The sequence below is a fragment of the Pseudoalteromonas sp. S1650 genome, from assembly GCF_005887195.1.
Taxonomy (GTDB): Bacteria; Pseudomonadota; Gammaproteobacteria; order Enterobacterales; family Alteromonadaceae; genus Pseudoalteromonas; species Pseudoalteromonas simplex.
Map to the genome: position 1 here is coordinate 115,343 of NZ_PNDF01000016.1, position 57,671 is coordinate 173,013.

At 40.6% G+C, this 57,671-nt stretch carries 43 protein-coding genes (2 of these 43 running past the window's edge); 32 read left to right on the top strand and 11 right to left on the bottom strand.

Annotation, left to right across the window (positions count from 1 at the left end; genetic code table 11):
* Positions 1 to 687, bottom strand: partial view of a leucyl/phenylalanyl-tRNA--protein transferase gene (aat, locus tag CWB80_RS04700; protein WP_138600535.1) — the 5' portion only. It extends 30 nt beyond the left edge of the window; only the first 687 of its 717 coding nucleotides appear in the window; the start codon lies at positions 685 to 687; its stop codon lies beyond the left edge, outside the window.
* A gap of 105 nt (positions 688 to 792) precedes the next feature.
* The gene (gene trxB / locus CWB80_RS04705; RefSeq protein WP_054551466.1) at positions 793 to 1,743 is read right to left on the bottom strand and encodes a thioredoxin-disulfide reductase; all 951 of its coding nucleotides are present in this window, start codon (positions 1,741 to 1,743) and stop codon (positions 793 to 795) included.
* Positions 1,744 to 2,031: 288 nt separating this feature from the next.
* On the opposite strand from trxB, the gene pssA reads away from it, so the two are divergent.
* Positions 2,032 to 3,357, top strand: a complete 1,326-nt coding sequence (gene pssA / locus CWB80_RS04710; RefSeq protein WP_138600537.1) for a CDP-diacylglycerol--serine O-phosphatidyltransferase — start codon at positions 2,032 to 2,034, stop codon at positions 3,355 to 3,357.
* A 60-nt stretch (positions 3,358 to 3,417) separates the two neighbouring features.
* On the opposite strand, the gene CWB80_RS04715 is transcribed toward pssA, so the two are convergent.
* Complete coding sequence (locus tag CWB80_RS04715) at positions 3,418 to 4,161, bottom strand: YciK family oxidoreductase (protein ID WP_054562005.1); 744 nt, start codon at positions 4,159 to 4,161, stop codon at positions 3,418 to 3,420.
* Positions 4,162 to 4,389: 228 nt separating this feature from the next.
* Here CWB80_RS04715 and CWB80_RS04720 point away from each other — a divergent pair, with 228 nt between their 5' ends.
* Together CWB80_RS04720 and sohB are read left to right on the top strand one after the other, a co-directional pair.
* Positions 4,390 to 6,822, top strand: coding sequence for a VolA/Pla-1 family phospholipase (locus CWB80_RS04720; protein WP_138600539.1), 2,433 nt, complete (start codon positions 4,390 to 4,392; stop codon positions 6,820 to 6,822).
* Between the two features lie 114 nt (positions 6,823 to 6,936).
* Positions 6,937 to 7,953, top strand: coding sequence for a protease SohB (gene sohB, locus CWB80_RS04725; protein ID WP_138600541.1), 1,017 nt, complete (start codon positions 6,937 to 6,939; stop codon positions 7,951 to 7,953).
* Between the two features lie 76 nt (positions 7,954 to 8,029).
* Here sohB and CWB80_RS04730 read toward each other — a convergent pair whose 3' ends face one another.
* On the bottom strand, positions 8,030 to 9,361 hold the full coding sequence (locus CWB80_RS04730) for a dicarboxylate/amino acid:cation symporter (RefSeq protein WP_054551461.1): 1,332 nt from the start codon (positions 9,359 to 9,361) through the stop codon (positions 8,030 to 8,032).
* 193 nt (positions 9,362 to 9,554) lie between these two features.
* Here CWB80_RS04730 and CWB80_RS04735 point away from each other — a divergent pair, with 193 nt between their 5' ends.
* Together CWB80_RS04735 and topA are read left to right on the top strand one after the other, a co-directional pair.
* Positions 9,555 to 12,887, top strand: a complete 3,333-nt coding sequence (locus CWB80_RS04735) for an Ig-like domain-containing protein (protein WP_138600543.1) — start codon at positions 9,555 to 9,557, stop codon at positions 12,885 to 12,887.
* 294 nt (positions 12,888 to 13,181) lie between these two features.
* Positions 13,182 to 15,842 (top strand): type I DNA topoisomerase, encoded by a 2,661-nt coding sequence (gene topA / locus CWB80_RS04740; protein WP_138600545.1) that lies wholly within the window; start codon positions 13,182 to 13,184, stop codon positions 15,840 to 15,842.
* Between the two features lie 133 nt (positions 15,843 to 15,975).
* Here the strand turns inward: topA and CWB80_RS04745 are convergent, their stop codons facing one another.
* Positions 15,976 to 16,218 carry a hypothetical protein gene (locus CWB80_RS04745; protein ID WP_054551458.1) on the bottom strand — a complete coding sequence of 81 codons (243 nt, stop codon included), beginning with the start codon at positions 16,216 to 16,218 and terminating at the stop codon, positions 15,976 to 15,978.
* A gap of 236 nt (positions 16,219 to 16,454) precedes the next feature.
* Between CWB80_RS04745 and CWB80_RS04750 the strand changes: the two genes are divergently transcribed.
* Entirely contained in the window at positions 16,455 to 17,003 is a 549-nt protein-coding gene (locus tag CWB80_RS04750; RefSeq protein ID WP_054551457.1) for a TIGR00645 family protein, read from the top strand.
* A 222-nt stretch (positions 17,004 to 17,225) separates the two neighbouring features.
* On the opposite strand, the gene CWB80_RS04755 is transcribed toward CWB80_RS04750, so the two are convergent.
* Complete coding sequence (locus tag CWB80_RS04755; protein ID WP_138600547.1) at positions 17,226 to 18,851, bottom strand: alpha-glucosidase family protein; 1,626 nt, start codon at positions 18,849 to 18,851, stop codon at positions 17,226 to 17,228.
* Positions 18,852 to 19,534: 683 nt separating this feature from the next.
* On the opposite strand from CWB80_RS04755, the gene CWB80_RS04760 reads away from it, so the two are divergent.
* From CWB80_RS04760 to CWB80_RS04815, 12 genes are all read left to right on the top strand, one after another.
* Positions 19,535 to 22,324 carry a TonB-dependent receptor gene (locus CWB80_RS04760; protein ID WP_138600549.1) on the top strand — a complete coding sequence of 930 codons (2,790 nt, stop codon included), beginning with the start codon at positions 19,535 to 19,537 and terminating at the stop codon, positions 22,322 to 22,324.
* Positions 22,325 to 22,429: 105 nt separating this feature from the next.
* Positions 22,430 to 23,926 carry a tryptophan halogenase family protein gene (locus CWB80_RS04765; RefSeq protein WP_138600551.1) on the top strand — a complete coding sequence of 499 codons (1,497 nt, stop codon included), beginning with the start codon at positions 22,430 to 22,432 and terminating at the stop codon, positions 23,924 to 23,926.
* 2 nt (positions 23,927 to 23,928) lie between these two features.
* A complete protein-coding gene (locus CWB80_RS04770) occupies positions 23,929 to 25,779 on the top strand; it encodes a glycoside hydrolase family 13 protein (protein WP_138600553.1) in 1,851 nt (616 codons plus the stop codon).
* Positions 25,780 to 25,873: 94 nt separating this feature from the next.
* The gene (locus tag CWB80_RS04775; protein ID WP_502705000.1) at positions 25,874 to 27,748 is read left to right on the top strand and encodes an alpha-amylase family glycosyl hydrolase; all 1,875 of its coding nucleotides are present in this window, start codon (positions 25,874 to 25,876) and stop codon (positions 27,746 to 27,748) included.
* The gene (locus CWB80_RS04780; protein ID WP_138600557.1) at positions 27,741 to 29,225 is read left to right on the top strand and encodes an MFS transporter; all 1,485 of its coding nucleotides are present in this window, start codon (positions 27,741 to 27,743) and stop codon (positions 29,223 to 29,225) included. Before CWB80_RS04775 ends, CWB80_RS04780 begins: the two co-directional genes overlap by 8 nt.
* 12 nt (positions 29,226 to 29,237) lie before the next feature.
* Positions 29,238 to 31,637 carry a glucan 1,4-alpha-glucosidase gene (locus CWB80_RS04785; RefSeq protein ID WP_138600559.1) on the top strand — a complete coding sequence of 800 codons (2,400 nt, stop codon included), beginning with the start codon at positions 29,238 to 29,240 and terminating at the stop codon, positions 31,635 to 31,637.
* 60 nt (positions 31,638 to 31,697) lie between these two features.
* Entirely contained in the window at positions 31,698 to 32,636 is a 939-nt protein-coding gene (locus CWB80_RS04790; RefSeq protein ID WP_138600561.1) for an alpha/beta hydrolase, read from the top strand.
* A gap of 124 nt (positions 32,637 to 32,760) precedes the next feature.
* Positions 32,761 to 33,678, top strand: a complete 918-nt coding sequence (locus tag CWB80_RS04795; protein ID WP_138600563.1) for a sialate O-acetylesterase — start codon at positions 32,761 to 32,763, stop codon at positions 33,676 to 33,678.
* Positions 33,679 to 33,773: 95 nt separating this feature from the next.
* Positions 33,774 to 34,211, top strand: coding sequence for a hypothetical protein (locus CWB80_RS04800; protein WP_249362514.1), 438 nt, complete (start codon positions 33,774 to 33,776; stop codon positions 34,209 to 34,211).
* A gap of 71 nt (positions 34,212 to 34,282) precedes the next feature.
* Positions 34,283 to 34,864 (top strand): DUF1287 domain-containing protein, encoded by a 582-nt coding sequence (locus tag CWB80_RS04805; protein ID WP_138600565.1) that lies wholly within the window; start codon positions 34,283 to 34,285, stop codon positions 34,862 to 34,864.
* Positions 34,865 to 34,965: 101 nt separating this feature from the next.
* A complete protein-coding gene (locus CWB80_RS04810) occupies positions 34,966 to 35,292 on the top strand; it encodes a hypothetical protein (RefSeq protein WP_138600567.1) in 327 nt (108 codons plus the stop codon).
* 141 nt (positions 35,293 to 35,433) lie between these two features.
* On the top strand, positions 35,434 to 35,886 hold the full coding sequence (locus CWB80_RS04815) for a hypothetical protein (RefSeq protein ID WP_138600569.1): 453 nt from the start codon (positions 35,434 to 35,436) through the stop codon (positions 35,884 to 35,886).
* Positions 35,887 to 35,952: 66 nt separating this feature from the next.
* Here the strand turns inward: CWB80_RS04815 and CWB80_RS04820 are convergent, their stop codons facing one another.
* Complete coding sequence (locus CWB80_RS04820; protein ID WP_138600571.1) at positions 35,953 to 38,139, bottom strand: OsmC domain/YcaO domain-containing protein; 2,187 nt, start codon at positions 38,137 to 38,139, stop codon at positions 35,953 to 35,955.
* Positions 38,140 to 38,332: 193 nt separating this feature from the next.
* Positions 38,333 to 39,352 (bottom strand): LacI family DNA-binding transcriptional regulator, encoded by a 1,020-nt coding sequence (locus CWB80_RS04825; RefSeq protein ID WP_138600573.1) that lies wholly within the window; start codon positions 39,350 to 39,352, stop codon positions 38,333 to 38,335.
* 415 nt (positions 39,353 to 39,767) lie between these two features.
* Here CWB80_RS04825 and glk point away from each other — a divergent pair, with 415 nt between their 5' ends.
* The 8 genes from glk to CWB80_RS04865 all read left to right on the top strand — a co-directional run bounded on the left by glk (position 39,768) and on the right by CWB80_RS04865 (position 48,291).
* Positions 39,768 to 40,766, top strand: coding sequence for a glucokinase (gene glk / locus CWB80_RS04830; protein WP_138600575.1), 999 nt, complete (start codon positions 39,768 to 39,770; stop codon positions 40,764 to 40,766).
* Positions 40,767 to 40,788: 22 nt separating this feature from the next.
* Positions 40,789 to 41,802, top strand: coding sequence for a LacI family DNA-binding transcriptional regulator (locus CWB80_RS04835; RefSeq protein ID WP_138600577.1), 1,014 nt, complete (start codon positions 40,789 to 40,791; stop codon positions 41,800 to 41,802).
* Positions 41,803 to 42,233: 431 nt separating this feature from the next.
* Positions 42,234 to 44,084, top strand: coding sequence for a phosphogluconate dehydratase (edd, locus tag CWB80_RS04840; RefSeq protein ID WP_138600580.1), 1,851 nt, complete (start codon positions 42,234 to 42,236; stop codon positions 44,082 to 44,084).
* Positions 44,085 to 44,118: 34 nt separating this feature from the next.
* On the top strand, positions 44,119 to 44,739 hold the full coding sequence (locus CWB80_RS04845) for a bifunctional 4-hydroxy-2-oxoglutarate aldolase/2-dehydro-3-deoxy-phosphogluconate aldolase (protein WP_054551439.1): 621 nt from the start codon (positions 44,119 to 44,121) through the stop codon (positions 44,737 to 44,739).
* Positions 44,740 to 44,757: 18 nt separating this feature from the next.
* Complete coding sequence (gap, locus tag CWB80_RS04850) at positions 44,758 to 45,762, top strand: type I glyceraldehyde-3-phosphate dehydrogenase (protein WP_054551438.1); 1,005 nt, start codon at positions 44,758 to 44,760, stop codon at positions 45,760 to 45,762.
* A 122-nt stretch (positions 45,763 to 45,884) separates the two neighbouring features.
* A complete protein-coding gene (locus tag CWB80_RS04855) occupies positions 45,885 to 46,229 on the top strand; it encodes a hypothetical protein (protein WP_138600582.1) in 345 nt (114 codons plus the stop codon).
* A 21-nt stretch (positions 46,230 to 46,250) separates the two neighbouring features.
* Positions 46,251 to 46,694: a hypothetical protein gene (locus CWB80_RS04860; protein ID WP_138600584.1), complete on the top strand. Its 444-nt coding sequence runs from the start codon at positions 46,251 to 46,253 to the stop codon at positions 46,692 to 46,694.
* A 475-nt stretch (positions 46,695 to 47,169) separates the two neighbouring features.
* Positions 47,170 to 48,291 (top strand): sterol desaturase family protein, encoded by a 1,122-nt coding sequence (locus CWB80_RS04865; RefSeq protein WP_138600586.1) that lies wholly within the window; start codon positions 47,170 to 47,172, stop codon positions 48,289 to 48,291.
* 35 nt (positions 48,292 to 48,326) lie between these two features.
* Here the strand turns inward: CWB80_RS04865 and CWB80_RS04870 are convergent, their stop codons facing one another.
* The 3 genes from CWB80_RS04870 to CWB80_RS04880 all read right to left on the bottom strand — a co-directional run bounded on the left by CWB80_RS04870 (position 48,327) and on the right by CWB80_RS04880 (position 52,178).
* Complete coding sequence (locus tag CWB80_RS04870) at positions 48,327 to 49,601, bottom strand: protein kinase (RefSeq protein WP_138600588.1); 1,275 nt, start codon at positions 49,599 to 49,601, stop codon at positions 48,327 to 48,329.
* A 46-nt stretch (positions 49,602 to 49,647) separates the two neighbouring features.
* A complete protein-coding gene (locus CWB80_RS04875; protein ID WP_054561631.1) occupies positions 49,648 to 50,361 on the bottom strand; it encodes a YebC/PmpR family DNA-binding transcriptional regulator in 714 nt (237 codons plus the stop codon).
* Between the two features lie 74 nt (positions 50,362 to 50,435).
* Positions 50,436 to 52,178, bottom strand: a complete 1,743-nt coding sequence (locus CWB80_RS04880; RefSeq protein ID WP_138600712.1) for an ABCB family ABC transporter ATP-binding protein/permease — start codon at positions 52,176 to 52,178, stop codon at positions 50,436 to 50,438.
* 209 nt (positions 52,179 to 52,387) lie between these two features.
* On the opposite strand from CWB80_RS04880, the gene CWB80_RS04885 reads away from it, so the two are divergent.
* The 6 genes from CWB80_RS04885 to CWB80_RS04910 form a co-directional block, all read left to right on the top strand.
* The gene (locus CWB80_RS04885; RefSeq protein ID WP_138600590.1) at positions 52,388 to 53,434 is read left to right on the top strand and encodes an NAD(P)-dependent alcohol dehydrogenase; all 1,047 of its coding nucleotides are present in this window, start codon (positions 52,388 to 52,390) and stop codon (positions 53,432 to 53,434) included.
* Between the two features lie 192 nt (positions 53,435 to 53,626).
* Positions 53,627 to 54,004, top strand: coding sequence for a hypothetical protein (locus CWB80_RS04890; RefSeq protein WP_138600591.1), 378 nt, complete (start codon positions 53,627 to 53,629; stop codon positions 54,002 to 54,004).
* A 74-nt stretch (positions 54,005 to 54,078) separates the two neighbouring features.
* The gene (gene secD / locus CWB80_RS04895) at positions 54,079 to 55,890 is read left to right on the top strand and encodes a protein translocase subunit SecD (protein ID WP_138600594.1); all 1,812 of its coding nucleotides are present in this window, start codon (positions 54,079 to 54,081) and stop codon (positions 55,888 to 55,890) included.
* On the top strand, positions 55,887 to 56,807 hold the full coding sequence (gene secF / locus CWB80_RS04900; protein WP_138600596.1) for a protein translocase subunit SecF: 921 nt from the start codon (positions 55,887 to 55,889) through the stop codon (positions 56,805 to 56,807). Before secD ends, secF begins: the two co-directional genes overlap by 4 nt.
* 76 nt (positions 56,808 to 56,883) lie before the next feature.
* Positions 56,884 to 57,360 (top strand): transcription elongation factor GreAB, encoded by a 477-nt coding sequence (locus CWB80_RS04905; RefSeq protein ID WP_054551429.1) that lies wholly within the window; start codon positions 56,884 to 56,886, stop codon positions 57,358 to 57,360.
* Positions 57,361 to 57,600: 240 nt separating this feature from the next.
* Positions 57,601 to 57,671, top strand: the 5' end (the start) of a protein-coding gene (locus tag CWB80_RS04910) for a RimK family ATP-grasp domain-containing protein (RefSeq protein ID WP_138600598.1). 1,324 nt of this gene lie beyond the right edge of the window; the window shows 71 of its 1,395 coding nt (coding positions 1-71); it begins with the start codon at positions 57,601 to 57,603; its stop codon lies off the right edge, out of view.

Sequence of the window (57,671 nt, forward strand, 5' to 3'; positions counted from 1 at the left end):
TTGCCACATATCTTTTTTAGGCACATAACTGTGTGCTAATTTAAGTCTAGTTAAAAATTCTCTACGTGGGATAACTTTTGCACCTAAAGTGATTAAATAAGGGTTTTCTAGTTGGCAATCAATAAAATGGGCTTGATGTTTGTTAAGCCAATTAACTAATGCCCACATCGCCAGTTTCGAACCATTACTGACTTGATGGAACATTGATTCACCACAAAAAATACCGTTTTGCATAATGCCATAGAGGCCAGCTACCAGTTCATCTTCATGCCAAATCTCAAGACTGTGTGCTAACCCCTGATGGTGCGCTTCAATATAGGCATGCATCATTTGTTCAGTGATCCAGGTACCCTCTGCATCGATACGTTGCTCTCGACAGGCATTGATAACGTGGGCAAATGCGTGATTTATGGTGACGCGAACAGGAAAGCGCTTTAAATGCTTTTTTAAGCTGCGACTGACATGAAATTCATTTAGCTCAATAACACCACGCACGCTAGGTGACCACCACATAATGGGCTCATAGTCACTAAACCAAGGAAAAATACCGGTGTTGTAGGCATTTTTAATGCGCTCAACTGATAAATCCCCGCCAATTGCCAACAGGCCATCCGGTTCATCAAGGGCGAGTTCTGGGTCTGGAAAATCAACAGTCTCGGGCGAGAGTTGGTATAGTTGCTTGATCATATCAGCGTATCGTTGTTATTTGCTCTGATTTTAACAAAAATTTAGCTATAAAAAAGGGGCTGTTTTACAACAGCCCCCAGTATTTAGTGCTTTAGATCAACTAATTTATAGGTTATCTAAAAAGCGTTCAGCATCAAGTGCAGCCATACAGCCAGTACCTGCTGATGTGATTGCTTGGCGATAAATGTGATCAGACACGTCACCTGCAGCAAATACACCTGGTACACTTGTTTGTGTTGCGTTACCGTTTAAACCAGATTGAACGACTAAATAGCCGTCTTTCATTTCTAGCTGGCCTTCAAACATGTCAGTGTTTGGCTTGTGGCCAATTGCAATGAATACACCGGCAAGATCTAAGTTTTCTGTTTCTTCAGAATCAGTTGCTTTAATACGGATGCCAGTAACGCCCATTTCATCACCAAGCACTTCATCTAATGTGCGGTTGTAATGTAAAACAACGTTACCGTTTTCAGCTTTTTCTTTTAAACGATCAGCTAAGATCTTCTCACTGCGGAAGCTGTCACGACGGTGGATAACGTGAACTTCATCAGCAATATTTGATAAGTAAAGTGCTTCTTCAACAGCAGTGTTACCACCGCCTACAACCGCTACTTTTTGACCACGGTAGAAGAAACCATCACAGGTTGCGCAAGCAGAAACACCACGACCTTGGAAGTTAGTTTCTGATTCTAAACCTAAGTATTTAGCTGACGCGCCAGTTGCAATAATTAATGCATCACATGTATATGTGCCAGAGTCACCAGTTAAAGTGAAAGGGCGTTTTGAAACATCAACTTTATTAATGTGATCAAAAACGATTTCAGTTTCGAAACGTTCAGCATGCTCTTTCATACGGTCCATTAATGCAGGACCTGTTAAACCGTGTGCATCGCCAGGCCAGTTTTCAACTTCAGTAGTTGTCGTTAATTGACCACCTTGCTGAATACCAGTGATAAGAACAGGGTTAAGGTTAGCACGGGCTGCGTATACCGCTGCCGTGTAGCCCGCAGGGCCAGAACCTAAGATTAATAGTTTACAGTGTTTTGCGTCACTCATGGTTTTTCCTAAAAACGTTTCAATACGATGTCTATGCGCCCGATTCTAAGAAAAACAAGGCGGAAGTAAACAAAAGCCCCGATTATTTTTTTAGTCAAATTGCGAAGCTGTCAAATAATCCTTACTTAATGCAATTTAAACACCTATTTTTGTTCATAAAACAGGCTAATTACAAATTGTTCTGTGATCAAAGTACGGTAATTCATGACCAAGCAATTTTTTTTTGGTATGTTTTAGCTAATTTTGATATTAGCTCATGGTATGAGCTAACTAAACTAACAGGCAATTATGGTATTTTGGCAGGAAAAGCCCGCTTTTGGGCTGACTACAGAAGACGTACAGGTCTTAACCAATGCAAAAGAGTATCGCACTGAACTATTGCGTTTAATTGGTTCAGCGAAAAAAAGAATTTATATTACTGCTTTGTATTTGCAAGATGATGAAGCAGGACGAGAAATATTGACTGCCTTACATCAGGCATCACTTGCTAATCCTGAGTTAGAAGTAAAAGTACTCGTTGATTTTCACCGAGCTCAACGTGGTTTAATTGGTGCAGCTAAGTCTGATGGCAATGCCAGCATGTATTGTGATTTTCAAGAGCAGTATCAATCAAATGTGAAAGTACATGGTGTTCCGGTAAAAGCCAAAGAGCTTTTCGGGGTACTGCATTTAAAAGGTTTTGTGATTGACGACACATTATTATACAGCGGCGCAAGCTTAAATAATGTATATCTTCAGCAAGATGACCGTTATCGTTTAGACCGTTACTTCTTAGTTCACCAAGCTGGATTATGTAATTCGGTCATCGAATTTATAGAAACACATCTGTTAAGCTCATTTGCCGTGCCGCGAATTGATATGCGCCCACTGATACAATTTAATGATATTAAAGTGGCGCAAAAGCAATTGATGCGTGAACTTAAATCTGCAAGTTACGAAAGCGCTGCAGAAGCCAGTGCCGGTGAGTTGGGTGTGCGTTTATTTTTAGGTTTAGGGCGAAGAAGTAATAAGCTGAACCGTTTAATTAAATCGTTATTCGATACCACTGAGCAAGAGCTCGTTCTTTATACCCCTTACTTTAACTTTCCTGCACCATTAATGCGTTCATTACGCCGTTTATTAAAGCAAGGTAAGCAGGTAACTATTGTGGTAGGGGATAAAACTGCCAATGACTTTTATCTGCCGCCAAGTGAGCCGTTTAGTAAGATTGGTGCATTACCTTATTTATACGAAACCATTTTGTATAAATTTTTAAAGTCACAAAAACGCCACATCAGTAATGGCAATTTGAATGTTTACCTTTGGAAGCACGAGAGTAACTCGTTCCACTTGAAGGGGATTTGTTCGGATAAGCGATTACACTTATTAAGTGGGCACAATTTAAATCCACGCGCATGGGGCTTAGATATCGAAAATGGTATTTTAATTGACGACCCTAAACAGCATATCCTTGAACAAATAGAAAACGAAAAACAAGCTATATTAAAGCACTGTCGACGTTTAACAGGCCCACAAGACTTAGAAACGATGAATGACTATCCTGCGCCGGTTAAAAAGCTATTGGGGCAGGCTAAACGTGTAAAAGTTGATTTTATTATCAAACGCTTTATTTAATCGAAAAATTAAAAAAGCAGCGAAAGCTGCTTTTTTTGTGTCTAGATATTTGTTTCTGGCTTATTTTTGTTGAGCATCTAAAGACTGACCATTCACTTCTTTAGAGTCGTCGCTCATCAAGTATAAATAAGTTGGCATTAAATCTTCGGGTGTTGCTAACTTATCCCTATCTTCACCAGGATATGCAGATGCACGCATTGATGTGCGGGTAGCGCCAGGATTGATACAGTTTACGCGAATATTGGTTTTACCCACTTCACAAGCCCACGTTTGCATCATGCCCTCTACAGCAAACTTTGAGATAGCATACGCACCCCAGTGTTCGCGGCCTTGGCGACCCACCCCAGATGAAGTAAAAATAACAGATGCACTGTCAGATTTACGAAGCAGAGGGAACATAAATTTAGTGATCATAGCTTGTGCAGTTACATTCACTTTCATGATGTTTTCAAATGTTGATACACAGAAGTGCTCAAGTGGACCTAATGAACCTAAAATACCTGCATTATTAAGTAAGCCGTCTAACTTACCGAACTGCATTTCGATGGTTGCAGCTAAGTCACGGTAGTTTTGCTTTGTGGCACCTTTTAAATCCATTGGCACAATAGCCGGTTGTGGATAGCCAGCGTTTACAATTTCATCGTAAACACATTCAAGCTTATTGGTTGTTTTTCCGAGTAAAATAACAGTGGCACCATGCTTAGCATAAGTTAGTGCGGCAACACGACCAATGCCGTCACCAGCACCTGTTATTAAAATTACTTTGTCTTTTAGCGCATTCTCTGCGGCTTTATAAGTATGCATAAACGTACCATCGATTAAGTTTTTTACTATTTTACCATAGCAAAAAGCCAAGTTATCGAATTTATTGCAAATTAAGGTGGCGAAAATTGAAACTTTACGTTAAGTTTAACTGGTCTAATGTCTCATTAATAACCTAATTACATTAAATTAACTTAGAATGAAGGTAGTAGAACCACTACTTTTAACTTTGAACACACAATAACAATAAGATTTGCGCGGAGCGAAATTATGAAAAAACTGCTACTCTCACTAGCCATTGCGTCAGCCATTACTGGCTGTGGTGGAGGAGAAACATTAGAAGATGTAAAAAATGATAATCCTCCTGTTCTCCCAACCGCGACAGTAAAATTTGACCCAGCGAATAGTGTTATCTCAGTGCCGAATGATTTACTTATGAGTGGTACGCTTGATGGCACTTTAAATATGCCGGGTGAATTAGACGACGACAATGTTAGTGTTGACCGTGCGGCCTATGCTGATCCACAACTTGCACTTGGTGCGCTTGATGGTTGGTCTACGCAAACTCCGTTTAAAATTGACTTAACTTTTCCTTCGGGTATCTCTCTTGATATGACATCTGCTGCTTCACCAGGCGCTGTGCGTATTTTTGAAGTTGTTATGGGTGCAAGCCAAACAGACGAAACCTGTTCACAAGTACCAGCTGGTATCGCTTGTAAATTAGTGTCTGAACTTACTTTCGGTGTTGACTTTATCACACAAGGTTCTGGTGATGCGGTTGCTGTGATCCCACTTAAGCCATTTAAAGCTGGCAGCACTTACATTAATGTTTTGACAACGTCATTAATGGACTCAGAAGGGCGCTCAATTGAGCCTTCTTCAACTTATGCACTCGTGAGCGAAGAAGCAACACTTATTACCGACTCACAAAAGTCACTTCAAGCGGTTATCAATAGCTATGAAAACGCAGTGACATCAGGTGGTGCAATCACAAAAGATGAAATCATTTACTCAGCAGCGATGACAATGCAATCAGCAGGTCAAGTGCTTGGAACAGTTAAGCAGCTTCTTGCTGCAAGTTTAACCCAAGATGCACTACCGACGCCTATGGTGCAAATTCCTGATCAACCCGTTATTACCGTTGAGCAAGTATTTGCATCACAAGGTATTACTGGTGTGTCACCTGTGTTTGGTGGTGTGCAGTATCAAAAAGGTAGCGTAATGTTACCTATGTATTTAGCTACACCAACTGGCACAACGGTTGATGATTTATCTGCGACTTACTGGCAAGGTTTATGTGATAGCGGTGTTGCGGTACTTGGATATGCAGCCGCAGCGGGTGATTCATTCCCAACAGACCCTATTAGCGAAACTGATGGCCTGTGTATGGCGTTAAGTGAAGGCAAGTTACGTGATTTAGGTTTAGACCAAACTAAACATCTAACTAAGTACAACACAATTCCAAAAACACAAAGCATCGCTAATGTGCCAGTACAAATTACTAAACCAATTTTACCTGTAATTAATGCAGTGCGAGCTCAGCTCGGCTTAGACGCATTGAGCATGCCTGAGACAGGCTGGCCAGTTGTTATCCTTCAGCACGGCATTACTTCTAAAAAAGAAGATATGTTAGCCATTACTGCACAATTAACACTGCAAGGCTTTGCAACAGCTGCAATCGATCATCCTATGCATGGTGAGCGTGGTGTAGATGTAGATGGCGACGGTACTGACGACTTTAATGCCTCTACTGGTTCGGTATTAAGCTATATGAACTTACAATCATTATTAGTAGCCCGTGATAGCTTACGTCAATCAGTTGCTGATTTACTTGGTTTACGTTTGGGTCTTAACTTTACCGGTGCTGCTGATTTAAATACGCAAGATGTATCATTCTTAGGTCATTCATTAGGCTCGGTAGTTGCACCAGCATTTGTTGCTGTTACTAATGCACCGCTAGCTGACCAAGTTGATCCAATGTTCAACGTGAAAAGCGTAGCACTTGCTAGTGGTGGTGGCGGTATCGCAAGCTTCTTAATTGAGTCAAATACATTTGGCCCATTTGTTCAAGGCTCTGTATTACTTGCAGCCGGTACAGCTGAATCTGCTGAGTTTGGTGCTTATGTTCAAAATGAAGCGTTATCAAACTGTGGTGCACTTGCAGCTAATCAAACAGCTTTCGTTACTTGTGCTTATAAAGAGTATGTTGGTTCACTAACAGTCGCAGGCGAAACAGAAAAACTAGCAAACATTCAAAGTGTGATTACTCAATTTGCTTTTGCTGCGCAAACAGCCCTTGATAGTGGTGATCCTTCAAACTATGCAGCCTCTGTTGCAGCGCTTGGCACGCCTGTGTACATGAGTGTAGTGGTTGGCGATGGTGCTAACAACAATGCTGATATGGTTATTCCACCAATGGTGGCGAGCAACCCAATTGCTGGTAGCTTACCTCTTGCTAACCTAATGGGCTTATCAACTGTTGCAGAAACTCAAGGCCCGACTGCTGATGCAATGAGCTATGTGATTAAATTCACGAAAGGCCATCACAGCTCTGTATTATCACCTGCAGCGACAGAAGATTCAGGTGCTACTGCTGAAGAAAGTGCAGCAGCAACAACAGAAATGCAATTACAAATCGCGACTTTCTTAGCAAGTCGTGGGCAGTATCTTCAAGTTACAAACACAGAAGTTGTTACTGAATAATTAAATGCTATTAATTACGTAATAACCAATTAAGTAAAAAGCCACATCATGTGGCTTTTTTTTGCTTTAAAGCGTGGTAAATTGTGCCGAAGTATTAATAAATGGAGAGTTTGATTGGAATTTTTATATGAATACGGGTTGTTTTTTGCAAAGACCCTGACATTTGTCATCGCAATTGCAGTGATTGTTGCCATTATCATGGGCGCAGCAGTGAAACCAAAAGCGAAGAAAGGGGAGATAACAATTGATGATTTAAGTGAGCAACTTGATGATCTAAAACAAAGCTTTATCGAAAATACCCTTTCTAAAAAAGAGCTCAAGGCTCATCAAAAACAGCAAAAAACTGAGGCTAAAAAACAGCAAAACGACGAGCCTAAATCGCGTTTATATGTCATTGATTTCAATGGCAGTGTTGATGCCCACGAAGTAGAAAGCCTACGAGAAGAAATTACCGCTATTTTAACCATTGCTGACAAAGAAAAAGACCGCGTACTGGTTCGCCTTGAAAGTGGTGGTGGTGTGGTGCACGGCTATGGCCTTGCTGCCTCTCAACTGCAACGCTTACGTAATGCTGGCATTCATTTAACGGTAGCTATTGATAAAGTAGCAGCAAGTGGCGGCTATATGATGGCCTGTGTGGCCAATGAGATTGTTGCAGCACCTTTTGCCATTGTTGGCTCGATAGGTGTTATTGCGCAAATTCCTAACTTTAATAAAATCTTGAAAAAGAATGATGTTGATTTTGAGCAAATCACCGCAGGTGAATACAAGCGTACGCTAACTATCTTTGGTGAAAATACCGATAAAGGTCGTGAAAAATTCAAAGAAGAAATTGAACAAACCCACGGTTTATTTAAAACCTTTGTGAGTGAGCAGCGTCCATCTCTAGATATTGATACTGTTGCAACCGGTGAACATTGGTTTGCTACTCAAGCGTTCGATAAAGGTTTAGTTGATAAGATTGATACAAGTGATGATATCTTATTGAGCCAAGCTAAAGAACGTCAAATCTTTAAAGTAAAATACCGTGTTAAGAAGAATTTAAGCGATAAGCTCGCCGTCGGATTAAGTTCAGGGGTAAGTAAAGCGGGAGTGACTTTAATGTCTCGTTTAAAAGGCTTAAACCCTTAAATTTAAAAACATGAAAGTAGTATAAAAAACCCGCTTATTATTTAGCGGGTTTTTTTATGAGTTAATTAGTGTGAAATTAATTAATAGATTTATGGTAATCTTCTAAATCTTTAGCGGCATTTGGGTCGTTAAATACGTCCTCATCAAACTCACCTTCAGATTTTGCAACCACACAGGTCACCATGCAGTCACCGGTCACGTTAACAGCGGTTCGCGTCATATCAAGTAAGCGGTCGACACCAATGATGATAGCAATACCTTCTACAGGCAATCCAACTTGATTTAATACCATAGCTAACATAATAAGGCCTACACCCGGAACACCAGCAGTACCTACAGAAGCAAGGGTTGCGGTTAAAATAACCATCAGATAATCAGAAATCGTTAAATCTACTGCAAAAACTTGCGAAATAAAAACAGTCGCAACGCCTTGCATAATCGCCGTACCATCCATGTTGATGGTTGCGCCAAGGGGCACGGTAAAAGAAGCAACAGAGTTATGAGCACCTAACTTTTTATTTGCTGTTTCAAGGGTAATAGGCATAGTTGCGCTTGAGCTTGATGTACTAAATGCAAATAAACAGGCATTTTTCATTTTCTTTAGAAATGTAATAGGGTTTAGACCTGTAAACAGCTTAAGTAACAGGCTGTAATTCACAAAACCGTGAAATAATAAAGCAAAAACAACGACACCAAAATATAAGGCCAAGCTAGTGATAAGCTTTAAGTCAATGGTTGTAAATAATTTTGCCATTAAGAAAAATACACCATACGGTGCAATATTCATAAGCAGTGTTACAAGCTTTAAAATTACGGTATTTAAATCTTCAAAAACACTGGCCACTCGTTTACCTGCTTTTCCACTGAGTGCCATCGCAACACCAAATAACAAGGCAAAAACGATAACTTGGAGCATGTTGCCACTTGCCATTGCATCAATAGGGTTTGTTGGGAACATACCAATAATGACTTGCGCAAGGGTGGGAGCTTCTTTCGCACTATAGTTAGCATCTGAAGGTAAATTGATTCCCTCACCTGGATTCACTAATAACGCCAAGGTGATAGCAACAGTAATGGCGATTGCCGTTGTCGCTAAATAAAGCAAAATAGACTTACCACCTAGTCGACCTAACTTTTTTGGGTCGCTCAAGCTACAAGTTCCACAAACAAGTGATACAAATACTAAAGGCACCACAAGCATTTTTAAGCTTGCAATGAATATTTGCCCGCCAACATGGAAAATACCATCAACAAAAAAAGCTTTAATAGGTAAAGAGAATAACCCTAATGGAATAAGGAAATCGTCTTCACCCGCTAAAATGGCTTGAAAGATAAAACCAACAACTACACCAAGTACCATACCAACCATGATACGCGATGTAAGGCTTAAAGACCGTACTTTTGACATACACCTAATCTATCTTGTTATAAATTTTGTCATAGACTACCAGCATAAGGATTTTTATACAGAAAAATTCGATAAATAATTAAATTAATTCGTTAAGAAATGAATAAAAAAATGATTATTTTCGGACTGATTTTAGGTTAATATTAGGTAAATAATAAAACAAAGTTTGAAATAGCTAACTAGGGAGAGGTCAATGCCTTTATTTCGATGGCTAAGTGTAATAGTTTTCAGCTCATTATTAGCTGCATGTGGTGGCGGTGGCTCACTGGAAAGTGATGGTGGTTCGCTTGATGGTGGGGATGATTCAACAGCTGAAGCTAGTTATGAAATTGCAGTACAAGGTTTTTCGCTGTCATCTGGTGAACAAGATAATCAGGTAACAGCTGACTCTCCGTTAACAATATCTGCTACATTAACAAATAATGATGAAGCTGTTGCTGGGGTTGTGATTAACTTTAGCTTAAACGGCGATATTGGTCTTTTAGATCCAGTATCTGGAACTGATCTAACAGATAGCAATGGTGTTGCTTCTATTAAACTTACGGCAGGTGATACTGCTGGCGCTGGTATAGTAACTGCTACCTACGCTCTTGATGGAGATACCTACAGCGACACATTTGGTTTCACATCGGATGGTTCAGAATCAGATGATTCAAGTGTGAGCGGCAGCGTCACATTAAACCTCACAATTACAGACACTTCTGGAGCACCGTTTACTGTTGATAACCCTGTAAGCAAAGATAATAAAGGTACAGTCACAGCAACTTTGCTTGATGAAGAGACGCCCCTTGCAGGTCAACTTATTTCATTTAGCACTAATTTTACAGGTAAAATTACGCCTGTTTTAGGAACCGCTCTAACAGATTCAAATGGTGAAGCTTCTGTAACACTGAGCAGTGGTGATGCGAAAGGGGCAGGTCAAGTTGTAGCAACCTATACAGATGAAAGCGGTAATGCAGTCACTAAAATTGCTGGCTTTATTTCTAATGGTGATGAAGCCCCTGATGATGCTATACAGTATTCGGTTACAGCTTCTCTTTTAACTGGTTGTGTCCCTTCTTGGGATGACAATAGAAGTAACGTAAAACTAGACCCGACCTCAATAGCATCAGGCTGTAGCATAACTAACTCGGTATCGAGTGCTGAACTTGCTGATTTATTTATTGAAGTAACAAATCAGCAAAGTGGTGACGCTGTTGCTAATGCACTAGTCGAAGTAACAACTGATCTAGGGACAGTCCTTCCATCATCAGGTCGAGCGTTGACTGATAGCTTTGGTGTTGCACTATTGAAAATCCAACCTGGTAACACTGGCGGTGCAGGAACAATTACAGTATCTGCTTTAGATGAACAAATTAGCACTAACTTTGCAGTAGGTATCGCAGATTTAATTCTAGAAGTGGACAACGGCCTAAATGTTGACTCAAATGGTGATGTAATTCCTCTTAAAGCTGGAGGAAGTACAATTATTGAGGTCACTTTAAAGGACGAAGAAGGGAATTTATATACCACACCAACAGATGTAGAATTTAGTTCAACATGTGTTGATAACAATAATTCAAGTATTGATGCCTCTGTAAAATCATCAAGCGGTATAGCTAGTTCTACCTATAGAGCCAATGGTTGCGGAATTGATGATGTTGTTAATATTACAGTCGAAACGGGCGGAAAGAACTTTACTGCTTCAACGATCATCCCTGTTGAAGTTTCAGCAGTACAATCAATTCAGTTTATCGACGTCTCAGAACCGGTAATTGCTCTTCCTCCAGGTGAAGGTGGCTTACCGACACAGTCTGTCGTTCGCTTTAGATTATTAGATGCCGATGGCATTGTATCGCCACAGCAGCGAATTGACTTTAAGTTAACAGACTCAACTGGTTTAGCTGGTTTGACTCAACGTACAGCGAATACAGACAATGATGGTGTTGTGCAAACTACGGTCACTTCAGGTATTGTGCCTGGTCCTCTTGTAGTTAAGGCTTGTTTTGTTTCAAAAACAGATGTTGCTGCATTACCAGAAGGTGATGATTTATCATGTTGGACAGATGAGGTGCAGTTGTGTGCAGATGAACCAACAAATGACATTTGTCCTGAAGGAACGCTTCACCTCGTACCACTAGCAGAGCAAATCAATGCAGTATCATCGCAACTTGCATTATATTCAGGCATTACGGATCAAAATAGTTTCGATTTAAGCCCTCAAGTTTTTAACCCTAATGCACTGAATTACAATGGAATTACTAATAGTCTTACGGTTTATTTTGGTGATCAATTTAATCAATTTAATAGTAATGGTGTCGAATCAACAGTTTTGACAGAATCAGGCGTTGTAGGTCCACAAAGTAATGAAGCGGTGTGTCGTACTACTGACGCGTCATGTGTAGTAACGTGGCGTTCACAAGGTGAGCGACCGTTCTATGATTACAAGTGGGGTAATAGAATTGGTGAAATCGATGGTAACTCTGCAACTACCGAAGGTATAAACCCTAAGACGGGTGATGTTAACTGCGATCCTTATTTTGAAACTGCAGCGCCTTGTATCGGGACATTAGTTCGCGCTAAAAACGATCCTAATGGTGTTATACGAGGCGGAAGAACAAGTATTATTGCTGTTGCAAAAGGTCAAGAAAGCTTTGTCGATGAAGAGTCATCAGATGGAATAACTAGGCGCAATGGTTTATTCGATATTGGCGAATATTACACATTATATGACTTACCAGAAGCGTTTAATGATCATAATGAAAATAGCACTTTTGACAAGGCGAACTGCAGTGATGCAGATAGTGATAGTTACGATCCGAACACAGATCAATGTTCTGAATTAAACTCGCGTGGTGGTCATAACGAAACATGGCGTGATCTTAATAATAATGGAATTTATGACGGTGCAGATGGTTTGTATAATGGCTTATTGTGTAGTGAAGCTGCCTTTAATGCAGGCCAGTGTACCCGTGATTTAATTGAAGTTCGTAAGCAAATTGAAGTTGTCATGTCTGGTGATGATCCATATGTTCGCTTTGCTGTATTAAAATCCAATGAAGTAGTATCTGCTCCATATGAGGTTTTAGTGCCTGCTGATTGTTCGAGCACAATAGCTGGTGTATTTGAGGTATCTGATAATGCGTTGTGGTGCGATGTCGCCTCTATTGATTTATCTGAAGTATCTCGTGCTAACCCAGACTATGATGCAACAGACCCCAATGAAACAGATCCTGAGACCTTAGAAGTGGGTTTATCTAGTATCAATGTACGTATTTTTTACAGTGATGAGTTTGGTAATCCACTTCCTGCTGGAACTGAAGTGTCGCTAACAGCCGATAATGGAGATTTTTCTATTATTGAGCATGAGGAAACGATTCCGAGCACAAATCGTGACTCAACAATGTATTCTGATGTTCGAATTGCTAGGGAGTCTGATGGTAACCAAGATCAAGATGGTGTACTAACTATAACTTTCCAATTTGAAAATCAGCTTGGCGGAACTAAAACGGTGAGCCGCTCGATTTCAATAATCGATGATAAATAAAGTTAAATCTTAAAAAATGCCAACCAGAAGGTTGGCATTTTTGTTGCTGTTCTATATATTCCCCTTGAAATTACCTTAAAACACCACATTGACTAAATTAGCAACAAAAATTGTTTAATTATTCAGTCAATGAAGAAAAGTTTCTATTAAAAGCTTGTAACAATTGGTGTTTGTAGATATACCTATAAATATTCGTGCTCCAATGATAAAAATCATACTTATTTGTTTAATGTGATTGATATACATTTATAAGGGCAAAAAACTTTTAAAATACTCGGTCAGAAATAGGCAACTATGGGCAAATCACTTGTAATTGTAGAGTCTCCTGCAAAGGCAAAAACAATTAATAAATACTTAGGTAACGATTTCATCGTAAAGTCCAGTGTTGGGCATGTGCGTGATCTACCAACTTCAGGTTCAGGCAAAACAAAAACTGCAGCGACGAAAACCCCTGCTGAAGTTCGAAAAATGTCACCAGAAGAAAAAGCTGCCTATAAAAAGCAACGCGACTATAAAAATTTAGTTGCTCGTATGGGTATTGACCCTGAAAAAGGCTGGGAGCCACATTACGAAGTCTTACCGGGCAAAGAGAAAGTTGTTCAAGAATTAAAGAAACTTGCTGAAAACGCCGATAAAATCTATCTCGCAACCGATTTGGATAGAGAAGGGGAAGCGATTGCATGGCACCTCGAACAAATTATTGGTGGCGAGCCTGAAAAATATAAGCGAGTTGTTTTTAACGAAATTACTAAAAATGCAATTCAACAGGCATTTGAAACACCCGGTGAACTAAACACTGACATGGTTTATGCGCAACAAGCGCGTCGTTTTCTTGACCGCGTCGTGGGTTTTATGGTGTCGCCATTACTGTGGGCTAAAGTAGCACGTGGCTTATCAGCCGGTCGTGTGCAATCTGTTGCAGTACGTTTACTTGTTGAACGTGAACGCGAAATCAAAGCATTTATTCCTGAAGAGTTTTGGGATATCCACGCTGATGTTAAAAATACAGAAGCTGCTTTACGCTTAGAAGTTACTAAACACGCTGACAAGCCTTTTAAGCCAGTTAATGAAGAGCAGGCGATGTCTGCTGTTAGTGAACTCGAAAAAGCTGACTACAAAGTCATTAGCGTTGAAGAAAAGCCTAGCAAGAGTAAACCGAGCGCACCTTTTATTACTTCAACCATGCAACAGGCTGCCAGTACGCGCTTAGGTTATGGTGTTAAGAAAACCATGATGCTTGCTCAGCGCTTATATGAAGCGGGTCACATTACCTATATGCGTACCGACTCAACTAACTTATCGAAAGATGCAGTTGAAATGTGTCGTGATTACGTGACAGAACAATTTGGTGAAAAATATTTACCGAAAGCACCGATTAGTTATAGCTCTAAAGGCAATGCACAAGAGGCGCACGAAGCGATCCGTCCTTCTAGTGTTACCGTACTATCTGGTCATTTAGACGGTGTTGAAGCAGATGCTAAAAAACTTTACGAATTAATTTGGCGCCAGTTTGTTGCCTGTCAAATGGTTCCTGCAGAATACGATTTAACCACTTTAACAGTTGGCGCAGGTGATTATCAGTTAAAAGCTAAAGGTCGCGTTCTTCGCTTTGATGGTTGGACAAAAGTCCAACCGGCTGTTCGTAAAAAGAATGAAGAAGATCAATCACTGCCAGCAGTTAAAGAAGGTGATGTTTTAACGCTTGTTGAGCTAGATCCTAAACAACATTTTACAAAGCCACCTGCACGCTTTAGTGAAGCGAGCCTAGTTAAAGAATTAGAAAAGCGTGGCATTGGTCGCCCATCTACTTATGCATCTATCATCTCTACGATTCAAGATCGTGGTTATGTACGTGTTGAAAATCGCCGCTTCTTCGCTGAAAAAATGGGCGAGATAGTTACAGACCGCTTAGTTGAGAACTTCGAAGATCTGATGAACTTTGACTTTACCGCTAAGATGGAAGGCCGTCTCGATGACATCGCAGAGGGTGAGCGTGTTTGGACACAAGTACTAGATAGGTTTTATGCAGACTTTTCAACTCAGCTTGAAATTGCCTCAGGTGACGAAGAGCAGGGTGGCATGCGTCAAAACCAAATGGTCGAAACTGATATTGATTGCCCTACGTGTGGTCGTAAGATGGGGATTCGTACCGCATCAACGGGTGTATTTTTAGGTTGTACTGGTTACAACTTGCCACCTAAAGAGCGCTGTACTACAACCATGAATTTGGTATCAGGCGATGAAGCTATTGCTGCGGATGTCGAAGACGTAGAAACTGAATCTCTAATGCAAATGAAGCGTTGCCCAATTTGTGAAACGGCAATGGATTCATACTTAATTGACGAAACACGTAAGTTACATGTGTGTGGTAACAACCCGGCATGTAAGGGTTATATCGTTGAGCAAGGCACCTTTAAAATTAAAGGCTACGACGGCCCTATTATCGAATGTGATAAATGTGGCTCAGACATGCAGTTAAAATCTGGTCGTTTTGGTAAGTACTTCGGTTGTAGTAATGAAGAGTGTAAAAATACACGTAAGTTACTCAAAAATGGTGAAGCTGCGCCACCAAAAGAAGATCCAGTTCACTTACCTGAACTTGAATGTGAAAAGTCAGAAGCTTATTTTGTACTGCGTGATGGTGCGTCAGGTATTTTCTTAGCGGCTAATACTTTCCCTAAATCACGTGAAACGCGTGCGCCTAAAGTGGAAGAATTAAAGCGTTTTAGAGATCGTATTTCTGAAAAGTTTTATTACCTTGCTGACGCACCTACACAAGATCCTGATGGAAATCCTTCAGTCGTTCGCTACAGCCGCAAAAATAAAGAGCAGTATGTAATGAGTGAAGTAGATGGCAAAGCCACAGGTTGGACCGCCCACTACCAAAATGGTAAATGGGTAGAAGAAAGTAAAAAGAAAGCGCCTGCTAAGAAAAAAACAGCAGCCAAAAAATAAATCGCCAGATTAAATAATAGAAGTCGCGGCGTAATGTCGCGCAAACTTATTGTTAATTTGAGATGGAAATAAAAAACCGGAACGCACATCATTGTGTCATTCCGGTTTTTTCATATTCTAAGTAGACGTAAAATTAGATTTGTACGTCTTTTACTTTTTTATAGCCTTCAGCTTCAAGCTCATCGTTTACACATTTTAATACGTATGGCTTTAATTCTTCGTTGCTGATGTCATCATCTTTTGCCCAGTTTAAACACATTTCAGTGTATTCTTTGATCATTTCAGCTGATGCTTCAGGTGCTTCGTTAGCGATTGCATTCGTTGCTGACACGCTTAAAACAGGTGCCAAAATTAGTGCTAGCAATGCTTTTTTCATTTAATTATTCCTAATCAAAAAATTAATTATCACTGGCTAAATGCACAGTAATGGTGCGCAATGTGTATGTCACTTTGCTTGAGTGAATTTATAAACTAAATTTCAAAAAAAGATAACGAAATTTTTTTATCGTAAAGATAAGCAAAAAATAACCACTATTTTGCCTCTAATGCTGGTAATCGTAAGGTCAAAACACGTATTATCGCGCTAATTTTAAAAGAAAAGTGAACTAACTTATGTCTGAACAAGGGACTCATTCAAAAACAAAGAAAGTACCAACTAAACTAGAACAAGTTGTAGAGAGTTTTATTTTTCGCTCGCGTTGGTTACTAGCGCCATTCTTTATTGGCTTATTAGTCGCTGTGGTATTACTGCTGCTAAAGTTCTTTAAATATTTATACAGCATGGCTTTAAATACGTTCACTGCGTCAAACCAAGAGCTTTTGGTAGGTATTTTGACTTTAGTTGACACTGCGCTACTAGCTGGGCTTTTGCTTATTATTATTTTTAGTGGTTATGAAAACTTTGTTTCAAAATTAAATATAGAAAACCATGAAGATAGACCAGTTTGGATGGGCAAGGTTGGTTTCTCTGGCCTTAAGATGAAGTTGATTAGTGCAATTGTTGCAATCTCGGCTGTGGAGCTTTTAAAGGTATTTATTAGCTCAAACAACCATTCAACAGATGAGTTACTCTGGAAGGTGTTAATTCATGTCACGTTTGTGGTGTCGGGGGTGTTGTTTGCTCTTACAGATTACATTAATAGTAAAACCATGAACCACTAATACCAATCCGCTTAATTAAGTAGTCTATTTTGAGGCGATAAAACCTCGTTGATAACAAGGCAAAAATTTAGTTATTTAGTTGTTCTAAATGAGGAATTTTTAACGCAGTTAGCGACAGGTTTAATCCCTCAAAATGATTAAGTATTATTGCGGGTTGGTATAATACCATGATCAGAAATAAAAAAGCCCTGCATTGCAGGGCTTGGTTTTAACAACTGATTATTAATTCAGGGTTGCGTAAAAGCAACCAAACCCGGGCAGAGTGACTGTATTATTTTTTAATTCAGCTGTGTGATGAGAAAGCTCTGTATGCAGTGAAGACACAGTATCAGAGAGTGTCAGTTCGCTACTTTGAGCACCTAAGTTGAATGCACAAAGCATTTTAGTGTCGTTGAGCGTTCTATAAAAAGCAAGTACTGGCTCTTGTGTATCGATAAATTCAATGTCGCCTTCAAGCAGTACGTTCTTATCTTTACGCCATGCCATAAATTCACGGTAGGCATTCAAAATAGAATCTTTATCTTGATCTTGCGTACTCACCGCAACTGATTTGTGCGCATCGCCTACAGGTAACCAAGGTTTTACTGTTGAGAAGCCTGCTTGCTCAGCATCTGCAGCATTCCACGGCATCGGCGTACGACAACCATCACGGCCTTTAAAGTTTGGCCAGAATGTAATGCCGTATGGGTCTTGCAAGTCTTCAAATGCGACTTCAGCTTCACCTAAACCAAGCTCTTCACCTTGGTACATACACACGCTGCCACGTAAAGACGCTAACAGGGCAGTAAGCATTTTACATTGCTGCGGATTGATAATGTTATCTTTACTCCATCGGCTAGCAACGCGTTCTACATCATGGTTACTAAATGCCCAACATGGCCAGCCTTCGGTCATACGCTGCTCAAGAGTACTCACTGTTGTACGAATATATTCAGCGCTATAGTCGTTAGTCAGTAGCTCAAAGCTATAACCCATATGAAGTTTGTCACCACCTGATGTGTATTCAGCCATGGTTGCGAGTGAATCTTCAGATGAGATTTCGCCTAATGCAACGGTACCAGGGTACTTGTTTAGTAGGGCACGAATGTCCTGCATAAGAGTCAGGTTTTCAGGTTGTGTATTATTGTAGTAGTGATACTGGAACGCATAAGGGTTGTCTTCGCTAAAGCCACGGCCTTGACGTTTCTCAGGTGGCTTAGCCGGGTTGTCACGTAATTGCGCATCGTGATAGCAAAAGTTAATTGCATCTAAGCGGAAACCATCAACACCTTTGTTTAGCCAAAACTCAACATTGTCTAATACAGCTTTACGTACCTCTGGATTATGGAAGTTTAAATCAGGTTGTTCAGTCAAAAAGTTATGTAAATAATATTGACCACGACGCGGTTCCCACTGCCATGCAGGACCACCAAAAATAGATAACCAGTTATTTGGTTGTGTACCGTCAGGTTTGGCATCTGCCCACACGTACCAATCTGCTTTATCGTTGATCTTATCTTCACGGCTATCAAGGAACCATTGATGTTGATCTGAGGTATGGCTCAATACCTGATCAATAATGATCTTAATATCACGTTGATGAGCTTGTGCAATGAGTTCATCAAAATCATCAAGGTTACCAAATAGTGGATCGATATCACGATAGTCACTGATGTCATAACCAAAGTCTTTCATTGGTGATTTAAAGAAAGGTGAAACCCAAATAGCATCAACACCTAGGCTTTTAATATAATCAATGCGATCAATGATACCTTTGATATCACCAATGCCATCGCCATTGGTGTCTTGGAAACTGCGCGGATACACTTGATAAATAACCGCACCTTTATACCACTGCTTTTGAGCCATGTTTTTCTCCATCGTGACACTCAGAGTGTGTAAACTATAAGGCAACCATTAGTCGTATATGTTGCCGGAATGTCAAAAGCATACGTGAAGGGTGAGATACTGTAAAAACTCTGCATACGTATGCACGCCAAATTCACCTCTGTCCTCAGTAAAACTTATTAACTTGATTTAAAATTGAGCAGCATAAATTTAGCGCCGTAAAATTTACCAATTAGTAAAGTAATTGTCTTATTCCAACTCAAAACGCCAGCGTGGTGCATAATATAGCTGGCTTACACCAGAATGGTGCAATGTGATTATTGGTAAGACCAATTATCATTGTTCCATGTACGTTCCTATTATTATTGCGTTAAGTCACCATTTAAGCGGGATAAATGGCCTAGCACCTATTTCTGTAACCAAATTGGGGGCGAAAATATAGCGAAAATGTTTCATTACTATTAATTTACACAGTAAAATTGATAAATCATTTATATTCAATCGGTTATGGGGTGGGTTTGTAAAGATGGTGTTAATATTTGTAATGATGAGCTACGCTGAATACGTATGCATAAATTTGTTAAGAAAATAACCAGGGCGTTAATATTCAATTCGACAACAAAATCAGTCAGCGAATAACAGCTATTATGTTCATGAATAACTGCAACACGTTGACATTACAATTTGGGTAATGGGAAAACATCATGTCTATGTTCAAACCAAGTATATTAACTCTGGCTTTAACAGCCGCAGGTTTAAATAGCTTTGTAGTGTATGCTGCAGAAGAAGACCAAAAAACAAAAAACGACAACGTTGAAGTTATCGAAGTAAAAGGTTTTCGTGGCAGTGTTGTAGAATCTATTAATACTAAACGCTTCACTCCTGAAGTTGTTGAGTCAATCTCAGCTGAAGATATCGGTAAATTACCTGATTCATCAATTGCAGAATCAATTGCACGCCTTCCTGGTTTAACAGCACAACGTCTAGACGGTCGAGCTAGTCGTGTAAGTGTTCGTGGTTTCAGTGAAAACGAAAGTGCAACAACATTCAACGGTCGTGAGCAAGTTTCAATCGGCGACAACCGTGGCGTTGAATTTGACCTTTACCCATCAGAAATTATGAGTGGCGTAACGGTATACAAAACCCCAAGCGCAGGCATTGAAGCAGAAGGTATTGCGGGCGTTATCGACATGCAAACTGTTAAACCTTTAAGCAAAGGTGAGCAAGTTATCATGTTCAATGGCCAGTACGAACAAACGGGTTTTGATAAATTAAACCCAGACGGTGACGATCAAGGTTTCCGTGGTACGTTCTCATATATTGATCAATTTGCTGATGACACAATCGGTGTTGCATTTGCATACAACACGATGAGTTCTCCAAACCAAGAGAAACGTTGGAACGCATGGGGTTACCCTGAGTTTACAGGTGAAGATGGTAATACGTACTCAATCTTAGGTGGTGCTAAGCCATTCGTACGTTCATCAACGCTTGAACGTGATACAGCCATGCTTGTTATTGAAGCTGCGCCGACTGAACGCCTGAACATGACCTTTGATGCTTTATATGTAGATTTCTCTGATGAGAAAATCTTACGTGGTATCGAAGTGCCATTTGCATGGGGCCAAGGTTCAATTGACCCAAGTTCAGCTGTTGTTGACGCAGATTCTGGTTTCATCACAAGCGCAGTAACAGAAGGCCAACGTGTTGTTGTTCGTAATGACTACGAAGAGCGTAACGCGGAGCTAACTCAGTTTGGTTTTAATGCAAAATACGACATCAGTGATGATTGGTCAGTAGAATTTGATGTAAGCCGCTCTGAAGTTGAGCGTCAAATCTGGAGTATCGAAAGCTACTCAGGTACAGGTCGTGGTGATGCAAATGGTGTTGCTGATACGATTGGTTATGAGTTTGACGGTGGTAATACAGGCGCACAATTCAGCCATAACCTTGATTACAGCGATTATGACTTAATTCAACTTGGTGGCCCATTATCTTGGGGTGCAAGTGCTGCACTTAACGATAAGTACGGTCTAACTGATACTGCTTATCAAAATACTGCGCAAGATGGTTTCATCAATGCGCCAGAAATCAATGATGAACTAAGCACATTGAAACTTGCGGCTAGCAAAGTACTTGATAACGCGTACATCAGCCGTGTGTCATTTGGTATGTCTTACCGCGACCGTGAAAAGAGCAAAGTGTCTGAAGGTTACTTCATGACATTAAAAGACTTCTCTTTATCAAACCCGGGTATGTTATCAATCCCAGAGCAATACCGTTTAGGGTCAGCTAGCCTTGATTTCATTGGCATGGGCAACATGGTTGCTTACGATACCAACGGTCTAGTGAATGATGGTTACTATAGCCTGCTTCAAGAAAGCTTAACTGATTCAAAACACAAGACACAGTCTTGGACAGTTCAAGAAGAAGTAACAGCGTTCTTTGCTCAAGCTGACATTAATGCAGAGCTGGGCTCTATCCCTGTAACAGGTAACGTTGGTGTGCGTTATGTGAAAACTGAACAGTCTTCACAAGGCTTCGCAGCTAACACTGTGGATGGTTTAGTTGTTGTATCACCAACAGATGTAAACCATGACTACAGCCACTTCTTGCCAAGCATCAACTTATCATTTGCAATTGATGAAGAGCAAACAGTACGTTTTGGTGCCGCGAAAACCATTTCTCGTGCTCGCTTAGACGAAATGAACGCGTCAGTTAACGCTACTTACAATCAACAACCAGATGAAAACGGTAACTATTGGAGTGTATCAGGTGGTAACCCTGAGCTTGAGCCAAAAGAAGCAACTGGTTTTGATTTAAGCTACGAAAACTACTTCCATGAAGAAGGTTACTTCGCTGCAGCTGTATTCTATAAAGATATCACTCAGTGGATTTTCGATGGTACTTATGAAATCGACATGAGCGGTGTAGCTGATCCGTCTACTGGTGAAATTCCTGCGACTTCAACTGGCACAGGTTCAGGTAAAGTGAACGGTGGTTCTGGTGACCTATGGGGTTATGAGCTTTCATTAACTCTACCATTCACTATGTTCAGTGAGTCACTTGATGGTTTTGGTTTAATCGCAAGCCATACAGGTGTTGAGCAAGACTTAACTGACCAAAATGGTAACGATTATGAGCTACCTGGTTTATCTGACCAAATCGATAGTTTAACAGTTTACTTTGAGCGTAACGGTTTCCAAGCGCGTACTAGCATGCGTAAGCGTAGCGACTTTAAAGGTGACGTATACGGTTTAGGTTTTGCGACTACACAAGTTGACATTAAAGGCGAAACAATTTGGGATGCTCAAGTTGGTTATGACTTTAGCGAAGGCGGTGTAGAGAGCCTTGACGGTTTATCTGTCACTTTCCAAGTACAGAACATCACAGAAGAGCCGTTCACGTCACTACAAGGTGATAACTCACTTCAAGTACGTGACTACCAAGACTACGGTCGTACATTCCTGTTAGGCTTCAGCTACAAGCTGTAATTAGCTAAAACAGCGATAGAAAATTGCCCTTGTGATTTGTTTTACAAGGGCTTTTTTATATCAGTGAGCTACACTCAATGAATAGAAATTGGCGTTAGGTGTACTATGGAAACAAAAAAAATAACCAAGGTCGTGATTGCCGGTGGTGGCACAGCAGGGTGGATAACCGCTGCATTACTTAATAAAGTGCTGGGCAAAGTGCTTGATATCACCCTGATAGAGTCAGCAGAGATTGGCACTGTGGGTGTAGGCGAAGCGAGTATTCCACCTATTTTGCATCTAAATGGTGCGCTTGGCATTTCTGAAAAAGAATTTATTAAAGCCACTGGCGCAACGATTAAGCTCGGTATTGAGTTTGAAAATTGGCGCAGTCAAGATCACAGCTACATGCATGCCTTTGGTGAAATAGGTAAAGATTTTCCGTTTTGTGAGTTTTATCATTTTTGGCTAAAAGCAAATCAAACACAAAACGCGCCTGACTTTTGGGATTTTTCACTTAACTACCAAGCAGCAAAAGCGCATAAATTTGCTCACCTTAAGCACATTCCTAACACTCAGTTGGCGGGCTTACATTATGCCTATCATTTTGATGCCACTCGATACGGCGAATTCTTAAAAGAGTTGACGCAATCACGGGGCGTTAAACGCATTGAAGGCAAAATTGAATCGGTTAATCAATGCCATCAAAGCGGGCATGTTCGTTCTTTGTTACTTAAAAATGGCGAGCAAATTGATGGCGACTTATTTATTGATTGCACCGGTTTGCGTGCTTTATTAATAGAGCAAACACTTAATACCGGCTTTGAAGATTGGTCGCATTGGTTACCGTGTGATAGCGCGATTGCGGTGCAAAGTGAATCAGCTTCGGATGCAATTCCTTATACACGTTCAATTGCAAGAGACTCAGGCTGGCAGTGGCAAATACCATTACAGCATCGAGTAGGCAACGGGCTTGTGTATTCTTCTCGTTTCTTATCAGACGAAGCGGCAAAACAACAGCTCTTGGATAATTTACCTGCCAAACCACTGACAGAGCCGCGTGTTATTAAGTTTAAAACAGGCCGCCGTTTAAAGCAGTGGCATAAAAATGTGGTATCGGTCGGCTTATCAAGCGGCTTTTTAGAGCCATTAGAATCGACCAGTATTCATTTAATTCAAAGTGCAGCCATTCGTTTAATTAAGTTTTTTCCTCATCAAGGTATTAAACAAAGCCTTGTAGATGAATTTAATCAACAAAGTAAAACAGAATTTGAGCGAATTCGTGATTTTATTATTCTTCATTACAAGCTTACTGAGCGTGATGACAGTGCGTTTTGGCGTTTTTGTAAAGGCATGGATATTCCATGCAGTCTCAGAAAGAAAATTGAGCTATTTAAAACCAGCGGCAAGCTAATTAGAGAAGACGATGAGCTCTTTGCCGAAATCGCATGGCAGCAAGTAATGATAGGGCAAGGGCTTATTGCAGAGGATCACCATCCTTTAACAGATGCGTTATCTGATGAGCAATTAAATGAGTTATTTAGCAATTTAAAAACCTTGATTAATAGCACTGTCGAGCAGTTGCCGAGCCACAATCAATTCTTAGAAAAAGTACAAAATTAATTATGAAAAAAACACAAACATTTTTAGCGTTAACAACCGCATTTACACTTTTTAACTCAACAGCAAGTTTTGCTATTACTGCGTCACCAGAAAACTGGTGGGTAGGGATGCAAAATGACTCATTACAAGTCATGCTTTACGATAACAATATTGCTAACAAAACATGGCAAATGATGCCCTATAAAGGTGTTGAGTTTAAAGGGGTGACAACAACGAATAATCCTAACTACGCGTTTTTAGATTTAACCATCAGTGACAATGCAAAGGCGGGAACACTGACTTTTAAAGCTAAAGATGGCACAGAATTTACTTACCCATTAAATACCCGTGATAAACAAAGTGCCAATCGTCATGGCTTTACAAATAAAGACACGCTTTATTTAATAAACCCTGATCGCTTTGTAAATGGTGACCTAAGTAACGATAGTGTTGCAGGTATGCAGGAGGCTGCAAACCCAAGCTTTAAAGGTGGCCGACATGGCGGTGATATTCAAGGTGTTATCAATAGCCTAGATTACCTTGAGGACCTCGGTGTAACACAACTTTGGTTAACACCGGTGCTTGAAAATGACATGCCAAGTTATTCTTATCATGGTTATGCTATTACTGATTTTTACAAAGTTGATCCGCGTATGGGCAGTAATGCGCTTTATAAAACCTTATCGGCAGAAGCGAAAGAGCATGGTATCGGCTTAGTGATGGACATGGTACTTAACCACTTTGGTTCATCGCATCAGTGGATGAGTGACATGCCAACGGCAGATTGGGTTAACTTTGATGGCAAGTTTGAAAACGGTAAAAATGCCACTAGTCACGCCAGACAAACAATTCAAGACCCTCATGCGAGCCAATACGACAAACGTCAATTTAATGATGGTTGGTTTGTTGAGACGATGCCTGATTTAAATCAGCGCCAGCCGTTACTATCAACGTATTTAATTCAAAATGCCATTTGGTGGATTGAATACGCCAACTTAAGCGGCATTCGTGTTGATACCTATTCATACTCAGATAAAGCATTTTTAGCCGATTGGACTAAAGCGATAATGACCGAATACCCAAACTTTAATATTGTTGGTGAAGAGTGGACAACCAACCCAGCAATTGCATCTTATTGGCAGCGTGGCAAAGTCAATCAAGATGGTTATACCTCTGAGTTACCAAGTGTAATGGACTTTTCATTACAAGAGGCGTTGATCCAAGCACTTAACGAAGAAGAAAGCTGGAATACAGGTTGGGTTAAAGTGTATCAATCGCTGGCGAATGACTTTTTATATGCTGATACAGATAACATTTTAGTGTTTGCAGATAACCATGACATGAGCCGTGTTTACACTGAGCTTGGTCAAGACCTAGCAAAAACTAAATTAGCCATGACGCTGTTATTAACAACTCGTGGTATTCCACAAATTTATTACGGCACTGAGCTGCTGCTCGATAACACGCCAAGCAATGACCACGGTGATATTCGCATTGATTTCCCGGGTGGGTTTAAAGGTCAAAAAGCGAATGCCTTCACAGGTAAGGGGCTTTCAGCTGATCAGCAAGAGATGTTAGCTAGCATGAAAAAACTGCTTAAGCTTCGTCAAGAAAAACCAGCGTTAAGCGAAGGTCGTTTAATGCATTTTTCACCCAAGCAAGGCGTTTACAGCTATGTGAGAGAGCACAATGGCCAAACTGTATTGGTTGTTCTTAACAAAAACCAACAAGCTATTGATTGGGATTTAAGCTACATGCAAGAAGTGCTGAAAGGCAATAATAAAGGACGCGATTTAATCAGCGAAGAGCGTGTTGATCTTGCTGCGCCAATCCGCTTAAAAGCTATGCAAGCACGCTTAATCGAACTTGAATAATTGCAACTAATAGGCTGAATACGTATGCATTTACTGTCCGTATGCAGCCCTTAACATTAGTATGAACTGATATTTACAGAAAAATGAAGTAATGATGACAACATACAAACTAACTGCGTTAGTAGTGGCTTCGGTTTTAGGTTTAACTGCCTGTGGTAACGATGCGCCAGTACAGCAGAACACGCAACAGCAGCAATCAGAATCTAGCCAAGCAGCTATCTCTAAGCCTGTGGTTTACCAAGTATTCACTCGATTATTTGGTAACACTAACACCACCAATAAACCGTGGGGCACATTAGAAGAAAATGGGGTAGGTAAATTCGCTGATTTTAATGATGCAGCATTACAAGGCATTAAAGAGCTAGGAACAACACATGTTTGGTACACTGGTGTACCGCGTCATGCTTTAGTAACTGACTATACCGAATACGGTTTGTCTCAAGATGACCCTGATGTTGTAAAAGGCCGTGCAGGCTCGCCTTATGCAGTGAAAGATTATTACGATGTTAATCCTGATTTAGCAATTAACCCTGAGCGCCGCTTAGAAGAGTTTGTCGAGCTAATCAATCGCACTCATAAGCACGGTATGAAAGTGGTTATTGATATTGTGCCAAACCACGTAGCGCGTAACTATGAGTCGGTTGCTAAGCCTGAAGGTGTAAAGGATTTTGGTGCTGAAGATGACACGACGAAAACCTATGCTCGCGATAATAACTTTTATTATGTAACAGGGCAGTCATTTCAAGTGCCAACAAGCGATAGCTACCAAGTGTTAGGTGGTAACCCGCATCCTCTTGCTGATAATCAATTTGCCGAAACCCCAGCAAAATGGACGGGTAATGGGGCCCGTGCCGCTAAACCTGACATTAATGATTGGTACGAAACAGTTAAAATCAATTACGGTGTGAAACCAGATGGTAGCTACGACTTCCCGACGCTACCGGATGATTACGCTGATAAAGATTACCGTGCGCACTACGCCTTTTGGCAAGATAAAGATCTACCAAATAGCTGGTATAAATTCCGCGATATCGCGCTTTATTGGTTAGATAAAGGTGTTGATGGTTTCCGTTATGATATGGCCGAGATGGTGCCTGTTGAGTTTTGGAGCTTTTTAAATTCATCAATCAAGATGCAAAAAAGCGATGCCTTTATTTTGGCTGAGGTATATAACCCAACGCTTTACCGCCCATATATCCAACAAGGTAAGATGGATTACCTTTACGACAAAGTCGGTTTTTACGACACGATTAAAGCTGTGATGCAAGGCAAGCAATCAGCGGATACTATTTTCGATATCCAAAGCCAAGTGACGGATATTGAAGAGCATATGCTGCACTTCTTAGAAAACCATGATGAGCAACGTATTGCTAGCCCAGATTTCGCTGGTAGTAGTGAAAAAGGTAAGCCAGCGATGGTGGTATCTACATTGATGTCGCGCTCGCCAACATTACTTTATTTTGGTCAAGCTGTCGGTGAAGATGGCTCTGAGGACGGTGGTTTTGGCGACCCAACGCGTACCAGCATTTTCGATTATATGGGTGTACCTGCGCATCAAGCATGGATGAATAATGGTAAATTCGATGGCGGTGCGCTTTCAAAGCAGCAAGCTGATCTTCGCGCTTACTACACCAAGTTGATGTCGTTAAACACACTTCCTGCCATTGTTGGTGGTGACATGCAAGCGATTGAATTGACAGGCTCAGAACAAGTTATTGCTTTTACGCGAAAGCTAGGTCAACAACTGGTGCTCGTCGTAAGTAATTTTTCAGAAAACCCTCAAGATGTTGAACTAACACTTAACCAAACGTTGTTACCTAAGCTTAATCACAGTGGCTTAACGTTAATTGATAACCTAGAAAATCATGCCGACATTGTGATTTCTGAGGCAGCTACGAATGCGCCAATTCAACTACAGCTGAATGGCTTAAGCAGTGCAGTATTTACCTTAAAGGCTGACTATGAATAATAACAAACCAACGCTGAGCTTTTGGCAAATATGGAATATGTGTTTTGGATTCCTTGGTATCCAATTTGGCTTCGCATTACAAAACGGTAATGTAAGCCGTATTTTTCAAACTTTAGGTGCCAATGTTGATGATATTCCAATCCTTTGGGTTGCAGCACCATTAACAGGTCTAATTGTACAACCGATCATCGGTTACTGGAGCGATAAAACTTGGAATAAGTTAGGTCGTCGTCGTCCGTTCTTTTTCTATGGGGCTATTTTAACGACGTTATCGTTATTCATCATGCCTAACTCACCAAGCCTTTGGATTGCGGCGGGTATGTTATGGATCATGGATGCGTCAATTAACGTGACTATGGAGCCATTCCGCGCCCTTGTTAGTGATAACCTACCGAAAAAACAACGTGCAACTGGTTATGCGATGCAAAGCTTCTTCATTGGTGTTGGTGCGGTTGTTGCGTCTGCATTACCTTGGATGATGACTAACTGGTTCGATATTGCTAATACGGCACCTGCTGGGCAAATTCCAGATTCTGTAAAATTTTCGTTTTACTTTGGTGCAGTAGTTTTATTAGTTGCTGTGTTTTGGACTGTATTTACCACGAAAGAATATTCACCAGAAGAACTTGAAAGCTTTCATGAACAAGAGCAAAGCGATGACTCGAGTGATGTTCAAAGTGATGTAAACTTTAACAAAGGCGCTGCAATCTTTACGGTTCTTGGTCTAGTAGTACTTGGTATTGTAACGGGTCTATCGCTTGAAAAAGAGCTTTATTTACTCGCTGGTGGTTTGATTAGCTTTGGTGTTATTCAATTTATTGCTGGTGCTTTAAAGGCTAAAAACGCAACCAGTGGTGGCTTTTATCAAGTTGTGAATGATGTATTCACTATGCCAGAAACGATGAAACAATTGGCATGGGTACAATTTTTTAGCTGGTTCTCATTGTTTGCAATGTGGATTTACACCACATCGGCAGTAACTAGCTTCCACTACGGCAGCAGTGATACAAGCTCTCTTGCCTACAATAACGGTGCGGATTGGGTTGGTGTATTATTTGCCGCTTACAATGGTTTTGCTGCCATTGCAGCACTGTGTATTCCGGTTATCGTTAAAAAAGTAGGGCTAAAAATGGCTCACGCTCTCAACCTAGTGCTAGGTGCATTGGGTCTGGTCAGCTTCATTATTATCAAAGATCCAAGTTTACTGATCTGGCCAATGATTGGAGTAGGGTTTGCTTGGGCGTCAATTCTATCTTTACCATACGCAATGTTAAGTACCTCAGTACCAAGTAAAAAAATGGGTGTGTACATGGGTATCTTTAACTTCTTTATTGTTATTCCGCAGCTGTTAGCGGCAAGCGTATTAGGCCTAATTTTACGTCACTTTTTTGATAATCAACCGATTTATGCGTTAGTGCTAGGTGCAGTGTCATTCGTACTAGCAGCGGTCGCTGTGCTGCGCGTTAAGCAACAATAATAAGGACACACAATGAAAAAATTTAATCTTATTACAGCAAGCTTGTTAGCGTTAGGTTTAACAGCTTGTAGTTCAGAGCAATCAGTTAATACAGCAGTTGAGCAGGTGTCAGCGCCAGGTGCACCGGGTGTTGAGCCTTTTTGGGCATACTCTGGTAAAACGGGTATTGGTACCTCTTACGAGCAATACCAAGACGGCCACTACAGCGACGCAGCTGCTACTGGCAAAGTATCAAAAGTTTGGTTTTCAATCGCTAAAGGCATGATCACAGAAACCATGTTTGGTTTAATTCACCAAGCACAAATCAAAGATATGCAGTTTGTTGTAGTCGGTAAAGACTTTACCGTTACAGAGAGCGATGATCTCGATGTAAGCATTGATTATTTATACAAAGACGACGCTGGTCGCCCATTATCGCTTGCTTATAAAGTCGTTAGTAAAGATAAACAAGGTCGTTTCACTTTAGAAAAGCATATTTTTACAGATCCAAATGGCCAAACATTGTTTGTTCGTAGCGTATTTAATACCGACCTTGAAGGTGTGAAAGCCTACGTTAATGTGAACCCTTACATTGATAACAACGGTTTAGATGATTTTGCAAAAGTGACTGATAAGGGTCTAGTTGCGTGGCAAGATGATAACTTTTTATCTTTACAAGCCGCTCAACCATTTAAGCAAGCAAGCGTTGGCTTTACGGGTGTAAGTGATGGATTAAAAGAGTTAAAAGCATCGCAATCACTATCAACGACTTACCAAAATACTGGTGATAAGTCGGGTAATGTAAGTTTACTTGCAGAGCTTGGTGAAGTATCAAAAAACACCACCTTTGATTTAACGTTAAGCTTTGGTAACTCTGAAGCTGCAAGCTTAAAAGAAGGTCAAGCGAGTTTAAATCAAGGTTACCAAAAAGTGCTTGCAGCATATAACGGTGAAGGTGCTGCAATTGGTTGGCAAGACTATTTAGCAAGCCTTGAACCTTTGAGCACATTAACTAACAGCACCGCAGATAATGGTAAGTTGCTTTATACCAGCGCCATGGTGTTGAAAGCGCAAGAAGATAAAACCCATGCTGGTGCTTTAATTGCGTCATTGTCTAACCCTTGGGGTGAAACAGTGTCGGCTAAAACAGGCTCTACCGGTTATAAAGCGGTTTGGGTACGTGATTTCTATCAAGTCGCAATGGCATTTATGGCCATGGGTGATACACGTACCGCTAAAACAGCATTTGAATATCTAGAAAAAGTACAAGTAACAGATAACACGCCAGGCAATGGTGGTGACACGGGTTGGTTTTTACAAAAGACGCACGTTGATGGTGAGCTTGAGTGGGTAGGTGTTCAGCTTGACCAAACAGCAATGCCAATTATGTTAGCGTGGAAACTACATCAAGCAGGCGTACTTAGCGATCAAGAGCTCACAGATTGGTATGGCAAAATGTTAAAGCCAGCGGCTGATTTCTTGGTTGATGGTGGCCTTGCGAAAATTCTTTGGAATGACACACAAATCACACCGCCTGCTACGCAACAAGAGCGTTGGGAAGAACAAAATGGTTTCTCTCCATCAACAACTGCAGCGGTTGTTGCAGGCTTAGTCACGGCTGCTGATATCGCTAAAAAAGCAGGTGACACAAAAAATGCAGAGCGTTATCTAGCAACGGCTAAAACTTACAACAGTGAAATTGAAAGCACCATGTTTACGACTCAAGGTAACCTTAAGTCTGAAAACAGCGATGGTGAATATTTCATTCGTATTGGTCAAGACAAAGATCCAAACTCAACAACCACACTTAACGCCAATAATGGCCGTGAAGGCTTTGATAAAAAGCAAATCCTTGATGGTGGTTTCTTAGAGCTTGTACGTTACGGTGTTCGTGATGCACTTGCGCCAAGCATTGTAAAAACATTACCAGAATACGATGACGAGACCTTAGTCGATAATTTGCAAGTGCGTTACACCTTTAATTTTGCTGATGGCTCAGGTTCATACCCTGGTTACCGTCGCTATGGTAACGATGGTTACGGTGAAGATGAAGTGACAGGTAACAACTATGCCGAAGGTGGTAACAACACCCCTGGTCAACGTGGTCGTGTATGGCCGTTTTTCACCGGTGAGCGTGGCCACTACGAAATCGCTGCTGCAAACGCAACTAATAGCCTTGATGCGATGAAGCAACAAGTGATTAAAGACACCTATGTAAAAGGTATGGAAGCATTTGCCAATGAAGGCATGATGTTACCTGAACAAGTTTGGGATGGCGTAGGCAATAATAAAGGAGGCTATCAGCTAGGTGAGGGTACAAACTCAGCCACACCACTTGCTTGGACTCATGCTGAATATATCAAGTTACTCCGTTCAGTGAGTGATAAACATGTATGGGATCATTACCCTGTGGTTGAAAAAGCCCTCAAGTAATACCTTATTAATAAGCCGCAATTCATTTGCGGCTTTTTAGTTTAAATTTGAGTAGACATTATGTTTAAGAAATTAATTTGTTTAACCTTGATGCTATTTTCAGGTGTCACTTTTGCAAATGTGATAATCCCTGAGGTGTTAGAAGGGCATCTTGATGTTAAGAAAAACTTTAGTTCAAAGTATGTTGAGAGCCGTTTTTTAAATATCTGGTTACCACCAGGTTATAGCAACACACGTAAGTATGATGTTTTATATATGCATGATGGTCGAATGTTGTTTGATGCCAAAACAACATGGAATAAACAAGAATGGCAAGTTGATGAAGTTGCCGCGAAGTTAATTCAAAGCGGTAAAGTTAAGCCATTTATTGTTGTTGGCATTCCAAATGCGGTAGAAAATCGTCATAGCGAGTATTTTCCGCAAAAAGTATTTGAAAGTTTAGCAAAGCAAAAACAAGCAAATTTATATGAGTTAGAGAGGTATCCAGGGCAAAAGCTGTTTTACTCTAAGGTTTATTCAGACAACTATGCTCGCTTTGTTGTTGAAGAAGTCATTCCCTTTATTGAGAATAACTATTCAGTAAATAAAGGTTTTGAACATCGGTATATCGCAGGATCAAGCATGGGAGGGCTTATTTCTTGGTATACACTACTTCAATATCCTAATGAGTTTGCCGGCGCAATTTGTATGTCTACGCATTGGCCAGGGATTTTTACTTATGACAAACAAGTATTTACTGCTTTCAAGCAGTATATTTCTGACAATATTGGCAAACTAACAACACAAAAAGTTTACTTCGATTATGGAGATGGCACATTAGACTCCATGTATCCTGATCTTCAAAAACAAATTGATAATGTATTTATGCAACACGGTTATCCAGCTTCGTTATGGCAGAGTCAATATTTCCCAGGTGCGACGCATGCAGAAGTTGATTGGGCTAAGCGATTACAAATCCCACTTGAGTTTATGTTCAGAGTAAACGCGCAAGCACTGTAATAATTAATTGATTAAAAGAATCGAACTGCTTCTGCTAGGCTAAATGCCTGTATTAAAAGTATTTATAGCACGAAGCTATAACTATGAAGTAAAAACTTAATTACATACCTAATATTTATTGGGCATGGCTTTTGGTAAAAGGAAAAATAATGTTAAAAAACTAGCCTTATGTGGTTTGTTAGCAATAAGCACGCAAAGTAAAGCGGATGACTATTTGCTTTACTTTATGGGGGGCCAATCAAATATGGAAGGTTTTGGCTTTAATAAAGACTTACCTGCACAGTATGAAAAGCCAGTTGTAAATACCTTATTCTTTTTTGGTAACCCTGTTGCTGATGATGCATTAAATGGTGGCAAAGGTGTTTGGACTAATTTAATGCCTGGTTTTGGAACAGGGGCAAGATCGACAGAGCATTCAATTATTTTATCGGATAGATTTGGCCCTGAATTGAGTTTTGGTAAACGCTTATCTGAGCTAACGGGTAAGAAAATAGCCATTATCAAATATGCGCGTGGTGGCTCATCTATTGCGCTTGGGGCATCTGGTTTTGGTACATGGGGGCAGAACTATGCTGACAACACCAAGATCAACCAATGGGATAACTTTCAAACTACCGTAAGAGCTGCGTTAGCGAACAATGATATAGATGGTGATGGTGTAGCAGATACTTTAGTACCAGCAGGTATCATTTGGATGCAGGGTGAGGCCGATGCCTATCATGAACAAGCATCTAAGGTTTATTTAGCTAATTTAACAAGCCTGATGAATGATATGAAGATGACTTTTGGCAATAAGGAGTTACCAATCATTCTTGGCAGAATCGAAGACTCTGGTAAAACACCTGAAACACGCATGATGCCACATATTGAGAGTGTATGGAATGCTCAGAAAAAGTACGTTAAATCAAATGCTAATGCTCATTTAGTTGCCTTTGATGAGCCTGTCGAATTCATTGAAGATAAATGGCACTATAAAAGTAATTACTATATAAAACTAGGTAACCTTTTTGCAGAGAAAGCAGCCGAAACATTAGCTAAGTAAGTTTCTTTTAAATATCTAATTAAATAATTAAACTGCCGAATTAACCTCGGCGGTTTTTTGTTTATAATAGGGCCAAATTTGAAATGGAATTTACCATGAATCAGCAAAATTTTATTCTTGTTATACTTATTCTCATTGCTTTACCTGTGTGCTTAATTAAAGCTGAAGCAGCTGAACTTAAACCCTTCACTACAGATGGTTGCAGCTCTTTTCCTGATGGAACGATAGAACACAAAAACTTATGGTTAGCTTGCTGCACTGCCCATGATCTCGCTTATTGGCAAGGCGGTACTTTCAAGCAACGTGAGCAAGCTGATATAGATTTAAAAGAGTGTGTTGCACAAGTGGGTGAGCAAGAAATTGCGGTATTGATGCTTGCTGGTGTTAGAGTGGGTGGTACACCTTTTTTACCTACCAGCTTTCGCTGGGGTTATGGCTGGCCATACTCCAAGTTTTATAGCGAACTCACTGAGCAAGAGCGCTTACAAGTTGAAAGCCGTTTAGCAGAATACGCTGATACTGAACAGCATTAATACTTAATAAAGAGAATGGGCAGAGAGCAGTCTATTCGAGTTTTTATAATTATTTAAAATGGAGTTTGTAGATGATCAAAACAGCCGGGATGTTACTTTTATTATTTGCTCTTAATTCTCAAGCGGAAAGTTTTCAATCTAAACTTGTTGAGGCCGCCAAAGAGCGAACTGAACACTTTGTAGTTTATAACGGAAGTTATCGAAAAATAGACTATCCCAATGGTGATGTACCTAAGAATATAGGTGTATGTACCGACGTGGTTATACGTACTTACAGAGCTTTAGGAATTGATTTACAGGCGCTTGTATATGAGGATATGCGCGACAACTTTAGCTTATATCCTTCAAAACGAATTTGGGGCTTAACCAAACCAGATACCAATATTGACCATCGCAGGGTACCTAACCTACAAGTGTTTTTTGAAAGACATGGTGAAAGTCATGTTATTAGTAAAACAGCTGCTGACTATCAAGCAGGTGATATTGTGACTTGGGTTCTACCTAATAATAGGCCTCATATAGGTATCGTTACAGATGAACTATCGAAAGATAAATTAAGACCTCTGATTGTTCATAACATAGGCTGGGGTCCTAAAATGGAAGATATGTTATTCACTTACAAAATTACAGGGCATTACCGATATAAACCCTAACATACACACTAAGCTTCAATTAGTTACCACTTTAGTATACATTTAAGGTATTTATGTACCTTTATTGGGTTTGGTCTGATTTTTAACTTAAAGGGATTTAAATGAAAAATGTTAGTAAATGCATTGCCAGTATTTTGTTGCTACTTCCGACGACTATTTTTGCTTCTCAAGAAGTTGTGATTGAAAAGTCAGATAAATTTACCGAACTGTCAAAAGGCTTAAAGGTAAGTGTTAGAACTGGCCCTACTAAAAATGCCAAAATTTATGACTTTTCGACAAATAAAATTACCATCACTGATGAGCATGGTGCGCCTTTTCAACGTTACTATTTGCATATTGCCACAGCAGATAAAGAATGGGCCAAGGAAATTATTACGTTTGATGATAGAACAAATGTAATTGACTTAAATGCACTACTTTTTGGTTAATTAATAGACACTTCTGAACTAAAAAAAATAGACTCAGCGCATGCTTTTTCTTTATATAATCGTCTTGAAAATATTCTCTCGGAAGAATATGGCACATTTGAACAGGTTTACAATGATGGCCTTGCGGACTATTTAAATTATATGTCGATAGACGCCGGTTTTGAGAATTACATAGCAAGAACCGAGGGAGCGGGCGATAAACTCACAGAGTCACTAAAAGAAATAAAGCTGCCACCTCTTGTTGAGCACCAACAATTAATAAGTGAGTTTATTAAGGCTGTAAATCAAAAAGACAAAACATGGTTGTTGGCACAGCAAAGACCTAATTCCTCACAGCGAGACTCGGGAATTTATGCGCGCGGTTTAAACGTGCTGTTTGAGTATTTTGATAGCATAGGTAACCCTACAAAGTTCAATATTACCCGAGAAACAAAAGGTCGCTCCTATGACCGTAATTCAAATAAACACTTTATTGTTGAATTGCTTGAGCACAAAGGTCGACGAGATAAAATAGAGATGGAGTTTATGTTTGTAGATTCTTATGGTGGCCGCTTTATTGCTGAATACGATATTACAGGTGTTCGTTTTCGTTAAGTAACGGTTTTAAGTAAAGCAGAAAAGCCGCAGGTTACGAAAACGTGCGGCTTTGATATTTCTTGGTTACAGCCCTGCTTTTTTAGCGCGGGCAGCGTGTAGCTTTTTGTAACTTTCGATTAAACGAAGGTGCCTGTCTAAACCCTCAAGCTTCATGCTGGTTTCTGTTAAACCATAGAACATTACATCGCCGTTAATTGAGCCAACGACTGCATCCATCGTTTCTTGACCAAACATACGGGTGAAGCTATGAATGTAATCTTCAATCTCTAGGTCATCGCTGAGTGCGACTTCTAACGTTGCATGCATTGCTTGGTAGAATAGGCCGCGTTCAACAATGGTATTGTCGTTATACTGTAAGAATGCTTCAACAAGCTCCATTGCTGCTTCTAAATCACCAAGTGCTAGATAAATAAGTAGCTTCAGCTCAAGAATCGTTAACTGACCCCATACTGTGTTTTCATCAAACTCAATGCCGATTAAGGTGATGATATCAATGTAGTTATCTAGTTCACTTTCTTCTAAGCGCTCAACTAAATCAGCAAGTTGATCTTCTGATAAACGATGCAGGTTTAAGATATCTTCACGGAAGTTAAGTGCTTTATTGGTATTGTCCCAAATCAAGTCTTCCACTGGATACACTTCTGAGTAATCAGGCACTAAAATGCGACATGCAGTACCAAGATCTGAGAATTCAGCAATGTAAGCTTCTTTACCTAAACTTTCTAATATACCGAATAAGCTCTCAGTTTCTTCCTCATTGCTACCAGAGAAATCCCACTCTACAAAATCATAATCGTGTTTAGCGCTGAAGAAACGCCATGAGATCACGCCCGTTGAATCAATAAAGTGCTCTACAAAGTTTTCCGGCTCAGAAACTGCCATACTATTGAACGTTGGCTTAGGTACATCGTTTAAGCCTTCAAAGCTTCTGCCTTGTAATAACTCAGTTAAGCTGCGCTCTAACGCTACTTCAAAGCTTGGGTGCGCACCAAAAGAGGCAAATACACCGCCTGTTTTAGGGTTCATGAGTGTTACGCACATCACAGGGAACTGACCACCTAGCGAGGCGTCTTTTACTACAACAGGGAAACCTTGTTCTTCAAGACCATTAATACCCGCAACAATACCTGGGTATTTATTTAAAACATCCTTTGGTACGTCTGGTAAAACTATTTCTTGCTCAATGATTTGACGTTTAACGGCACGCTCGAAAATTTCAGATAAACATTGTACTTTTGCCTCAGCAAAATTGTTACCTGCACTCATCCCATTACTTAAGAATAAGTTTTCAATTAGGTTTGAAGGGAAATAAACCGTTTCACCGTCTGACTGGCGAACATAAGGAATCGAACAAATGCCACGTTCTTTATTACCAGAGTTGGTATCTATTAGGTGTGAGCCGCACAGCTCACCATCTGGATTATAAATTTCACGGGTATAGTCATCTAAAATGCCCTCAGGTAAAGAGTCATCGTCAGTCAATGCAAACCACTTTTCATTTGGGTAATGAACAAACGCGCTATTAGCAATGTCTTCGCCTAAGAACTGGTCGTTATAGAAGAAGTTACAGTTTAAGCGCTCAATAAATTCGCCTAAAGCTGAGCATAGTGCGCTTTCTTTCGTTGCACCCTTACCATTGGTAAAACACATAGGCGAAGCTGCATCACGAATATGAAGTGACCATACATTTGGCACAATATTACGCCAAGAAGAAATCTCGATTTTCATCCCTAACTCTTCAAGGATGGCCGTCATATTTGCGATGGTTTCTTCAAGTGGTAAGTCTTTACCTAAAATAAAGGTATTACTGTCATCACCGGGTTTTGCCATCAGCATTGCTTGCGCATCAGCTTCGATGCTTTCAACAGTATCGATCTTAAATTCAGGGCCAGTTTGAATAACACGTTTAACTGTGCAGCGCTCAACAGAGCGTAAAATACCTGTGCGATCTTTCTCTGAAAGGCTTTCTGGTAACTCAACCTGAATTTGAAAAATTTGGTTATAGCGGTCTTCAGGGTCAACGATATTGTTTTGCGCAACACGAATACCATCTGTCGGGATATCGCGTGAATTACAATACACTTTAATAAAGTAAGCCGCACACAATGCAGAAGATGCTAAAAAGTAATCGAATGGACTTGGTGCAGTGCCATCACCTTTATAGCGAATAGGTTGGTCTGCAATGACAGAGAAATCATCAAACTTGGCTTCAAGTCTGAGGTTGTCGAGAAAATTAACTTTAATTTCCATTAAAAAATTCCACCTTTGTGCGCGTTGTTATCTAAAGCATTGTTAGCCAGATAAGCATTTTCAACATAATAGGTGTAATTATCTGCTTTTTCGAAGTAATAGTCTTGGGTAAATCGAAAAAAAACTGATTTTAATGCAATAAGTGTCTGGTTAGGGAGGGAGTAGGCGATAACAAAGCTGTTATCGCTAAAAATTAAACACTTGAACCGCGAATAATTAACCGAGGTGGTAAAAGGGTATTCTCGACATCTTCACCACGAATAAGTTTGAGCAGGTTATCGACCAACATTTGTCCGGCGAGGGTGGTGTCTTGCTGAACAGTGGTAAGTGGTGGGTTTACAAAGCTGGCAACCGCAATATTATCAAAGCCAACAACGTGCACATCATCAGGAACCTTTATTTTTGCTTCTTTCAAGGCGCGAATAGCTCCAATCGCAATAAGGTCACTGGCAGCAAATAATGAGTTAAAACGAATGTTATTTGCTAAGAGTGAACGAGTCGCGTGATAGCCTGATTCTTCTGTTGAAATAGCATTTGCCATCTTACGTTCGTTTAAATTAACGCCCTTGGCTAGAAATGCATCTTTAAAGCCTTGGTAGCGAGCAAAAAATTCTGGACTATGCTCAGATGCATCGCCGATAAATGCACAATCGGTTCTTCCTGTTGCGAGTAAATGTTCAGCCGCTAATTTACCACCGCCGTAGTTATCACAGCTCACAGTTAAATCTGGGCGGTTATCTACACTGGCACCCCAACAGACAAATTTAGTGTGCTGATCTATTAGGGTTTTAAATTTAGGTTGATAATCAAGGTAATCACCATAACCAAGCAGTATTAAGCCATCTGCACGATGGCTGTCTTCGTAATCGGCTTGCCAATCAGAGCTGCTTGACTGAAACGATACCAGTAAGTCGTAGCCTTCTTTTGCACAGGCTCTGGTTATACTACCTAGCATCGCCAAAAAGAAAGGGTTTATTTGTGATTCATCCGAAGTGGGATCTTCAAATAATAACAGGGCGAGGGTGCTACTTTGCTGTGTTCTTAAGTTACTGGCATTTTTATCAACTTTGTAGTTGAGCTGCTTGGCTACCTCATGAACACGTCGACGGGTTTCTTCGTTGACCAAAGGGCTATTTCGCAGCGCGCGAGACACGGTTGACTGCGACACACCCGCATAATGTGCAATGTCAAAAGATGTCGCCTTACCTTTCATATGGTTACCAAATAACAGAACTAGTAATTGCCATTTTCGGCTATTTAATATTTTTTTCAAGCTATTTGTGACAAGCAGCGAGAGTGTGACTGTTCTGTACACAGTTAGGTATTTTTTATGTGTTTATAAATGCCTTTTCGATACTTAATACGCAGGTTTTCTCATTAAATACGTATGCATGCACAAATAATGAAAATTTTTATTGATCCAAATCTGACACCGGTGTCATAATGTCACTGTTTTATCATTTTGTTGTCAAAACGTATTTGGCTGCCCATTCATTTGGGCAGCATTTTTTTAATACAAAAGATAGCTTCTTTGAGGCAATGACCCAAAGTTTAGCAGACACGGTGGCTTTGCCATTGAAAACTAGAAAAATAAGCGGCAACTAGCTTAGACAAATAGAGAAAACATCATGAACACACAGACAACCACAGAATTCGCTCCTATTCTTGTTGCCGATATCGGCGGCACTAACGCTCGTTTCGCTTTAATCACTGACTTTAATGCACAAACTAACCAGTTTGTTATCGAGCACAATTTAACTTTTCCAAGTGCAGATTTTGGCTCTTTAGAAAGTGCGATTAACCAGTACTTTAGTCAAATTTCGTTTCCAAAGCCAAGCCGTGCATGTTTAGCAGTAGCTGGCCCGATTAAAGCAGGTCAAGTTCACTTAACTAACCTTGGCTGGCACTTTAACGTTGCCGATTTAAAGGCTGAGTTTTCATTTGAGCAACTTGAAGTAATCAACGACTTTGCAGCATTTGCTTATGCGGCACCTTATTTAGATGATTCGCAAAATATGGCTGTTAAAGCAGGTCAGGCGGATGAAAATGCGAATATCGCAGTTATGGGGCCTGGTACAGGTTTTGGTGCTGCATGTTTAGTTCGCACATCACAAGGCAGTGCTGTTCTTAGCTGTGAAGCAGGGCACATTACCCTTGCAGCTGTCACAGACTTAGACCGTAGGCTGATTACTGAGCTTAAAAAGCAATTAAATCATGTTTCTGTGGAGACTGTGTTCTCAGGCCCTGGTATTGCTCATTTATATGGCGCTATGGCTGCGGTAAAAGGCGTAGAAGCGAAGAATTTAGATGCAGCACAAATTAGCGAGCTTGCAACCACTGGTCAATGCGAAGTCTGTGATGCAACACTCAATCAATTTTGTGATTGGATTGGTAGTGTAGCAGGGGACTTAGCCCTGACATTTGGCGCATTAGGTGGCGTATTTATTGGTGGTGGTATTTTACCTCGTATGCAACAACGTTTATTATCTAGTCGATTTGTTGAACGTTTTGCAGACAAAGGCATTATGTCGCAATATACTTCACAGATCCCTGTTACGCTTGTAACACAAGACAACATTCCATTCATTGGTGCTGCTGCGTGTATACATGTTAAAAGTAACGCGTAATTAGCAGTTGGATGTAGAGCGGATGAAGAAAGTAACCATCAACAGTGTCGCCAGCTATGCCGGTGTATCGAAAAAAACAGTATCTCGCGTGCTTAACAATGAGCCAAACGTGAGTGATGCAACGCGCGAAAAAGTACTTAAAGTTTTTAAAGAGCTCGATTACACGCCAAACCCAATAGCTAGAGGTTTAGCACAAAACCGTAGTTTTATTATTGGTTGCTTGTACGATAATCCGAGTAAAAGCTATATTACCCGGGTGCAAACTGGTGCCTTAGCGGCGTGCCATGAACTTAACTACAACTTATTGATCCATCCTTGCGAATTACGCGGTGATGAATTAATTAGTAACATTGAGCAATTAATTCAAACTTCTCGTTTAGACGGTATTGTATTGACCCCGCCATTTTCAGATTTTCCTGAACTTGTAAGCTTTTTAAAGTCGAAAAAGATCCCGTATGCTCGCGTCGCATCAGCAGTACTTGAAGACGACTCTATTTCGGTGAGAAGTAACGACGAGCAGGGGGCTTTTGAAATAACAGAGCATCTTATCAAGCTGGGTCATAAAGAAATTGCCTTCATTAAAGGTCACCCTGATCACAGTGCCACAGAGCAGCGTTTTAAAGGTTATCGAAGAGCGCTTGCGTCAAATGGTATTGAGTTTGATGAACGCTTAGTTGAAGAAGGTAACTTCAGTTATCACTCTGGTGTTGATAGTGCCCGTACAATTTTAGATTTAAACCCTCGCCCAACAGCGGTATTTGCTTCAAATGACTACATGGCAGCAGCAGTATTAAAGCTTGCTACACAAATGCAGTTAAGAGTGCCAGATGATATTTCTATTGCAGGGTTTGATAACGCACCAATTGCACGTCATATCTGGCCGGGGTTAACGACCATTGCACAACCGGTTGAAGAGATGACTCAGCAAGCAGTTAAGCAATTGATCACTCATATTGGTGATCCACAAGAGTCGCCTTATCAAGTAACCCTTGAAGCAAAACTCATTACTCGAGAGTCGACAGCAGAAAATAAATAAATTTCATCTTGTTTTTTCACAGTAGCCCGAGAATGAGTGACGCGTTCTCGGGCTTTTTTATTTTCAATCTAAAAATTGCATTTTTATGATCTAAGTTGCTGTTTTTAAATAAAGCTCACAACAAAACCTTTCTTATGCATACACCTTTAATCGTGGTGCTTCACATGAATTCTACTCATATTCTACTAAAATTAAATTGTTCATTATTTGGTCATTTAAAAAAATTAAACTAAATTTAACAGATAAGGTTGACACCGGTGTCACAGTCATGAGTTAATACAGTGACACCGGTGTCAGGTTGGTTGTGAGAGACAGCCTGTCAGCGTACCTTTGAACGGGTAAATCAAAGTTGCTCAGTACAATTATTTTCGTGGAGTCTGTAATTGTTACTGAGCCTTTATCCTCTAACTATAGAGATGAGTCGAATTTATATGTTGCATCCTCGTATCCAAGAAGTCACCGAACGCGTTATCGAACGCAGTAAAGAGACCCGCCAAGCTTATTTAGAGCGAATCGCGCACGCAAAAAAACAAACAAGAGTTCGTGCAGGTTTAGGCTGTGGTAATATTGCACACGTTATGGCTGCTTGTAGCAGCGATGACAAAGCTCGCTTAAAAGCAGACGAGCAACCAAACCTAGCTATCATCAACGCTTATAACGACATGCTTTCTGCGCATGTTCCTTACAAAGATTATCCGGAAATCATCAAAAGCCTTGCCACTAAGTTCGATGCTACAGCACAAGTTGCTGGCGGCGTACCAGCTATGTGCGACGGTGTTACTCAAGGCCGTGATGGTATGGAACTATCATTGTTCTCACGTGATGTGATTGCAATGTCTACAGCGGTTTCTTTATCGCATGACGTGTTCGACGGTGTTTTCTGTTTAGGTGTGTGTGACAAGATTGTCCCTGGACTTCTAATAGGTGCCTTATCATTTGGTCATTTACCAACGTATTTCTTACCAGCAGGTCCAATGCAATCGGGTATCCCGAATAAAGAAAAAGCCCGTGTTCGTCAAAAATTTGCACAAGGCTTAGTAAGTCGCGAAGAGCTGTTAGAAGCTGAAAGCGCATCGTATCACAGTGCGGGTACGTGTACTTTCTACGGTACCGCTAACTCGAATCAAATGTTAATGGAAATCATGGGTCTACATTTACCAGGTAGCTCTTTCATTAACCCTTACACAGAACTTCGTGATGGTTTAACAGGTCATGCTGTCGAAACCATGTTAAAGCAGTTAATCGAAACAAAAGATGCTAACAGCCTTGCTGACGTAGTGAGTGAAAAAACAATTATTAATGGTTTAGTTGGCTTGTTATCAACAGGCGGCTCAACAAACCACGCAATCCACCTAGTAGCAATCGCGAAAGCTGCGGGTGTAATCCTTACTTGGAAAGACATGGCTGACTTATCAGAAGTTGTGCCACTTCTTACACGTATTTACCCGAACGGCTCAGCAGATGTAAACCACTTCCAAGCAGCCGGCGGTATGGGCTTTTTAATGAAGCAACTACTGAGCAAAGGTTACTTACATAACGACGTGAAAACGATTGTAGGTGATGGCTTAGAAGCATACACCACAGAGCCAATGCTAGATAAAGATTCATCAGTGATCATGACTAACAGCACAGGCCCAAGCAAAGTTAAATGGGTAGCGTGTCCTGAAAAGTCACATGATGAAGAAGTATTACGTCCGATTGATAACCCGTTTAGCAAGCAGGGTGGTTTACAGCTTCTTACAGGTAACCTTGGCAAAGCCGTTATCAAAGTATCTGCAGTGGCTGAATCTCACCAAGTTGTTTCTGCACCAGCTAAAGTATTTAGCTCACAAGGTGAGTTACAAGAAGCGTATAGCCGCGGTGAGTTAAATACAGACTTTATTGCTGTAATTAAAGAGCAAGGTCCGAAGGCGAAAGGCATGCCTGAGCTTCACAAATTAACGCCAGTAATGGCAACACTACAAGACCAAGGCTACAAAGTGGCGATTGTGACAGACGGTCGTATGTCGGGTGCATCAGGTAAAGTTCCTGCTGCAATCCACTTAGCACCAGAAGCGGTTGAAGGTGGTGTAATCGCAAAAATTCACGAAGGTGACTTAGTGACGCTTGATGCACCAGCGGGTGTATTGAAAGTACACGTAAGCGATGAAGAATTAGCAAAACGTGAATTACAACTTAGCCAACCAAGCCAAACATATGGTACAGGCCGAGAGTTATTCGCAGGTTTCAGAAATATAGTAAGTAGTGCAGACCTTGGCGCAAGTGCCTTTGGTTTAGAATAATAATACGCCGTTACTGGGCTATGAGGAACAAACAATGAGCATTGAGAAAATTTTATCATCGGCACCTGTGGTACCGGTTGTTGTTATCGAAAAACTTGAAGATGCAGCACCACTTGCACGTGCGCTTTATAACGGTGGCTTAAAAGCACTAGAAATTACTTTACGTACGCCGATTGCGGCAGAAGCTGTAAAGCTAATGAAAGAAGCCGTACCAGAAGCATACGTTGGCACAGGTACCGTGGTTGATAAAGCGACATTTAATGCATCTGTTGAAGCCGGTGCTGACTTCATGGTTAGCCCAGGTGTAAACGACGAATTATTAGCACTGGCTAAAGACACTGATATTCCATTTTTACCAGGTGCAGCAACACCAAGTGAAGTAATGAAATTAGCAAGCCATGGCTTTAAGTTCTTAAAGTTCTTCCCTGCAGAAGCAGCGGGTGGCACAGCAATGCTGAAATCAATTGGTGGTCCTTTACCACAAGTAACATTTTGCCCTACAGGCGGTATTAGCCTTGAAACAGCACCTAATTACCTGGCACTTAAAAATGTAATCTGTGTAGGTGGTACTTGGATGTTAGATAAACAACTTATTGAAAACAAAGACTGGCAAGCCATTGAAGCGCTTGCTCGCCAAGCAAGTGAAGTAAAATAATTAACGGGAGATATTAGAATGATTAATGTTGCAATTAATGGCTATGGACGTATCGGTCGTAACGTATTACGTGCCCTTTATGAGTCAGCTCAAAACAACGAAATCAAAATCGTTGCAATCAACGATTTAGCACCAGCAAATGTTAACGCGCATTTAACTCAATTTGACTCAGTACACGGTCAATTTTCTCAAAAAGTAACACTTGCTGAAAACACTATGCTAATTGGTAATGACGAAATTACCCTTACGCAAGAGCGTGATCCTGCAAACTTACCTTGGAAAGCACTAAACGTAGATATCGTTTTAGAATGTACTGGTTTATTCACTTCACGTGACGCAGCGGCTAAACACATTGAAGCGGGTGCTAAAAAAGTTATTGTTTCTGCACCTGGTACTGACATGGATGCAACAGTTGTTCACGGTGTTAACAGCGAAGTATTAAACGCTGACAGCAACATCATTTCAAATGCATCATGTACAACAAACTGTTTAGCACCGATTGCAAAAGCAATCAACGACACAGTCGGTATCGAGCAAGGTAGCATGACAACAATTCATGCTTACACAAACGACCAAAACTTATCTGACGTTTATCACCCAGACTTATACCGTGCACGTAGTGCAACTCAGTCAATGATCCCAACGAAAACAGGTGCAGCTAAAGCTGTTGGTTTAGTACTTCCTGAACTTGCGGGTAAACTTGACGGCATGGCAGTACGTGTACCAACAATCAACGTTTCTTTAGTAGACTTAACGTTTGTTGCTAAGCGTGAAACAACTGCAGCAGAAATCAACGAAGTCGTTAAAGCAGCATCAGAAGGTGCAATGCAAGGTATTCTTGAGTATAACGAACTACCGCTTGTTTCTATCGACTTTAACCACAATCCTGCGTCTTCAATCTTCGATTCTACCCAAACTAAAGTAGATGGTAAGCTTGTTAAAGTGATGGCTTGGTACGACAACGAGTGGGGTTTCTCAAACCGCATGTTAGACCAAGTTAAAGCGCTAGGTCAGTTCTTATAATAGAACAGTAAAAGTTTAAGCTTTATCCAACAAAGCCACGTTTATCGTGGCTTTTTTGGTTTTTGCTGGATAAAAGTATTTATTCACAGTATCTTATCTTTAAACATTTTTAGGGACAGATGATGAATAAATTTTTAATACCTTTATGCCTCTTGTTAGTGTCTTGCTCATCCACACAAGACAAAAACCTACCCGATTTTAATATTCCCAAAGATGTGATAACAAAAGCAAAAGACGACTTCAGACGATCTGATGATAAAATTTTATTTATGATGATGGTTAATCAAGCGGGTGATGTTGTCAAAGTTAGTGTATTGGATAATAAACTGCAAAATAAGCAATTCTTAAATATGTTTAAAAAGAATATGTATAACCTTAAATATCCAAAAGCTCAGCAAGGCGATCCTGAATTTAGAGAATTCATTTTACCATTTGGTGTAAAAACTGAAGTAGAATTCTATGGTTAATCCCAGTTTATGAGGAAAATAATGAAAAAAATCTTATTAACTACTTCACTCTTTTTAACGTCGTTACTGCCTAGTTATGTTTCAGCATCAGAAGAAGCACATCAACTTGCAGTGTGTTTAACTGATTCACTAAATGGCAAAGAACGAAAAAACCTCGCTAAGTGGATTTATCTAGGTATGTCGACACACAGTATAATTAAGCCTTTCTCGAATGTGACAGAGCAAGATATGGATGACACTAATCGCTATGTTGGTGCATTAGTTACGCGTTTATTAACCGAAGACTGTCCAAAGCAAGCAAAAGCGGCGATTGAAGTCGGTGGTCAGGGAGCAATGGAAAACGCATTCGGTATTGTCGGTGAAGTTGCAATGCAAGAGTTAATGGCTGAACCAAGTGTGGGTAATGCTTTAGGTGCATTTGATAAATACCTTGATCAAGATAAGTTTGATAAAGCATTTCAGTAATAGTTAAAGGCTTATTCTTTTATAAGCCTATTTCGTTTCATAAGGATATGGATGTTCAATAAAATTAAACAGTTATTCGCTAATAAGGTATATAGGTCAATTGCATTGGTTTTAGTCATTCTCATTGCAGGGCCTGAGTTAATGATGGGGTATGAGCTCATGGCGCTACTTGAGTTTTTAGGCCCATCGACATTTGTGCTTATTCATTTGGCTGGAATAAAGCTTTATCTGGTAAGGCTAAAAAACGCTTTCATGAGGTTTGAAAGACATAGTTTGTGCTATAGGGCAAAGGCTTCGCACATTATTGACATGCCTGCGTTGATTATTCATTACTTACCTGAACGCAGTTTCGTTTTGGTTTTTTTGAGCTTGGTCTCAATTTGTTGTATACACATGTTTGTGATGGCTTAACGTATATTTGTTCCTAAATTCTTCTGTGTTATGCTGCAAAAAATTGATAAATGGATTTTATATCATGACAGGTCTTTATCATCGGCTATTTAGAGCTGAGCAGTTTCAAGTGGGTGAGGGCAATATCAGTGGTTATATTGCTTGCTTCTTAGCGGTATTATCCTGTTTAGGGGTATTAGCTTTTCATTTTCCAGAGTACTTAACGACCCCAGAGCTCAGGCAAAACTACAGTGTCAAGTTTTTACGCCAGCTGATGTTTGTGGCATTAATTATTTCAGGCAGTTTAGGGTTGTTGAATTTTGTTCGTAATACTAATAAACGGCTCGGTGCAACGGCTTGGGTGTTGATCTTGCTTGCTATTGCATTTGGTGGGCCGAATGTTGAAGTGGGCGACTTTAGAGATAATACGCCGTACTTGGGGCTTGATTGGTTCATTCTTGACTTACTTGGCTCCACACTGATTTTTATTCTAATTGAGAAGCTGCTGCCGCACCGTAAAGAGCAAAAAATTCTCCGTACTGAGTGGCAGGGTGATTTAAATCATTTCTTTGTTAATCACTTAATTATTGGTTTTGTGTTGCTGGCAACCAATCAGTTCGTGCATCATGCATTTGGCTGGGCTGTGTCTGATACAGTGCAAGGCTTTATTATTCAACTGCCATTTTTACTCCAATTATTTTTAATCATTTTAGTGGCTGATTTAATGCAGTACTTTGTGCATAGGGCTTATCACGAAGTGCCCCTGCTTTGGCGTTTTCATGCCGTGCACCACAGTGCAAAAGAGATGGATTGGCTTGCTGGCTCTCGTCAACATATTTTAGAAATACTCGTGACGCGCAGCTTAGTGCTTACGCCAATTTTTGTGCTCGGCTTTCCATCGGATGTCATTAGCTTATATGTCATTATTGTTGGCTTTCAGGCTGTGTTTAACCACGCTAATGTTCGGGTAAAATTTGGATGGTTAAAGTATGTACTGGTTACCCCTCAGTTTCATCATTGGCATCATTCATCTGATAAAGCGGCCATTGACCGTAACTATGCTGCGCATTTTTCTTTTTTAGATTATCTATTTGGCACGGCAGTCAAAGGTCAAGCAGAGTGGCCCGATAAATATGGAGTGGTTGGCGATTACATGCCAGAAGGTATGTTAAAGCAGCAGGTGTTCCCGTTTAAAAAGCAAAAATAAAGCCTCACAGAGGCTTTATTTATTATTACCTATACTCATAATCGCGAAACTAGCTCAGAAAAGCGAGGGCGTTTGTCTGAGTTGAGTCCTAAGCACTCTTGAACGATGTCAGAAAGCATCGTGGTAATGTCGTTTTGTTCAGTGACTACAGTCAGTAAATCATCGATGAAATAACCAAGAGCGCGTACTTCAATGCCTTCTAATCGCTGCTGTTGATCAGGCGTCAGCATGGATAAGTCTGTTGCTGCACCAAAGTCACCAAATAATAACTCGCCCTGTGAATTGATCATGCTGTTATGGGCATAAATGTCACCATGGCTTACTTGCTTTTGATGTAAATGGGCGAGGGTACTTGTCATTTGCTTAACGATTTTTAGCACCATTTCTGGCGCGTACTGGCAGTTGTCTTCGAAGGTATCACGGGTACAGCTTGCAAGGGAGGGTGGCAAACCAAGATTCGTGAACTCTTTACTGATAAGCTCCATCACTAAACCAAGTTGTGACTCTTCATCGACATAGCCCAATGCTTTAATGAGATTTGGATGCTCACTGGCTTTTAAACAACAATTTAGCTCATCGAGTGGATAGCCATCACTGGTGATCTCGCCTTTAAATAACTTAAGGGCAACAGGACGTTGATGCCAATTAGCTAAGTGAATAACCCCAGACGCACCTTGGCCAATCTGCTTTTTAACTTCGATTTCATCCAGTGTGATTTTGCTAAACTGCTCGCAGTGTAAGCTAGTTGAGCGATTTAAATCGTTACCAGAGAAGGCAAGCCAAGCAAGTTTCGGTAAAGCTAAAAGCCAATCTTCAACTTTTGTAAGCTTATTGGCACTTAAACGTATTAGCTCAAGCTCGTTACAATTAGCCATTGAAGCTGGTAAATGAGTTAACTGATTACCTGCCAGTGCGAGCTTTTTAAGCTTGCTGTACTCACCAAATGAATCAGGTAAAGCGGGGATTTGATTATCCGTTAAGATCAGCCATTCAATCTGCGTTGGCAAACAGTGCGCTTTAAATTCAGTAATTTGATTACCTTTAAATGCCACCATGATTAAGTTTGGGCATTGTCTTAGCACGTCTGGAATATGTTTAAACTGATTAAATGATAAAAACAGCCGTTTGAGATTTTTTAATTTGTAAAAATCGTCAGGTAAATCACTTAGCTGGTTATTAGATAAATCGAGGATTTCTAACGTATCGGCTAGAGTATAAATTTCTTTTGGGAACTCGGTTAGTTTTGCAACAAGCTGAATCCGTGTACAACCTTGTAGAGAACCGGCTTTTAACTCTTCGAGGGTATTCAATGTTGATTCCTTTGGGCTAAAAGGCCAACTTGGTTGGCCTTTTTAATTAAAACTGTGCGTTATGGTAAACGTTTTGTACGTCGTCACAGTCTTCTAGCATGGCTAAAAAGCGTTCCATGACTTCAACGTCTTCACCTTCAATGGGTGCTTCTACTTGCGGCACAAAAGCAATTAGATCTTCGTGGAAATCAGTAATTCCCATTTCTTCAAGTGCTGTACGGGTGTTGTTGTATTCAGTGTGTGGCGCGAATACCGTCACTTTACCGTCTTCAACTTCTACATCCGTTACATCTACATCAGCCATCATTAGCGCTTCTAAAACAGCTTCGTCATCATCACCATCAAATACAAAAATAGCGAGGTGATCAAATAAGTGTGATACTGAGTTTTGCGCGCCAATTTTTGCATTTGCTTTAGTAAAACAAACACGTACGTCAGCGAATGTACGTTTGTTGTTGTCGGTTAAACAGTCAACAATGATCATACAGTTACCCGGGCCGTAACCTTCATAGCGAGTTGCTACATAATCTTCGCCGCCACCGCCTTTGGCTTTATCGATTGCACGCTCAATCACGTGCGTAGGTACTTGGTCTTTCTTAGCACGCTCAATTAAGCGACGAAGCGCTAAGTTGCCATCGGGATCAACACCACCATTCTTAGCGCAGATATAAATTTCTTTTCCGTACTTTGAATAAACTTTGGTTTTTGCACCCGCAGTTTTTGCCATTGAGTCTTTTTTGTTTTGATAAGCTCTGCCCATCTGCGTGTTGCCTTTTTGTTATAGATAAAAATAAAGCGGTTATTCTAATCATTTAACCTACTAGTTAACAGTGTTTATTCTTCGCTTTGCTGTAACTGCCACATTCGTGCGTATTCACCATTCGCTGCAAGCAGTTGATGGTGCTGACCTTGCTCAACAACCTGTCCTTGTTTCATAACAATAATTTTGTCTGCGTCAGTAATTGTTGATAAACGATGTGCAATAACCAAGCTGGTATGTCTTTGTGCGACTTCACGCATCGCGCTGAGAATGGCTTGCTCTGAATGCGAATCTAGCGCCGATGTTGCCTCATCAAATAATAAAATGGGTGAACCTTTTAAAATGGCTCTAGCAATTGCAATGCGTTGTTTTTCACCGCCCGACACTTTTAAACCGCGCTCACCAACAAGGGTTTTATCACCTTTATCTAGGCTGGCAATAAATCCATCTAAATGGGCAAGGCTTATGGCTTTATCAATTTCATCTTCGCTTGCTGTTGGGTTTCCGTAGGCGATATTTTCGCGAATGCTGGTATTAAATAGCACGGTATCTTGCGGTACGATGGCAATAGCTTGGCGCAAACTTTCAAGTGTCACTGTGTTGATTGCTTGCTCATCGATATAAATTTTACCCGCATCCACATCATAAAAACGGTAGAGCAGGCGGCTTAGAGTGCTTTTACCTGCGCCACTGGCACCCACAATCGCCACTTTGCTGCCAGAAGTAACCTCAAAGCTTAAGTTATTTAAAATTGGCCGTTGTTTGTCGTAACTAAACGACACATTTTCAAATCGAATAGCTGCTTTGGTTGCATTTAATGGTTTTGCATCTTTGTCATCGCTAATGGCGGCTTTGCGATTTAACAGCCCCAGCATATTTTCAAGGTCAGTCAGCGCACGGCGTATCTCACGATAAACAAAACCTAAAAAGTTAAGTGGTAAAAATAACTGGATCATATAAGCATTGATCATCACAAGCTCACCTATTGTCAGCTCTTTATTGACCACTGAGCTGGCACCGAGCCACATTAGCGCTGTTATAGCCGTGGCTATAATAAGTGCTTGTCCTGAATTAAGTGCCAGTAACGATAAACGATTTTTAAGCCTCGCTTGCTCCCATTTAGCTAAAAAGCCGTCGTAGGTGCTCGCTTCATACTGTTCATTGTTGAAGTACTTAACGGTTTCGTAATTTAGTAAGCTGTCGATTGCACGGGTGTTTGAGTTGTTATCGGCAGCATTTGCTTCACGAATAAATCGGTTACGCCACTGAGTTACAATCACAGTAAAAGCAATGTAACTAGCAACCGCAATTAATGTGACCAGTGCAAACCATGGTGAAAACAAGGTCGCAAAAATAATCGCTACTGTGATTATTTCAAATAGGGTTGGCACAATATTAAACATTAAAAAGCGCATTAAAAAGCTGAGGCCACTTGTACCACGCTCTATATCGCGGCTGATACCACCTGTTTGCCTATCCAGGTGAAAAGCAAGTTCTAAACTATGCAAGTGTTTAAAAACTTTTAGGCCAATATGGCGCATAGCGTGCTCTGTAACACGGCCAAATAATGCATCGCGTACTTCACCAAAAAATACACTGGCAAAGCGCAGCAAACCATAAGCGATGAGTAAGGCAATAGGAACACTTAATAGCGGGTTGATACTCGCATCAACCGCGTCAATTATTTCTTTTAGTGCCCAAGGCATCAGCAATGTGGCGCCTTTTGCAGCAATAAGCGCTAAGACGGCTAAAATAACGCGGCCTTTAAAGGTCATTAAATAGGGCCAAAGTGTTTTGATGCTTTGTGATAGGTTCATTGCATCAGGCGATCTCGTTACCTGTTCTTTGCGGCTCATTCCACGCATTGGGCTCTCTTGAATCAATTTGATAAAAATAGGCAAAAGCTTTCGTGTTTTAGGCAAGTGTACTTTGCTAAATTACCTCTATACTGAGTGCAGTATACACCAGCGCATTAGCAAATTAGTTAAATGCATGAGTTAAACACGAAGAAAATTAAGGAGTAAGCATGAAAACCGTCGGTTATGCAGCACATGATTCTGAAAAACCATTAGAGCCGTATCATTTTGAACGCCGTGCACTTCGTGATGAAGATGTATCAATTGAAATTCTGTATTGTGGCGTGTGCCATTCTGACTTACACACGGCAGAAAACGACTGGGGCTGGACTCAGTACCCAGTGGTACCAGGCCATGAAATCGTTGGTCGTGTTCTTGAAGTAGGTAGCGGCGTTACTAAATACAAAGTGGGCGATAATGTTGCTGTGGGTTGTATGGTTGATAGCTGTTTAAGCTGTGACCAGTGTCATCACGGTGAAGAGCAGTTTTGTCGCGAAGGGATGGTAGGGACCTACTCAGGACAAGATCGCATTAGCGGTGAACTCACTCAAGGTGGTTATTCAAAACACATTGTGGTGCGTGAAGAGTTTGTATTGAGTGTGCCAGAAGGCTTAGACCTTGCTAAGTGTGCGCCAATTCTATGTGCGGGTATCACAACGTATTCGCCACTACGCACGTGGAATGTCGGCCCTGGTAGCCGTGTTGGTGTGATTGGTTTAGGTGGTTTAGGCCACATGGCAATTAAAATCGCAGCTGCAATGGGCGCACATGTTACGGCTATTAGCCGCAGTGATAAGAAAAAACAGCAGGTTTTATCTTATGGCGCAAAAGATTTATTGGTATCGAGCGATGAAGCTGCCATGCAAGCGCATGCTAATCAATTTGATGTGATCATTAACACTATTCCGGTAAAACACGACTTTACGCCGTATATTCCGCTTTTAGATATTGATGGTACGCAAGTATTGGTTGGTCAAGTAGGTGAGCTTGCTGAGTCTAACTCAGTGCCATTATTAATGGGGCGTCGCCGTGTTGCTGGCTCATTGATTGGCGGTATTGCTCAAACTCAAGAAATCCTCGATTTCTGTGCGTTACATAATATTCTGCCAGAAGTCGAAATGATTAAAATGGACCAAATTAATGACGCATTCGATAAGTTAAAGCAAGGTGATATGGCCTCACGCTTTGTAATCGACATGTCATCATTAGAAGTTTAACAAAGTTAAATGACTAAGCGGGCCTAATTAGGCCCGCTTTTTGTTTTAGTCATTTTATTTAAGTAATACCTTGTGTTTTATTTTTTTGCCCTCATTATATCCCAGTTATTCGCTTAAATTATTGGTCAGTTCTTGTTACGGTTTTTCTCAGTCATTATCTTGCTCTTTACTGTGTTCTTTAGTGCACAGAGCATGGCTATGCCTGACACTCAGTCACACTATGCTGCAACTAAATTGTTCCAAGTCGAGCTGACTAAAACACCAGTTATTTCCCAAACTCATACAGCTGAGCATCCTAAACCGGATGAACCATCGGGGTTTGATACCCTTATGCCGCGTTTAACTGCCAGTAATTCATCATTATTTCTTTATCATAGTCAGGTTGATCCTGATTACGAGCTATTAATTGAATTCTTTGCTGAAGATTGGGGGAAAGAGCACTTTTTAGCGCCGCCAGGTGCTGTGCGTGTGATCCCATGGTTTGCATTAGCCACTCAACGTAAATCCCGCATTAGTGGCTGGAAAGACGCTAATCTCTTGTACAAAGCCAATACGACCTACCATAGCTAAACGACTTCCTTCGTTACTTTTTATTTTTTGTAATTAAATTTTTACCGGCTGACAATGCCGGAAGGAAGTCATGTATGTCACATAAATCAAAGCCGGCGCTATGGCGTCGTCTAAAAATGAGTTATGTCGCTATGATAGCGGCGTGTATTTTATTAGCGGTTAGCGCACTACCTAACCTTTACCCTAACAAATCTTGGTTGCACATTAGCTTGCCAGATCAGACTGTGACGCTGCAAAGTGTGACAACGGCACTAAATCAACATGGTTTTGAAGTGACTGAAGCCAATGATAGCCAAGCACAACTGGCTATTTTATTAGCTGAACCGACTCAAAGTGCTAATGCGTTGAGCTTTATAAAAACGCAATACCCACAGCTAGAGGCTAAAATTGTTGAGCATGCGACAAGCCCACAATGGCTTCAACAGCTTGGGCTTTCACCGATTAAGTTGGGACTCGACTTAAATGGTGGGGTGTTATTTGTGCTTGATGTTGACCTAGATAAAGCAATGCAAGAGCACTTAAACAGTGTCTATCAACAAACTAAATTAACGCTTCGTAAAGACAAAATTCGTGGTATTCGGGCAAGTATTGTAAAAGAAGGGGTTGAGCTACAAATTTTACCAAGCGGCGAGGAGCAACTCGCAGGGCTTGTTTCAACGTTACAAGGTCAATTTAAAGGCCTGATGCAAACTAAATCAACAACGAATAACCTAACCACGGTATTACTGCATTTTAATGAGCAAAGCCAAAGCGAATTTAATAAACAAGTTATGGCGCAAAGCTTAACAACCCTGCGTGGTCGCATTGAAGAGCTTGGTATCACAGAAGCGGTAACGCAAAGACAAGGTAAGCAGCGTATTCGCATTGAGTTACCCGGTGTGCAAGACCCATCAGAAGCGAAACGTATTATTGGTGCAACTGCGACTCTCGATTTTTACCAAGTCGTCGAAGTAGGTGGTAAAGCGTTTAATGTGCAAGGTGGTGGCGTTGTTAATTTAAATCCTGTTGCGATTTTTTCAGGTGATCACATTAATAATGCCAGTGTTGGCAAAGATGAATGGGGCAAGCCTTTAGTGCAGCTTAGTTTAGATTCGCAAGGTGGCGATGCCATGTCTGCATTTTCTAAGCACAACATAGGTAAGCCTATGGCCACGGTGTATTCTGAATACTCGCGGGATGCAAATGGCGACGTTGTGAAAAAAAGCGAAGTGATCAATGTGGCAAACATTGCCCAGCATTTAAGTTCTCGTTTTAGCATTACTAATATGAAAAGCCCGCAAGCAGCCTATGATCTAGCGCTTTTACTACGCGCTGGGTCGCTCACAGCGCCAGTGACAATTGTTCAAGAACAAACCATAGGCCCAAGCTTAGGCAGTGAAAACATTGAACATGGTTTAGCAGCGTTAATGCTGGGTATCGGAATTACCCTTGCCTTTATGGCGCTTTGGTATCGTCGCTTAGGGCTGATTGCCAATATTGCTTTATTGCTTAATCTAACGGCTTTAGTTGGTTTAATGTCGTTATTACCGGGGGTTGTGCTGACCTTACCGGGTATTGCTGGGCTTGTACTGACGATAGGGATGGCAGTTGATACCAATGTGATTATCTTTGAGCGAATAAAAGAAGAGAAGCGTAAAGGCCGGCCTACTTATCAAGCGATAGAGCAAGGTTACAACCAAGCATTTTCGACCATTTTTGATGCCAATGTGACTACGATGATCACGGCAATTATTTTATATGCCATTGGTTATGGGCCGGTGAAAGGCTTTGCAATCACATTGGCGCTTGGGCTATTAACTAGTGTCTTTACTGGCGTTTATATTTCGAAAGCGCTTAGCCAAACACTCTACATTAAACTAACTAATTTAACGGGGGCTAAAGCATGAGTTGGTCAACATTAACTGCAGCTAGTAAAGCGCGCGTTTTAGGATTATTGCTTAGTTGTGTTTTAGTCATTACGAGCTTAACTGTTTTATCTGTAAAAGGGCTAAACTTTGGTCTTGATTTTACAGGTGGCTACATCACGGAAATTAACACAGCGTCAGTCACAACAATTACAGATTTAAAGGCAAAGTTAAGCCCTGAGGTTGCGAGTAAATTAACTATAAGTAAAGCGGGTGAATATCACTTTGTTTTAAGAGAAGCACCAGAGGTTAGTAAAGCCAGTACTTGGCAAGCAGAGCTGAATGAGCAAGGGGTAGACTATACCGTTTTATCTAGCTCATTTTTAGGCTCACAAGTGGGTGATGAGCTTTTTGAACAGGGCTGTTTAGCTTTATTTGCAGCGCTGATTGCAATCATGGTTTATCTTGCTGTGCGCTTTGAATGGAGACTCGCGGTAGGTTCAGTGGTTGCACTGTTACATGATTTAATCTTAGTGCTCGGTTTATTTTCCTTACTTGGTCTTGAGTTTAATTTAACCGTGCTGGCGAGTTTACTGGCTATTATTGGTTATTCATTGAATGACTCAATTATTGTTGGCGACAGAGTTAGAGAGCTTTTACGTATTCAGCCAGACAATCAACGCATAAATACCCATGTTGTGATTAACGATGCAATTGGTTCTACCTTAACACGTACATTGATCACCTCAGGCACAACACTTGCGACCATTGCTTGTATTTGGCTGCTTGCAGGGGCTGCATTGACGGGTTTTGCTATCGCGTTATTTGTGGGTATTGTTGTAGGGACCTTCTCATCGATTTGTATCGCCGCGACCTTGCCGCAGTTATTGGGGTTAAGTTCAGAAAATTACACCCAAACACTGGATGATAAAACTAAAGCCTATATGGATATGCCGTAAGCCAGTTTTATAACTTACTTTCATCAGCCGCTATTTTTCCATAGAATAGCGGCTTTTCTGTTTTAGCTACTTTGATATGAATAAAACACACGTAATTGAACATTTACGCTTTGCGCTAGAGGCACAACTGCAAAACGCCAAAGCAGCGGCAAAAGCGGCCCATGATGCAGCAACTCACGAAGAAAGTGTTGCTGAAACTCAATACGATACCTTGGGTTTAGAAGCCGCTTATTTAGCCCAAGGGCAAGCTGAGCGAGTTAATGAATGCTACCGTGATATTCAGGCATTCAATGCGGTGTTTAAAGAAAGCGAGTTTAATAAGGTTCGTGAAGGTGCATTAGTGTGTCTTATCGATGAGCAAGATAACGCAAAGTGGTTTTTTATGGGCCCAAGTGCAGGTGGCTTAGTGGTTACCGTAAAAGAGCAGCCTATTTATGTTGTAACCCGAGAAGCGCCGTTAGGTAAGCAATTGATTGGAAAGAGCCTTGATGATGAAGTTGAACTCTCAATAGCTGGCAATAAACAACTGTACAGCATAGATCAGTTAATTTAATTATTGGTATTTTTAATCAGTAAATTTCATCTTCAAGTAAAAAATATCTCGTTGGTCACAAAGCAAAAAAACCTCTATAAATCACATCAAGCTTAAGGCTTATACCAATACGCTTAATTACCAATTATTGTGTTTTGGTATTTCAAGCACCCATCTAGTTAAGTGAAGTTTAGCCTCATGCGTTCACTTAATTGGTTGGGTGTTTTCATTTTTCTCATAAGACTTAATTTAGGAAAAGTCGTGTTTAAAACCTTGATAGTGGTTGATAACAATGAGCAACGTATTGCTCAAAATTTCGAAAATGTCATTAC

What these genes read in the sequence shown, in the direction of transcription:
- trxB (WP_054551466.1), bottom strand. Translation starts at nt 1,743, where the DNA reads ATGAGTGACGCAAAACACTGTAAACTATTAATCTTAGGTTCTGGCCCT.
- pssA (WP_138600537.1), top strand. Translation starts at nt 2,032, where the DNA reads ATGGTATTTTGGCAGGAAAAGCCCGCTTTTGGGCTGACTACAGAAGAC.
- CWB80_RS04715 (WP_054562005.1), bottom strand. Translation starts at nt 4,161, where the DNA reads ATGCATACTTATAAAGCCGCAGAGAATGCGCTAAAAGACAAAGTAATT.
- CWB80_RS04720 (WP_138600539.1), top strand. Translation starts at nt 4,390, where the DNA reads ATGAAAAAACTGCTACTCTCACTAGCCATTGCGTCAGCCATTACTGGC.
- CWB80_RS04730 (WP_054551461.1), bottom strand. Translation starts at nt 9,361, where the DNA reads ATGTCAAAAGTACGGTCTTTAAGCCTTACATCGCGTATCATGGTTGGT.
- CWB80_RS04735 (WP_138600543.1), top strand. Translation starts at nt 9,555, where the DNA reads ATGCCTTTATTTCGATGGCTAAGTGTAATAGTTTTCAGCTCATTATTA.
- topA (WP_138600545.1), top strand. Translation starts at nt 13,182, where the DNA reads ATGGGCAAATCACTTGTAATTGTAGAGTCTCCTGCAAAGGCAAAAACA.
- CWB80_RS04745 (WP_054551458.1), bottom strand. Translation starts at nt 16,218, where the DNA reads ATGAAAAAAGCATTGCTAGCACTAATTTTGGCACCTGTTTTAAGCGTG.
- CWB80_RS04750 (WP_054551457.1), top strand. Translation starts at nt 16,455, where the DNA reads ATGTCTGAACAAGGGACTCATTCAAAAACAAAGAAAGTACCAACTAAA.
- CWB80_RS04755 (WP_138600547.1), bottom strand. Translation starts at nt 18,851, where the DNA reads ATGGCTCAAAAGCAGTGGTATAAAGGTGCGGTTATTTATCAAGTGTAT.
- CWB80_RS04760 (WP_138600549.1), top strand. Translation starts at nt 19,535, where the DNA reads ATGTCTATGTTCAAACCAAGTATATTAACTCTGGCTTTAACAGCCGCA.
- CWB80_RS04765 (WP_138600551.1), top strand. Translation starts at nt 22,430, where the DNA reads ATGGAAACAAAAAAAATAACCAAGGTCGTGATTGCCGGTGGTGGCACA.
- CWB80_RS04770 (WP_138600553.1), top strand. Translation starts at nt 23,929, where the DNA reads ATGAAAAAAACACAAACATTTTTAGCGTTAACAACCGCATTTACACTT.
- CWB80_RS04775 (WP_502705000.1), top strand. Translation starts at nt 25,874, where the DNA reads ATGACAACATACAAACTAACTGCGTTAGTAGTGGCTTCGGTTTTAGGT.
- CWB80_RS04780 (WP_138600557.1), top strand. Translation starts at nt 27,741, where the DNA reads ATGAATAATAACAAACCAACGCTGAGCTTTTGGCAAATATGGAATATG.
- CWB80_RS04785 (WP_138600559.1), top strand. Translation starts at nt 29,238, where the DNA reads ATGAAAAAATTTAATCTTATTACAGCAAGCTTGTTAGCGTTAGGTTTA.
- CWB80_RS04790 (WP_138600561.1), top strand. Translation starts at nt 31,698, where the DNA reads ATGTTTAAGAAATTAATTTGTTTAACCTTGATGCTATTTTCAGGTGTC.
- CWB80_RS04795 (WP_138600563.1), top strand. Translation starts at nt 32,761, where the DNA reads ATGGCTTTTGGTAAAAGGAAAAATAATGTTAAAAAACTAGCCTTATGT.
- CWB80_RS04800 (WP_249362514.1), top strand. Translation starts at nt 33,774, where the DNA reads ATGAATCAGCAAAATTTTATTCTTGTTATACTTATTCTCATTGCTTTA.
- CWB80_RS04805 (WP_138600565.1), top strand. Translation starts at nt 34,283, where the DNA reads ATGATCAAAACAGCCGGGATGTTACTTTTATTATTTGCTCTTAATTCT.
- CWB80_RS04810 (WP_138600567.1), top strand. Translation starts at nt 34,966, where the DNA reads ATGAAAAATGTTAGTAAATGCATTGCCAGTATTTTGTTGCTACTTCCG.
- CWB80_RS04815 (WP_138600569.1), top strand. Translation starts at nt 35,434, where the DNA reads ATGTCGATAGACGCCGGTTTTGAGAATTACATAGCAAGAACCGAGGGA.
- CWB80_RS04820 (WP_138600571.1), bottom strand. Translation starts at nt 38,139, where the DNA reads ATGGAAATTAAAGTTAATTTTCTCGACAACCTCAGACTTGAAGCCAAG.
- CWB80_RS04825 (WP_138600573.1), bottom strand. Translation starts at nt 39,352, where the DNA reads ATGAAAGGTAAGGCGACATCTTTTGACATTGCACATTATGCGGGTGTG.
- glk (WP_138600575.1), top strand. Translation starts at nt 39,768, where the DNA reads ATGAACACACAGACAACCACAGAATTCGCTCCTATTCTTGTTGCCGAT.
- CWB80_RS04835 (WP_138600577.1), top strand. Translation starts at nt 40,789, where the DNA reads ATGAAGAAAGTAACCATCAACAGTGTCGCCAGCTATGCCGGTGTATCG.
- edd (WP_138600580.1), top strand. Translation starts at nt 42,234, where the DNA reads ATGTTGCATCCTCGTATCCAAGAAGTCACCGAACGCGTTATCGAACGC.
- CWB80_RS04845 (WP_054551439.1), top strand. Translation starts at nt 44,119, where the DNA reads ATGAGCATTGAGAAAATTTTATCATCGGCACCTGTGGTACCGGTTGTT.
- gap (WP_054551438.1), top strand. Translation starts at nt 44,758, where the DNA reads ATGATTAATGTTGCAATTAATGGCTATGGACGTATCGGTCGTAACGTA.
- CWB80_RS04855 (WP_138600582.1), top strand. Translation starts at nt 45,885, where the DNA reads ATGAATAAATTTTTAATACCTTTATGCCTCTTGTTAGTGTCTTGCTCA.
- CWB80_RS04860 (WP_138600584.1), top strand. Translation starts at nt 46,251, where the DNA reads ATGAAAAAAATCTTATTAACTACTTCACTCTTTTTAACGTCGTTACTG.
- CWB80_RS04865 (WP_138600586.1), top strand. Translation starts at nt 47,170, where the DNA reads ATGACAGGTCTTTATCATCGGCTATTTAGAGCTGAGCAGTTTCAAGTG.
- CWB80_RS04875 (WP_054561631.1), bottom strand. Translation starts at nt 50,361, where the DNA reads ATGGGCAGAGCTTATCAAAACAAAAAAGACTCAATGGCAAAAACTGCG.
- CWB80_RS04880 (WP_138600712.1), bottom strand. Translation starts at nt 52,178, where the DNA reads ATGAACCTATCACAAAGCATCAAAACACTTTGGCCCTATTTAATGACC.
- CWB80_RS04885 (WP_138600590.1), top strand. Translation starts at nt 52,388, where the DNA reads ATGAAAACCGTCGGTTATGCAGCACATGATTCTGAAAAACCATTAGAG.
- CWB80_RS04890 (WP_138600591.1), top strand. Translation starts at nt 53,627, where the DNA reads ATGGCTATGCCTGACACTCAGTCACACTATGCTGCAACTAAATTGTTC.
- secD (WP_138600594.1), top strand. Translation starts at nt 54,079, where the DNA reads ATGTCACATAAATCAAAGCCGGCGCTATGGCGTCGTCTAAAAATGAGT.
- secF (WP_138600596.1), top strand. Translation starts at nt 55,887, where the DNA reads ATGAGTTGGTCAACATTAACTGCAGCTAGTAAAGCGCGCGTTTTAGGA.
- CWB80_RS04905 (WP_054551429.1), top strand. Translation starts at nt 56,884, where the DNA reads ATGAATAAAACACACGTAATTGAACATTTACGCTTTGCGCTAGAGGCA.